Below are 57270 nucleotides of genomic sequence, written 5' to 3'. Positions count from 1 at the left end.
CTGATGGTCCGCCAGCCAGCCACGCTCATCATCGCTAAGAGTCAACGCGCCAGCCGTTGCGGTCCAGGTCAGCAGCGACAGCAGTAACACGGCCGGCAGTCTGGGCATAACGGTCTCGTTATGGCACGGGGAATATTTCGAGTGTAGACGGGCATTGCGGGGGAGGGGTGTTGCTTGGGATTTTATCTGTAGAAAGCAAAACCCCCGGCCTGGGCCGGGGGTTCTGGTATCACTCGTCGAGGAAGGAGCGCAGATGCTCGCTTCGCGTCGGGTGGCGCAACTTGCGCAGCGCCTTGGCTTCGATCTGACGGATCCGCTCACGGGTCACGTCAAACTGCTTACCGACTTCCTCAAGGGTGTGGTCGGTATTCATGTCGATGCCGAAACGCATGCGCAGTACCTTGGCTTCACGGGCAGTGAGGCCGGACAGTACGTCACGAGTCGCTTCTTTAAGGCTCTCAACGGTGGCGACATCGATTGGCGACTGCATGGTCGAGTCTTCGATGAAGTCACCCAGATGGGAGTCTTCGTCATCACCAATCGGGGTTTCCATGGAGATCGGCTCTTTAGCGATCTTCAATACCTTGCGGATTTTATCCTCAGGCATTTCCATGCGTTCGCCCAGCTCTTCCGGGGTCGGTTCGCGACCCATTTCCTGCAACATCTGCCGGGAAATGCGGTTGAGCTTGTTGATCGTCTCGATCATGTGCACCGGAATACGGATGGTGCGGGCCTGGTCGGCGATCGAGCGAGTGATCGCCTGACGGATCCACCAGGTGGCATAAGTCGAGAACTTGTAGCCGCGACGGTATTCGAACTTGTCCACCGCTTTCATCAAGCCGATGTTGCCTTCCTGGATCAGGTCGAGGAATTGCAGGCCACGGTTGGTGTACTTCTTGGCGATGGAGATCACCAGACGCAAGTTGGCTTCGACCATCTCTTTCTTCGCGCGGCGGGCCTTGGCCTCACCGATCGACATACGACGGTTGATGTCCTTGATCTCGGCAATCGTCAGACCGGTTTCGGTCTCAAGCGCGGTCAGCTTCTGCTGGCAGCGAATGATGTCCGGCTGCAGGCGACCAATGGCTTCGGCGTATTTCGCCTTGCCCTTGGCCAGTGCGTCGGTCCAGCTTTCGTCTACTTCGTTGCCCGGGAACTGGCGCAGGAAGTCGGCACGCGGCATGCGCGCATCACGGACACAGAGCTGCATGATCGCACGCTCTTGTGCACGCAGACGCTCAAGGGCGCTGCGAACACGCTCAACCAGGCCTTCGAATTGCTTCGGCACCAGCTTGATCGGCATGAACAGCTCAGCCAGGGCCAACAGCTCGGCAATCGCCTGCTTGTTGCCACGACCGTGCTTTTTCAGCGCCTTGCGGGTGATTTCCATTTGGTCGGAAACCGCACCGAAACGCTGGGCAGCGATGATCGGGTCTGGACCGCTTTCAACTTCGTCTTCATCGTCGCCGCTGGCTTCAGCGTCGTCGTCTTCGGAGTCGTCGTCGGCTTTTGCAGCCTTGGCATCGACAGGCGGCGGCACTTCGGCGGCAGGCGGCGCGATGCCGTCGTCCGGGTCGATGTAACCACTCAGGACGTCGGACAGGCGGCCACCTTCGGTGGTAACGCGGGTGTACTCGGAGAGAATATGGTCAACCGTGCCAGGGAAGTGCGCAATTGCGCCCATCACTTCACGGATGCCCTCTTCGATACGCTTGGCGATTTCGATTTCGCCTTCGCGTGTCAGCAGCTCGACGGTACCCATTTCACGCATATACATGCGCACAGGGTCGGTGGTACGACCGATATCGGTCTCCACAGCAGCCAGCGCGGCAGCCGCTTCTTCAGCGGCAGCCTCGTCGGTATCGGCGTCCGCCAGCATAAGGGAATCCTTATCTGGCGCAGCTTCGAATACGTTGATCCCCATGTCGTTAATCATGCGGATGATGTCTTCCACCTGCTCTGGATCTGAAATATCCTCAGGCAGGTGGTCGTTGACCTCCGCGTAAGTCAGGTAACCCTGCTCACGACCGAGAACGATCAACTCTTTGATACGAGACTGCTGTTGCGCTTTTCCGGACATAACACCCTATCCACTGAAGGTCTTGGCGGGCAAAAAACAAGCCGAGGATTATACCCGAGCTATGACCTCACACGCCAGCTGAGGTCGGGTTTGATGCGGAAACATTCTGTTTTAAGAGGTCGCGCATCTGTTTTGCTATCTGAATTTGCTCTTCAGCCGATAATCCCGGCTGCCTTGCTCTCTTGATGAGTTCATCGAGGGTCTGCGTGTGCTGACCCGCGGATAACCTAGTAATGGTGTCTAAAAACTGTTGTTCAAGGTTATCGCCGTCAATTAGCCACTCCTTTTCTGCGAGGGCTTTCAATAACCGGCCTTGTTCGGTGCCATGCCAACGCGCCATCAACTGAATTGAGTTTAGCTTAGGATTTTTCTGTACCGCCTCGATCAAGGCGATCAGCACCTGGGCGTAGGTATTGCTCTCGTTGGCAAAGTGATCGGCGCTCTCGACCTTTTCCGCCAGTTGCGGGTGGTGGATGAGCGTGCGCAGCGCAATCAATGTCGGCGCTTCCACAGCAACCGGGGTGCGTGGGGCATAGGCCTCATCGCCGTCACCGCGCTTGCCGTTTTTGCTCCAGGGTTTCTTGTCCCATTTCTTGCCGCCGGCGCCGGGTTTCTTCGGCGTCCATTCCTGCTGGGGCGCGTAGGCTTCCTGCGGTTGATGGAAGTCGGAATAGTCCGGCATGGCGTCGTAATCCATGCCTGGGTCGTAGGCCGGTGGCGCTGCATCATGGGGTGCGTTGTGCACCAGCTGGCTGACGGCTTCACCGCTAAGCCCAGTGATTTCCAGCAAGCGCATGCGCATCAACGATTTCAGGTTGGCGCCGGGTACTTTGTCGATCAGCGGGGCGGCGAGGGTGGCCATGTGGGCCTTGCCCTCGAGGGAGCGCGGGTCGGCTTCTTCGGTCAGTTGCTGGAAGAAATAGTCTGCCAGCGGCTGTGCATGTTGATTGATGCGCGCGCGAAACGCGTCGGTGCCTTCGGAGCGCACCAGGGTGTCCGGGTCTTCGCCTTCGGGCAGGAACAAAAAGCGCGCGCGACGGCCGTCCTGCAGGCTCGACAGCGTGGCCTCCAGCGCACGCCAGGCAGCGTTTCGGCCCGCCTGGTCGCCGTCAAAACAGAACAGCACACTGGGCACCACGCGAAACAGGCGTTTCATGTGCTCTTCGCTGGTAGCGGTGCCGAGGGTGGCGACGGCGTTGCGCAGGCCCTGTTGGGCGAGCGCGATCACGTCCATATAGCCTTCAACCACGATGATCTCATCGAGGTTGCGGTTGTTCTTGCGCGCTTCGAACAGGCCGTAGAGTTCCTGGCCTTTGTGAAACACGGGGGTTTCCGGCGAGTTCAGGTACTTGGGCTTGTCGTCCCCCAGCACGCGGCCACCAAAGGCGATGATGCGGCCCCGGCTGTCGCGGATCGGGAACATCACGCGGTCGCGGAATCTGTCGTAGCGCTTGCCGGTCTCGGCGTTTTCCACCAGCAGGCCTGCGTCGATCATGGCTTTTTGCTGGAGAGTGTCGCTGCTCAGGTGCTTGTACAGGTTGTCCCAGCCGGGCGGGGCGAACCCCAGCCCGAAGTCGCGGGCGATCTCACCCGTGAGGCCGCGACCCTTGAGATAGTCGACGGCTGCCTTACGTTGCGGATGGCTTTTAAGCGCCTGACGGTAGAAGTCGGCAGCGGCAGTCAGCAACGGGTACAGCGGCGAATCCGTGGGTTGCCGCGGTTTGTGCGGGCGCCCACTTTCTTCGCGAGGGATTTCCATGCCGGCGGCTTTTGCCAGTTCCTCGACGGCCTGGGGGAAGTCCAGGTTGTCGTGGTCCATGATGAAGCCGAGGGCATTGCCGCCCGCGCCACAACCGAAACAGTAGTAGAACTGCTTGTCGGGGCTCACGCTGAACGACGGGGTCTTTTCCTTGTGGAACGGGCAGCAGGCGGTGTAGTTCTTGCCAGCCTTCTTCATTTGCACGCGCGAGCTGACAACATCGACGATGTCGGTGCGGTTCAGAAGGTCGTCAATAAAGCTCTGGGGAATCAGCCCGGCCATGGCGTTCTCGTCATCACTGCGTGTAAATGAGGGCCCGTGAAGTGTTCAAGCGCACGTATCGAGTGCTCGAGCATCTAGCGACTGCATGGGGTGTACGGAAGTGTATCTGCCGAATATTCACTGACGTTAATTTCTGATCAGTTATCGGTGTGGAAATGTTGCCCCAGCGTCCGGTCTTGGCCAATGGCGGGCCTCGGATACGCTTCGATAGGCACAGTCGACACAGTGGGTCGCCTGTTTACAAAATGAGTGTGCTCGTCAGTAGCCTTGTTAGGCTCGTCAGAAGAGACGTGCACCGCTGGCAAAAAGCCAGTCCTGACGTGTGAAGCAGTTGTCTCGGTCGCGTGTGCGGCGTCAACAGTGAAGCATCAAGCGATATCCGCAAATGCCAATAGCCCGGCTGAGGGCCGGGCTTGGCAGAAGCTTGCTACAGACGTCTGTGTATTAGTACAGACGAACGGCGCGGCGCTGTTCGCGCTGAACTTTCTTGGCGTGACGCTTAACAGCGGCTGCTGCTTTACGCTTACGCTCAGAAGTAGGCTTCTCGTAAAATTCGCGGCTACGAACTTCAGCCAGTACACCGGCTTTTTCGCAGGAGCGCTTGAAACGACGCAGAGCTACGTCGAAGGGTTCGTTCTCTTTAACTTTGACGGCTGGCATCCAGAGCTACCTTCTTTCATTACCGGGATCAACGTTCTCGTCGCAAAAAATTCGCGGCTGAGGTCGTCGGTTTTTAAGGGTTGCGGATGTTAACCCCTCATTGCCCGGAATGCAAAGCCTCTGATCGAAAACCGCTAGTCGGGAGGGGGAGTGGCGACTATTATGCGCGCCTTCGAATTCAGCCTCTACAAGGCGCAAACCCATGCTAGTACTGGGACTTGAAACCTCCTGCGACGAAACCGGTGTCGCACTTTACGACAGTGAACGCGGGCTCTTGGCCGATGCGCTGTTCAGCCAGATCGACCTGCACCGTGCCTATGGCGGCGTGGTGCCGGAGCTGGCCAGCCGTGATCACGTCAAGCGTATGCTGCCCCTGATTCGCCAGGTGCTGGATGAGGCCGGCTGCGTGCCGACCGAAATCGACGCCATTGCCTATACCGCCGGGCCCGGATTGGTCGGGGCCCTGCTGGTGGGGGCCTCTTGCGCCCAGGCGCTGGCCTTTGCCTGGGGTATTCCGGCCCTCGGTGTGCATCATATGGAAGGCCATTTACTGGCGCCGATGCTGGAAAAAACACCGCCACAGTTCCCGTTCGTCGCTTTGTTGGTTTCGGGCGGCCATACGCAGTTGGTTCAGGTGGATGGTATCGGTCAATACACCCTTTTGGGTGAGTCCCTGGATGACGCCGCCGGGGAAGCTTTCGACAAGACCGCGAAGATGATGGGCCTCAATTATCCAGGCGGACCGGAAATCGCCCGTCTCGCCGAAAGGGGTGTTGCCGGTCGCTACACCTTCCCGCGCCCGATGTGTGATCGCCCCGGCTTGATGTTCAGCTTCAGCGGCTTGAAAACCTCCGCGCTGAACACCTGGCAGCAGAGCGTCAGCGCCGGGGACGACAGTGAGCAAGCCCGTTGCGACATCGCACTGGCGTTCCAGCAGGCCGTGGTGGAGACTTTGACCATCAAGTGCAAGCGCGCCCTGAAACAGGCGGGTATGAAGCGCCTGGTGATCGCAGGCGGCGTCAGCGCCAACAAGGCCTTGCGCAGTTCACTGGAAAAAATGCTCGGCGACATGAAAGGCGATGTGTTTTACGCGCGGCCCGAGTTCTGCACCGACAATGGCGCGATGATCGCCTATGCCGGTTGCCAGCGCCTGCAGGCCGGGCAGCATGAGAGCCTGGCGATCAGCGTGCAGGCGCGCTGGCCGATGGAGCAATTGTCGCCGCTGTAACGCCGTAACGTGGGCCGGGGTCAGCGAACGTATTTAAAAATGCCGTTCGCGCCCGGCAAACAGGTCGCGTAAATTGCCCCGGTGGCGCCAGACGATCAACAGTGTCAGTACGCTCATCGGCAGCAATGCCGCCGGTTCCTGCCAGGCCAGTAGCGGCAGGGTGAGCGGAGTGGCGATCAGCGCGGCGAGTGAGCTGGTGCGGGTCAGGTAGAACGTCAGCAGCCAGGCGAGAACGGCCAGCAACGCTGCCGGTGGGTAAATCCCCAGCAGCATGCCGGCAGCCGTGGCGACGCCTTTGCCACCGCGAAAGCGGAAGTACAGTGGAAACAGATGGCCCAGGACCGCGCATACGCCGATCCAGGCCTGTTGTTGCAGGGTAAGGCCGGCGAGGCTGGCGATCAGCACGGGCAACAGGCCCTTGCAGACGTCACCCAAAAGCGTCAGTACGGCGAGCTTCTTGCCGGCCAGGCGCAACATATTGGTGGCGCCGGCATTGCCTGAGCCACTCATTCGCGGGTCGGGATTTCCCGTCAGGCGGCTGAGCAAGATGGCGAAGGACAGCGAGCCGAGCAGGTAGGCGAAAACCGCCAGTGACCAAAACATGCTAACTATTCCGGGCGAGGACGCCCTGATTCTAACGGGGCATCGCGCCCTTGTCGTGCTGCGGAGAAGAGTGCTTGGACAGAGTGTTTATCGAAGGCCTGGAAGTCGACACCGTCATCGGGGCCTACGACTGGGAGCGCGGAATCCGCCAATGCCTGCGCCTGGACCTGAGCTTCGCCTGGGATAATCGCCCGGCCGCCGCTGGTGACGACCTGACCTTGGCGCTGGATTACGCCAGTGTGTCCGCCCGTATCCAGGCGTTTGCCGAACAGTCCCAGTTCCAACTGGTGGAAACCTTTGCCGAGCGCCTGGCCGACGTGTTGATGAGTGAATTCCAGATTCCCTGGTTGCACCTCAAACTGACCAAGCCAGGCGCCGTGCCGGCTGCCAAGGGCGTGGGCGTGGAGATCGAGCGCGGATGTCGCTAACTCAGGTTTACCTAGGCCTAGGCAGCAACATCGAGCGTGAGCGGCATCTGTGCGCCGGTCTGGACGCGTTGGCGAGTTTCCTGACGGATCTGCGTTGTTCGCCGGTGTTCGAAAGCCAGCCAGTGGGTATCAAGAGCGGGCCGTTCTTCAACCTGGTGGTGTCGGCCTACACCGATCTGCCGTTGATGGAGCTGGATCGCCGTTTGAAGTTCATTGAGGCCGACAATGGCCGCTACGCGCCGGATCGCAAGGGGCTGCCGCTGGATATAGACGTGCTGTTGTATGGCGATCTAGTGGGCAATTTCGATGGTTTGGTGCTGCCGCGTGCAGAGATCCTGAAGAACGCGTTTGTGCTGTGGCCGCTGTCGCTGATGGCGCCCGCGCGCGTACACCCTGAAGTGGGCAAGAGCCTGGCTGAGCTGTGGCGCGACGCGCAGATTGACCAGGTGCTGGCGCCTGTCGCGTTTGAATGGCAGGGCCAGCCACTCACGCCAAACATTCTCCTGTAGGAGTCCGGCTTGCCGGCGATGGCGTTCTTGAGGTCGCTATCGCCGACAAGCCGAGCGCCTACAGTGCGTGGTGTTCTTTGTAGATTTTTAGGGCCTTGAGCCGTTCGCGCTTGAGGGCCTCGCCCAGCTCAGGGCCTTTGAAACCCTTCTCCAGTAAGGGGGCAACCGCCACTTCGCGAGCGGCCTTCGCGGCCCCACGCAAATAATCCGCTTGTGGATAACTTCTTTGCTCCAGCCCCTTGCGGCCTCGGGCGTCCATCTCGCAGGCGACCACAAACTCTTCAAAGCGCTGTGGCCGACGATACACGTCAAAGCTCTGCAGCAATTCCAGCAACGTCGAGGCTCTTAGCTCAAGTGCCCGATGGCCGTGAGTGTGGTATTGGCCCACCAGCAACGCCAATTCCTGGCAATCCTTCGGTACTTTGAAGCGTTCATTGACAGCCTTGATCAGCTCCAAACCCCGGTGTTCATGGGCAATGTGCTGCGGCAACTTATCCACAGGTGTCGTGCCTTTGCCCAGGTCGTGAAGCAGGCAGGCCCAACGCACAGTCAGCGGCTGCTGGTGGAGTGCAGCCTGTTCCAACACGCTCAAGGTGTGCAGGCCGGTATCGATTTCCGGGTGATGAACTGCGGGTTGCGGTACACCAAACAGTGCATCGACCTCGGGCATCAAGGTTTTCAGCGCATTACAGTCGCGCAGTACCTGGATGAACACCTGAGGCTGGTCCTCCATCAGTGCCCGGGATATTTCTTTCCAGCTGCGCTCAGGTGTCAGGGCTTCCAACTCGCCGGATTCGCTGAGTTGACGCATGAGTTCCAGCGTTTCCGGCGCGACGGTAAAACCCAAGTGCGCATAGCGCGCAGCAAAGCGCGCGACTCGCAGTACACGTAATGGATCTTCGGCGAACGCCGGGGAAACGTGGCGCAGAATGCGTGCTTCAAGATCACGCTGGCCGTGATAGGGATCGGTCAGGTTGCCGTCGTCGTCTTCCGCCATCGCATTGATGGTCAGGTCGCGACGGATCAGGTCCTCTTCCAGGGTAACTTCGGGGCTGGCATGAAACACAAAGCCGCCGTAGCCGCGGCCGCTCTTGCGTTCGGTACGGGCCAAGGCGTATTCGTCGCCGTTTTTCGGGTCCAGGAATACCGGGAAGTCTGCGCCCACAGGCTTGAAGCCCCTGGCCAGCATCTCCTCGGTGGTTGCGCCCACGACGACGCGGTCGATGTCGGTGACCTTGATGCCCAGCAGGCGGTCACGCACGGCACCGCCGACTTTGTAGATTTTCATGAAAAAGCCTCCATTAGCGCCACAGGATACCGTCTGTGCCTGGCCAATGGAGGCTTTGCTGTTTCAGAGATGTACGACGGCCAGGTCCAGGCGACCGTAGTCGTTGTCGTTGTGATCGGTGCGCGGTGGCACATGATGGGTCTTCATCACCTGATCGCCTTGCAGGGTTTCCAGATGGATATCGAAGCCCCATAGCCGGTGCAAGTGCTTGAGCACCTCCTCGGTGGACTCACCCAGGGGTTTTCGGTCGTGCTGCTGGTGACGCAAGGTCAGCGAGCGGTCGCCACGCACATCGATGCTGTAGATCTGCACGTTGGGTTCGCGATTACCCAGGTTGTACTGCGCCGCCAGGGTTTCGCGGATGATGCGGTAGCCAGGTTCATCGTGGATCGCCGGCACTACCAGATCATCCTTGAGGTCATCGTCGAGAATGCTGAACAGCTTGAGATCGCGGATCACCTGAGGCGACAGGTACTGCAGGATAAAACTTTCATCCTTGAAGCTGCTCATGGCGAACTTGATGGTGGACAACCAATCGCTGCCAGCGATTTCCGGGAACCAGCGGCGGTCTTCCTCGGTAGGGTGTTCGCACATGCGCCGGATGTCGCGGTACATGGCAAAGCCCAGCGCATAGGGGTTGATGCCGTTGTAGTAAGGGCTGTCGAAGCCGGGCTGGAAGACTACGCTGGTGTGAGAGGTCAGGAACTCCATCATGAAGCCGTCGGTGACCAGGCCCTCGTCGTACAGGTCATTCATCAGCGTGTAGTGCCAGAACGTTGCCCAGCCTTCGTTCATGACCTGGGTCTGGCGCTGTGGATAGAAATACTGGGCGATCTTGCGCACGATGCGCACGATTTCCCGTTGCCAAGGTTCAAGCAAGGGGGCGTGCTTTTCCAGGAAGTACAAGATGTTTTCCTGGGGTTCGGCGGGGAAGCGTGCATTGTCCTTGTCGCTGTTCTTGCCAGCGCGCTTGGGGATGGTGCGCCACAGGTCGTTGATCTGTTTCTGCAGGTGTTCCTCGCGTTCCTTCTGGCGCAGGCGTTCTTCCTCGGCGGAGATCGGGTACGGGCGTTTGTAGCGGTCCACGCCATAGTTCATCAGCGCGTGGCAGGAGTCGAGCAGGTCTTCCACTGCGTCGATGCCGTGGCGTTCCTCGCACTGCATGATGTACTGCTTGGCGAACACAAGGTAATCGATGATCGAACTGGCGTCGGTCCAGGTGCGAAACAGGTAATTGCCCTTGAAGAAGCTGTTATGCCCGTAGCAGGCATGCGCCACCACCAGTGCCTGCATGCAGATGGTGTTTTCTTCCATCAGGTAAGCAATGCAGGGGTCGGAGTTGATCACGATCTCGTAGGCCAGGCCCATCTGGCCCCGAGTATAGGACTTCTCGGTGCTGAGGAAGTGTTTGCCGTAGGACCAATGGTGATAGCCCAGCGGCATGCCCACCGATGCATAGGCATCCATCATCTGTTCGGCGGTGATCACTTCGATCTGGTTGGGGTAGGTGTCCAGCGCATAACCCGCCGCGATGCGGCTGATTTCCCGGTCATAGGCCTGGATCAGTTCAAAGGTCCACTCGGAGCCCGTGGAGATAGGTTGGCGTTTTTGCTCTTTTTTGGCGGTCATGTCACTAACCTGCGCTGGAAGAGTTCACGGAAGACCGGGTAGATATCGCCGGCCGAGACCAATTGCTGTTGGGCGAATGTGTCGGCAAAGGCTTCGCCGATGCGCTCGTATTCGAACCACAGTGCCTGGTGCTCACGGGGGGTGATTTCAACGTAAGTGTAGTACTGCACAAACGGCATGATCTGGTTGATCAGGATGTCGCGGCAGATGGGCGAGTCGTCGTTCCAGTTGTCCCCGTCCGAGGCCTGGGCGGCGTAGATGTTCCACTCATTGGCCGGATAGCGTTCGGCCATGATCTCTTGCATCAGTTTCAAGGCGCTGGAAACGATGGTGCCGCCGGTTTCGCGTGAATAGAAGAACTCTTCTTCGTCCACTTCCCGTGCGCTGGTGTGATGGCGAATGAACACGACGTCGATCTTGTCGTAGTTCCGCTTGAGGAACAGGTACAGCAGGATGAAGAAGCGCTTGGCGATGTCCTTGGTGGCCTGCGTCATGGAGCCCGACACGTCCATCAGGCAGAACATCACCGCCTTGGAGCTGGGATTGGGCTGTTTGACCAGCAGGTTGTACTTCAGGTCAAAGGTGTCGAGGAAGGGCACGCGATGAATACGCGCGCTGAGTTTCTCGATTTCCGCCTCGATTTCTTGAATATCGCCGAAGTTATCCGGTTCTTCACGCTTCAGGCGCGCCAATTCGTCCTTGGCTTCCTTCAGTTTGGCGCGGCTGCTGCCGGAAAGGGCGATACGCCGGGCATGGGCCGAGCGCAGGGTGCGAATAATATTGATGCGTGACGGGTTGCCCTCGTTGCTGATCCCGGCGCGCACGGTCTTGAACGTGTCGGTGCCGGTCAGGTTGCGCTTGACCAAATTGGGCAGTTCCAGGTCCTCGAACATGAATTCGAGGAATTCTTCCTGGGTGATCTGGAACACGAACTCGTCCATGCCTTCGCCGGAGTTACCCGCCTTGCCCGGGCCTTTGCCGCCGCCACCGCCTTGGGGGCGCTGGATGTGTTCGCCGGTGGTGAACTCCTTGTTGCCTGGGTGCACGACGGTCTGCTTACCGCCCCGGCCGTGGTGCAGCACCGGTTCGTCGATGTCCCGTCCGGGAATGCTGATTTGTTCGCCATGCTCCATATCGGTAATGGAACGGCGGCTGACGGCCTCTTCAACGGCCTTTTTGATGTGGTCACGGTAACGCCGCAGGAAACGCTGGCGGTTTACCGTGCTTTTGTTCTTGCCATTGAGGCGTCGGTCGATCACATAGCTCATGGGGAGCCCTCCGGGCAGCTTCACGTTACAAGCTTCAAGCCGCGAGCTGGAAGCTTAGAGACAAGCGGTCGGCTGCCAGGCCTGAGGCCCGGCAGCGTGCGCCTGTCGCTGCCTTACTGCGATTTGCGAACCCGCAGGTACCACTCGGAGAGCAGCCGTACCTGTTTGTCGGTGTAGCCGCGCTCGACCATTCGTGTGACGAAGTCGTTGTGTTTTTGCTGGTCCTCCTTGCTGGCCTTGGCGTTGAAGCTGATGACCGGCAGCAGATCCTCGGTATTGGAGAACATTTTCTTCTCGATGACCACCCGCAGCTTCTCGTAGCTGAGCCAGGTAGGGTTCTTGCCGTTGTTGTTGGCCCTGGCGCGCAGTACGAAGTTGACGATTTCGTTGCGGAAATCCTTCGGATTGCTGATACCGGCGGGTTTCTCGATTTTTTCCAGTTCCTCGTTGAGCGCTACGCGGTTGAGGATTTCGCCGGTTTCCGGGTCGCGGTATTCCTGGTCCTGGATCCAGAAGTCGGCGTAGAGCACGTAGCGGTCGAAGATGTTCTGGCCGTACTCGCTGTAGGACTCCAGGTACGCGGTCTGGATTTCCTTGCCGATGAACTCGATATAGCGCGGCGCCAGGTATTCCTTGAGGAAGCGCAGGTAGCGCTCGCGGGTCTCCGCCTGGAATTGTTCCTGCTCGATCTGCTGTTCCAGCACGTAGAGCAAATGCACAGGGTTGGCGGCGATCTCGTGCGGGTCGAAGTTGAAGACCTTGGACAGGATCTTGAACGCAAAGCGTGTCGACAGGCCGTTCATGCCCTCGTCCACGCCGGCAGTGTCGCGGTATTCCTGGATCGATTTGGCCTTCGGATCGGTGTCCTTGAGGTTTTCGCCGTCGTACACGCGCATCTTCGAATAGATGTTCGAGTTTTCCGGCTCCTTGAGGCGCGACAGCACGGTGAACTGGGCGAGCATCTTCAAAGTGTCGGGTGCGCAATGAGCCTTGGACAGGGAGCTGTTGAACAGCAGCTTGTCGTAGATCTTGATTTCATCGCTGACCCGCAGGCAGTACGGCACCTTGACGATGTAGATCCGGTCGATGAAGGCTTCGTTGTTCTTGTTGTTGCGGAAGGTGTGCCATTCCGATTCGTTGGAGTGGGCCAGCAGGATCCCGGTGAACGGGATCGCGCCCAGGCCCTCGGTGCTGTTGTAGTTGCCTTCCTGGGTCGCGGTAAGCAGGGGGTGCAGCACCTTGATCGGTGCCTTGAACATTTCCACGAACTCCATCAGGCCCTGGTTGGCCCGGCACAGTGCGCCCGAGTAGCTGTAGGCGTCGGCGTCGTTCTGTGGGAATTCCTCGAGTTTGCGGATATCGACCTTGCCCACCAGGGCCGAAATGTCCTGGTTGTTCTCGTCGCCTGGTTCGGTCTTGGCTACGCCGATCTGGTTGAGGATCGATGGGTAGAGTTTCACCACGCGGAATTGGCTGATATCACCGCCGAACTCGGCCAGGCGCTTGGTGGCCCACGGCGACATGATGGTGTTGAGGTAGCGGCGCGGGATGCCGAAGTCTTCTTCGAGGATCGCGCCATCTTCCGTGGCGTTGAACAGGCCCAGGGGCGACTCGAAGACCGGTGAGCCCTTGATGGCGTAGAAGGGCACCTTCTCGATCAGCTGTTTGAGTTTTTCGGCCAGGGACGACTTGCCGCCGCCGACGGGACCGAGCAGATAGAGGATCTGTTTCTTTTCTTCCAGGCCTTGGGCGGCATGGCGGAAGTAGGAGACGATCTGGTCAATGCATTCTTCCATTCCGTGGAAGTCTTCAAAGGCCGGATAACGGCGGATCACCTTGTTGGAGAATATCCGCGACAGGCGCGAATTGTTCGAGGTGTCTATCAGCTCCGGCTCGCCAATTGCCAGCAGCAGACGTTCGGCGGCAGAGGCGTAGGTGCTGCGATCCTGTTTGCACAGCTCGAGATACTCTTGCAGCGTGAGTTCTTCCTGCTGTGTGGATTCGAAGCGGTTTTTGAAGTGGCTAAAAATACTCATGACGTCGTCACCTCGCTCGATACGTGGAGCCGACGCCGGATCAATCAGTCGATGCTGGCAGACATTGGCGAACGCCAACGGCTGTTTTCCCCCCAAACACCCTGAAACGCTACCGATGACCCGCACGCCGGTGTACCGGCTCTCCCCTGATTCGGATGGCCTGCGCTTAAGGATAGTTCGGAATCGGAGAGGTCAAGGCGCGATGCGCAATTAGTTTGGCTGCGCCGTTCGTCAGAAACGGCGCGAGCCCAAGCGTCACGCGGGGTAGCGGGGTGTAAAAAAATTATTGCGAATTGCCTGAGGAAATTTCCGCAGGATAGGTCGTGCGCCACAGCTCAAAGCCACCGTCCAGGCTGTAGACGTCGGAGAAGCCCTGGCTGATCAGGTAGGCCGCCGCGCTCTGGCTGGAATTGCCGTGGTAGCAGGCCACGATCACCGGCGCATCGAGGTCGGCAGCGCGGATGAAATCGGCGATGTTGACGTTGTCCAGGTGTTGGGCGCCGGTGATGTGGGCAGCCAAATAGGTCGGCTGGTCACGGATGTCGACCACCACGGCACCTCTCTCGCGCAGGGCCTGGGCTTGTTCAGGGGGGATACGTTTGAATTCGCTCATGGCGGGCTCCTTGGGCTTGGCAGCGGCGGCGTCTAGCGCTTGGCGGCGGCCGGCAGTGTAACGGGAAGGGGGGATTCGCACTGGCAGCTGTGGCGCTCGCCCGTGTCGATGTTCATCAGGGTCATGGCGCCGCCCCACACACAACCGGTGTCGAGGGCGAATACGCCGGGTTCATCGCATTTGCCCTCAAGGGCGGCCCAGTGACCGAAGACGATCTTCGTGTCGCGGGTTTTGCGTTCCTTGTGGGCGAACCAGGGTTTGTAGCCAGGCAGTGCGGTGTCGGCACCTTCCTTGCTCTTGAGGTCCAGCTTGCCTTCCGCGGTGCAAAAGCGCATGCGCGTGAAGTAATTCGTGATCACCCGCAGCCGCGTGACGCCCGTGAGGTCGTTGTCCCACTTCACCGGCTCGTTACCGTACATGCCGTCAAGATAAGCGGTGTACAGGTTGTCATCGGCGAGGGCGCTCTCGACTTCGGCGGCACATTTGAGGGCTTTCTTGAGTGTCCACTGGGGTGGGATGCCCGCATGGACCAGCGCCATGTTGCGGCCTTCATCGTAATGCATGATTTTTTGCCGGCGCAGCCAGTCGAGCAACTCGGCGCGATCGGGCGCTTCGAGGATTTCGCGCAGGGTATCGCCCTTTTTCAGGCGCTCGATGTTATTGCCGGCCGCCAGCAGGTGCAGGTCGTGGTTGCCCAGTACGCACACCAGGGATTCGCGCAGGCTATATAAGTAGCGCAGCGTCTCCAGGGATGCCGGGCCACGATTGACCAGGTCACCGACCAGCCACAGTCGATCGTTGCCCGGATCGAAGCTTACGCGTTCAAGCAGGCACTTGAGGGGCTCCAGGCAGCCTTGCAGGTCGCCGACCGCGTAGGTTGCCATCAGTGCAGGGCTCCCGGCACTGCAAGGCGGAAGGGCGCAATGATGGCGTCGAACAGTTGGCCGTCGGTGGCTTTCATCTGATACGAGCCCTGCATGGTGCCGACCTTGGAGGTCATCACCGTGCCGCTGCTGTAGGTGTGGCTGGCGCCGCTGTCGATCAACGGCTGTTGACCCACCACGCCTGCACCGCGAACTTCTTCGACCTGACCGTCACCGTCGGTGATGACCCAGTGGCGCGACAGCAGCTTGGCCGGCACCAGCCCGTTGTTTTTCACCGTGATGGTGTAGGCAAAGGCGAAGCGGTTCTGTTCAGGTTGCGATTGGTCCGCCAGGAAGCGGGTGACGACGCTGACGTCGATCTGGTAGCGAGGATCGGACATGCAAGAGGCCTTAAAAGCAAAAGCGGAGGACAGCAGATGCGGGTCAGTCTAGGCCAAGAGGAGGGCACTAGGCCAGACTTGCTGTCTGGCCGGGTGGGCACGCCCTTATGGTAGTCGGCTTGCCGGCGATGGCGATCTTGAGGGCGACATCGCCGGCAAGCCGGCTACTACAGGGTTATTCAGCGGCTGGCGTGGGTTGAATGGCAAGCTGGTCAGCCAGGCGCACGAACGCGGCCAGGTCCAGTTGCTCGGGACGCAGGCTGCCGTCGACGCCGGCGGCCTCGATCTCGGCATTGCTCAACAACGCCTTGAGCGTGTTTCGCAGGGTCTTGCGGCGCTGGTTGAAGGCTTCGCGTACGACGCGCTCCAGCAGTTTGTGATCCTTGGCCGGGTGTGGCAGCACGGCATGCGGCACCAGGCGCACGATGGCCGAATCGACCTTAGGCGGCGGATTGAACGCGCCCGGGCCGACGTTGAACAGGTGTTCGACGCGACAGTGGTACTGGACCATGATCGACAGACGGCCCCAATCGCCACCGCCAGGCCCGGCAGCCAGGCGTTCCACCACTTCCTTTTGCAGCATGAAGTGCATGTCGCGGATGATCCCGGCATTGTTCAGCAGGTGGAAAATCAGCGGCGTAGAGATGTTGTATGGCAGGTTTCCCACCACCCGCAGGCTGTTGGGCGCGGCGTTGAGGGTATTGAAGTCGAACTTCAATGCATCACCTTGATGCAGGTTGAAGTTGGGCATGCCGGCGAACTGCTGGTTGAGGATCGGGATCAGGTCCTTGTCCAACTCAACCACGTCCAATTGGCCGCCACTGGCCAGCAGGCCTTGAGTCAATGCGCCCTGGCCTGGGCCGATTTCCAGCAGACGGTCTTCGGGCTTGGCATGGATGGAGCGCAGGATACGGTCGATCACGCCAGCGTCGTGCAGGAAGTTTTGCCCGAAGCGCTTGCGCGCCCGGTGTTGGTAATGCTCAGTCATATACGGGTCTCGGCCATCTGATAGGCGGTTTCCAGGGCCACGTGCAGGCTGCCGGTATCGATCTTGCCACTGCCCGCCAAATCCAGGGCGGTGCCATGGTCGACGGAGGTGCGGATGATCGGCAGGCCCAGTGTCACGTTGACTGCGGCGCCGAAGCCTTTGTATTTAAGCACCGGCAGCCCCTGGTCGTGGTACATCGCCAGCACTGCATCGCAGTGCTCCAGATATTTGGGGGTAAACAGAGTGTCCGCAGGCAGTGGGCCGCGCAGGTCCATGCCTTCTTGGCGCAGACGCTCCAGGGTTGGTTCGATGATGTCGATTTCTTCATGGCCCAAGTGGCCGCCTTCACCGGCGTGGGGGTTGAGCCCACAGACCAGGATGCGCGGTTGGGCGATGCCGAACTTCTGTTGCAGGTCGGCGTGCAGGATGCGCGTCACGCGTTCCAGTCGTTCGGCGGTGATGGCATCGGCAATCTCACGCAGCGGCAGGTGCGTGGTCACCAGAGCGACCCGCAGGCCGCGCGTCGCCAGCATCATCACCACTTGTTCGGTGTGGGTCAGTTCGGCGAGAAATTCGGTGTGACCGGAAAACGCGATGCCGGATTCGTTGATCACGCCCTTGTGCACTGGCGCAGTGATCATGCCGGCGAAGTCGCCGTCGATGCAGCCTTGCCCCGCGCGCGTCAGGGTTTCCAGCACGAACGCTGCATTGGCCTTGTCCAGTTGCCCAGCAACCACCTTGGCCTGCAGCGGGGTGTCCCACACGTACAGGCTGCCGGCGGGGGCGGGCAGGTCGGGCCAGTTGCCTGGCGCCACCTTCAGCAAGTTGACAGCCACACCCAGTTGCACGGCCCGCTCAAGGAGCAGGTCGTGGCTGGTAATGGCAATCAGGGGGTGTGGCTGGGGTTGCGAGGCGAGCAGCAGGCACAGGTCAGGACCAATGCCGGCCGGCTCGCCGGGTGTCACCGCGAAACGCTGGGGTTTCACTGAACGGCCTGGTCGGTGCCTGTCTGGGCGCCTGGCAGCTTGTTCTCAACGTAGGCTTCGTCGCGGATCTGACGCAGCCAGGTTTGCAGCTCTTCGTCGTATTTGCGGTTACGCAGCACGTTCAACGCTTGTTGCTCGCGGGCCTGACTGGTGTTGTCGGTGGCGCGACGGCCAAGGACTTCCAGCACGTGCCAGCCATATTGGGTCTTGAACGGCTTGGACAGCACGCCTTGCGGGGTGTCGGCCATCACTTGCTGGAACTCTGGCACCAAGGCTTTAGGGTCGATCCAATTCAGGTCGCCACCGTTGAGGGCAGAACCCGGATCTTCCGAGAAGCTCTTGGCCAGGGTGGCGAAGTCTTCACCGCTTTCGATGCGGTCATAGATCTTCTGGGCCAGTTCCTTGGTTTGGGCTTCAGTGCGGATTTCGCTTGGTTTGACCAGGATATGACGAACATGCACTTCGTCTTTCAGCGAGGTCTCGCCACCGCGACGTTCCAGCAATTTCAGGATGATGAAGCCACCTGGCGTACGGGCTGGCTGGGTGATGCCGCCCACTTCCATTGCGCTCAGTTCACGATCGAAGGGAGGTGGCAATTGAGCGGCTTTACGCCAGCCCATGTCACCGCCTTCGAGGGCGTTGTCGCTGCCGGATTGGGCAATGGCCATCTGGGCAAAGTCGGCACCGGCTTTCAGGCGATCATAGATAGCCTGGGTCTTGGCGGCGGCTGCATTGAGCTGCTCGGAGTTGGCGCTGTCCGGTGTCGGGATCAGGATGTTGGCCAGGTGCAGTTCTTCGGAAAGCTGCATCTTGCCCAGGTCGGATGCCAGGAAGTTCTTCACTTCTTGTTCCGATACCTGGACCCGTTCGGCAACACGGCGCTGACGCACACGGCTGATGATCATTTCACGGCGGATCTGGTCACGGGCGTCCTCATAGGACAAACCGTCGTGGGCCAGGGCTGCACGGAACTGGTCAATGCTCATGTTGTTGCGCTGGGCGATGGTGCCCACGGCCTGGTTCAGTTCTTCGTCCGAAATACGGATGCCGGAACGATCACCGATCTGCAGTTGCAGGTTTTCGACGATCAAGCGTTCCAGTACCTGTTGGTCCAGGACGCTGGTCGGTGGCACGCCACCGCCACGCTTGGCGATGGTTTGCTGGACTTCCTTGACGCGCTGGTCCAGTTGGCTCTGCATGATCACATCGTTATCGACGATGGCCACGACCTTATCCAGTTCTTGAACCGCAGCGTGCGCCGATGCGGTACCCAGGAACAGCGCGCCCAGCACTAGCGGGCGCAGACAATCAGAAAGCTTGGTTTTCACGTTCACGATAACCTTCAATGCCTTTGTCGAGGAAGCTCTCTACCTTGGCGCCGGTCAGGCCGCCGAGTCCTTTGAGGACGATCTGGAAGAAGAGCCCGTGGTCACCCTTTTCGTTAAGCGGGGCGATCTGGCTGTATTCGTCGTTGGAAACCCAGTAACGGTTGATGACGCGCAGTTTCCAGCAGCAGTTGTCGTACTCGAAACCACCGAAGGCTTCCAGGGTACGGTTGCGGGCGTAGTCATACTGCCAGCGGGTGATCAGGTTCCACTGAGGAATGATCGGCCACATCATCGAGAAGTCGTGTTGTTGGATTTTGTAGTAATCCTTCACGAAATTCGCGTCGCCTGGCTGGCCGTAGTCGCCACCAAACTGCCATTTGCCGGTCAGCTGGTTGTAGACAACCTGGTCGTTACGATAGCGATAACCCACGTTGATGATCTTGTTCGGGTTGTCTTCCGGCTGGTAGTGGAGCATCGCGCTGCCGGAACGGGGACTGTGTTCCTCGGTGTCCCAGTTGTAGTCGGCAGTGGCGCGCCAGTCGCGGTTGAAGCGGAACTCATAGTCCAGGGCAACCGGGGAAACATCCGACTGTGCATCGGCACGGTCAGCCGCCAGGATGCCTGGCAATTGCACTTCACGATCCTTGAAGTACAGCGCCTGGCCCACGGACACGCGCTGACGCTCGAAGCCATTCTCTTCGATCCAGCGGCTGGTCAGGCCCAGGGACAGCTTGTTCTCGTCGCCGATCCGGTCGGAGCCGCTGAAGCGGTTGTCGCGGAACAGCGAAGCGTAGCTGAACGAGTACTCGCTGGTGTCGAAGACCGGGATATCAGCCTGGTCCTTGTTCGGCACGTACAGGTAGAACGCACGTGGCTCGAGGGTCTGGCGATAGTCTTTGCCGAACCAGTTGGTATTGCGATCGAAGTACAGGCCGCTGTCGATGCTGGCCACTGGGACCGCACGGTCTTGGGAGCTTTTGAAGGTGCCACCGGCGTACTGTGTTCCATTTGCCACCGATGTAGCCTGGTCAGCAATGATCTGGTTCTTGCCGATGTTGTCCAGGTCCAGGTCGTACTTGGTGTACACGTACTTGAGCTTCGGTGTAACGAAGCCGTAGGTCCAGTTCATCGGGTATTCGACGGCTGGTGCTACGTTCAGGCGGGTACCGTTTGCACGGGTCAGGCCACGCACGTAGGTGTCCAGGCGTGCTTCGGTTTCACCGTTTTCATTGGTGAAGTTGCCGTTCTCCAGGTCGCGATCGAAGCGCACGGCCTCGGTCTCGTAGCTGAAGTTCAAGCCGCCCGGGTGATACGGCAGCTGACCATTGAAGGTGATCTGCGGCAGGCGGTTATACGGAGTGACCTGCGAAATCGTTGCCAGCTGGTAGGCCTGCAGGTTCAAGCGCGCCTGGAAGGTGTCGCCGCGATAAGTCACGGCACCTTGCTGGTTCAAGTAGTCGCGACTCTCTACACCTTCCTGGTAGGACTTGAGGTCCTGGAAGTAGTAGGGATCGCTGATCGTGGTGTAGTCGACCTCGGTCAGTACGCGCGAATCCAGCCCGCCCTTGTGCTGCCAGTTGAGCATGTAGCGGGTTTTTTCGTAGTCGGTCTGACGCTTGCGTTCGTCGTTGTCGTCGTTCAGGTACGCGCCGCCGAACTGGCCTTCGCTGGACTTGGTGAGGTAGCGGAATTCGCCTTCCATCATCATGCCGCGCTTGGTCATGTATTGCGGGTACAACGTGGCGTCATAGTTCGGCGCCAGGTTGAAGTAGTACGGCGTCACCAGGGTAAAGCCGGTTTCGCTGCCGGTGCTGAAGCTCGGTGGCAGGAAGCCGGATTGACGACGGTCGTCGATCGGGAAGTAGATGTAAGGCGTATAGAGGATCGGGATGTTCTTGACCCGCAACGTCGCGTTGGTGGCCGTACCGAAACCGGTGGCCGGGTTCAACGTGATGTTGTTGCCCTTGAGCTGCCAGGCGTTGCTGTCTGGCTCGCACGTGGTGTACGTACCGTCCTTGAGACGGATGATCGCGTTCTCGGCACGCTTGGCGTACAGCGCGTTACCGCGGATGCGCGACTTGTGCATCACGTATTCGGCATTGTCGATCTGGGCCGCGCCGGTATCGAGTTGCACTTCGGCGTGGTCACCCACGATCAGTGCACCGTTGTCGCGCAGACGGACGTTGCCGTTCAGCTCGCCACGGTTCTCGGCCTGGTACAGGCTGGCTTCTTCCGACTCCAGCTGCATGCTGCCCTGGCGCATGACGACGTCGCCTGCCAGGGTCGCAACCTGCGACTCCTGCTCGTAACGCGAGGCCTTGGCGCCGATGAAGGTAGGCGCATCGCTCTTGTTCGTCTTGTCGTTCATGCCAGGACGAGTCGGCTCGATGTACGCACCGCCGCAGTAAGGGCCGGTTTCGGCCAGTTGCGCTGCGGTCAGCTTGTCGCGCGGTACCCAGTCCAGGTGGCTGTAGTCGGCGCTGCGCGAACGCAGGCCACGGCCCTTGGATTCGGTGACCAGTGCGGTCTTGGGCTCGGCCTCGGCTTTGCCGCCAGCATCGGCTTGCGCCGTGCTGTTGGCGGAGCTGACGGCTGCACCGTCATGCACCGGGCGTGGTGGCAACGGGGCTGCGGCGGTTTTTGGCGCGCAATCCCAGGCACCCGAAGCAGAGACTGAGCAGTCATACTGTTCCGCGGCGACCACGAATGAGGTGGCGAAGGGTTGCAAGGCCAGCAGACTGCCGGTTACCAGCAACGGAAATTTTCTACGAAACGCGGGGGATTTCAATGCCATCTTATTAGTCCGGGCTTCCTGCGTGCCATCTGCCCGCGGTTTGGGCCGCACGCCTCTCGATGGTCTGAAAAAGATGCGTGATAATAAAGCATGCCCCGCTTGACGGCTAGCGCCGTCGGAGACCCTTGTAATGCCCGAGCAAGATCTACGTTTACAACAGCTGGAAGTCTGGCTGGATGAGCAGTTGCCGATCCTTTTCAACGCTCAAGACTGGGGTGCCGTACCCCCGGCCACATTGACCGCGGCCAGCAGCGACGCGAGTTTCAGGCGCTACTTCCGTTGGGAAGGCGGTGGCCGGACCTTCGTGGTCATGGACGCTCCACCCCCCCAGGAAAACTGCAAACCTTTCGTCGATATCGCTCATTTGCTGGCGAAGTCGGGAATAAATGTTCCAAAAATTTACGCAGAAGATTTGCCGCGAGGCTTTCTTTTGCTCAATGACCTGGGCAGAAAAACCTACCTGGACGTGATTGACGACAAAAACGCCGATCAATTGTTTGCCGATGCCATCGACGCCTTGCTGGCTTTCCAGCAACTGCCGATGGACGCGCCGCTGCCCAGCTATGACGTCGCCTTGCTGCGCCGCGAGCTCGAATTGTTTCCTGAGTGGTACGTGCGTCGGCACCTGGGTATCGAACTCGATACACAGCAACAAGCGCTTTGGCAGCGTGTCAGTGACCACCTCATTGACAGCGCCCTGGCGCAGCCGAAGGTGCTGGTGCACCGCGACTATATGCCACGCAACCTGATGATCAGCGAGCCGAACCCAGGCGTGCTGGATTTCCAGGACGCGGTCTACGGGCCGGTCACCTACGACATCACGTGTCTGTTCAAGGACGCCTTCCTCAGTTGGCCCAAGGCGCGCGTGCGGGATTGGCAGCGCGGCTATTGGGCGCGTGCCGGGCAACTGGGCATTCCAGTGCAGCCGGATTTCGAAGACTTCCTGCGCGCCAGCGATTTGATGGGCGTGCAGCGTCACCTCAAGGTCATCGGGATTTTCGCGCGCATTTGTCATCGCGACGGCAAGCCACGCTACCTGGCCGACGTGCCGCGCTTCTTTGCCTATATAGAAGCAGTGCTGGCGGACCGGCCGGAACTGAGCGAACTCGGTGAGCTGCTGGCCAGCCTGCGTCAGCCCGTCGAGGCGAGCGTATGAAGGCCATGATCCTGGCCGCCGGCAAAGGCGAGCGGATGCGTCCACTGACCTTGCACACGCCCAAGCCGCTGGTGCAGGCCGGCGGCAAGCGCTTGATCGAGTATCACTTGGAGGCGCTGGCCAAGGCTGGCTTCACCGAGATCGTGATCAACCACGCCTGGCTCGGCCAACAGATCGAAAGCTACCTGGGGGACGGTGCGCAGTTTGGCCTGCGCATCCGTTACTCCGCAGAGGGCGAGCCGCTGGAAACCGGCGGAGGAATTTTCCAGGCGTTGCCATTGCTGGGGGACGAACCTTTCCTGGTGGTCAATGGCGACATCTGGACCGATTACGACTTCACCCAGCTCAAGCAGCCGATCAAGGGCCTGGCCCATTTGGTGATGGTCGATAACCCGGCGCATCACCCTTCGGGTGGCGATTTCTACCTTGATCAAGGTTTGCTTCATGATGCAGCGGCCGGTGCCGATAACCTGACCTTCAGTGGCATTTCCGTCCTCGACCCCAAGCTGTTCGCGGGTTGCAGCGCGGGTGCCTTCAAGCTGGCGCCGCTGTTGCGGGCGGCCATGGCCAAAGGTCTGGTAACGGGGGAACACATGGCGGGACGCTGGATTGATGTCGGCACGCTGGAGCGCCTGGCGCAAGTCGAAACCCTGCTGACAGCGGGGCAGTAAGATGCTGTGGCCAGGGACGCTGATCGGCGCCGGGGCTGGCTTTGCCATTGCCAGTATTCCGGGGGCCATGTTGGGTGCACTGTTGGGGCAGGCGCTGGATCGCCGTCTGCAACTGCAGAGTTGGGCGCAATTGCGCGAGCGCCTGGGCGGGCGCCCGGCATTGCGCAATGACGAATTGTTGTTTGTGTTGCTGGGGCGCTTGGCCAAGAGCAATGGGCGAGTGGTGGATGGGCATATCCAGCAGGCGCGCCAGGAAATGCGCGCGCTGGACATGAGCGACTCAGCCCAGCGCCGTGCGATTGCGGCGTTCAATCGCGGCAAGTCCGGTTCCGATCGGGTTCGCAGTTATCTACGTGTGCTCAAGGCTCAACCTCATGCCGCGGAGGGTGTATTGCGCGCGTGTTGGCGCATGGTCTGGGCGGATGGCAAGGCGAGCGACGCCGAGCGCGTCCTGATCGACCTCTGGGGCAAGTGGCTGGGCTGGACGCCGCAGCAACTCCAGGCACTGGCCGCCGATTTTACGCCGGAGCGCAAGCCACTGGTCACTCGGGGCCCCACTTATCAGGATGCGTTGCGTTTGCTGGGCGTGACCGCCACTACCGAGCCGTCGATGATTAAACGGGCTTATCGCCGCCTGCTCAGTCGCCATCATCCGGACAAGATTGCCGGTACCGGCGCCAGCGCCGCGCAAGTGCGTGAGGCCACCGATCGTACTCGCGAGTTGCACAACGCCTATGCGTTGATCCGCGAACGCCGGGATTTCCGTTAGTTTTCACTTCCTCACGTTGATAACCCGTTCCCGTGTGGGAGCGGGCTTGCTCGCGAATGCGGTCTATCAGTATCCGATGCGCTGACGGACCCACCGCCTTCGCGAGCAAGCCCGCCCTCAAAGGAGACCTGCGGTGTGCCCTCAGTCGGCGCTTGCTTGCGGGCTCAGCCAGCCGCGAACCCTGCGATACAACTGCTCCTGGCCGGCATCACTGTTGCCGGGCAAGGTTTTCAACGACACCTGCTTATAGCCCTCATTCTTCAAACGCTTGGCCGCCTGGGCGCGGGCCAGGGCGTTTTTGCGCGATAGGGCTTGGTCTTGATAGAAAACATCGGCAGTCGGCAGTTTCAGGCCTGGGGCCAACTGCTGGACATCGGGATGGCGCCCGGTGGGCGTCTGCGCCGCCACCATGACGAACTTCTGCACCTGGGACGGTTGCTTCTCGCTCAGATAGCGCGCGGCCCACCAGGCGCCGGTACCATGGCCGAGCAGTACCACACTGCGCGCGCTCTGGGTCTGGGCGAAGGCCACGGCGGCGTCGATGCGGTCGAAAATGCGCGACGCATCGGTCTTGTCTTGCTCATCGGCGCCCGGCACCAGTGACGGGTCGGTGCCTTCGGCTTCGGCACTGGCGGCCTGCTCGATGGGTTTGTCGGCGGTGCTCGCTTCCTTGCTACTGGTGTCGACAGTGGCCTTGGGCGCTTCCATTACGCGCGGCGGCAGGGTGTCCACGCTCACGTCTGGCAGCGACAGGCTGAGGCTGCCCCAATTGGCATCCGGCAATTTGTGCCGCAACGGGCTGATTGCTTGCGGCCAGTCAGCGTTTTCGCCGGCGCCCGGTACGATAATCACCACGCCCTCGGGTTCGGCGCTGTTGGCCGGCTTCCACAGCGCCAGGAATGAATCGCTGCCGGCCTGCAATTGTTGCTGTTCCTGTTGCGGGATTTTGCGTGTAAGAAAGCTGGCTTCTTCCTGGCTACGCTCCGGCAGCGGCTGGCGCTCGACAGGTTTTTCGGCGGCAGGTGCAGGGGCGTCAGCGGCTTGTACAGAAAAGGCACTGGTAAAAAGCAGCGACAGGCACAATGCTGGCAGTGCCGAACGTTGGAAAAAGGGCATCGTTAATTCCCGGCCAGAAGTGATTCCAGCAGCCTAATGGGTTGGTCAGTATTTGTCAGTGATGTGAGACGTGGATCATGGTTTATCGCTGTCTGCTGGTTATCGGCTGTTTGTGCCTTGCCTTGATGGCCAATGCCGCCCCTGCGCCCGCTGCACCGCAGGCGCAGCTCACTGCCCAGCAACGCGAATGGCTGGCCCAGCACCCCGAGCTGCGGGTGGGGCTGGTGTTGCAGGCGCCTTACGCGCAATACGATCGGCGTTTGCAACGGCTGTCCGGGGCGAATGTCGAGTTGATGCAGTGGCTGGCCAAGGCCCTGAACATTGAGCTGACCTGGCGCAATTTTCCCAACCAGGAGCAACTGGAAGCCGCTGTGCGCGAAGGCGAAGTCGACGTCGCCCCCGGCCTGCAACAAACCCCGGCCGGCTTGCGCTTGTGGTTGTTCACCGACCCTTATATGCGCGTGCCGCAACACATCGTCGGCATCCGCGAGGGCGGCGGGGCCGTTGAGTTGGAAAAGCTCGATGAGCAATCCCGTGTCGCTGTGCGCATGCCCAGTGCCGTGGCCGATTACCTGCGCAGCACCTATCCCACCCTCAACCTGCAAGGCGTGCCAATGGAGCGCCAGGCCCTGCAGTTGTTGGTGAGCCAGCAGGCGCGTTACGCGGTGGTGGATGAAGCGCAGTTGAGCCGTTTGTCCGGGGAGGCCGAGTTTGCCGGGCTGGCGGTGGTGGGCGATATCGGCTTGCCGCAATTGTTGCGGGTGGCCACGCGTCGGGAATGGCCGGAACTGGCCGGCATCATGGAAAGCGCACTTCGCGCGATTCCCGCCCGCGACCTGGACCAATTGCACAGCCGCTGGCTGCAACCCAAGTACCCGCGCCTCACGGAATCCCCGGGCCTGTGGCAAAACCTCAGCCTGTTGCTGGGCCTGTTGCTGCTCGCCAGCCTGGCCGTCGTGGTCTGGCAGCGACGCCAGCAACGGGTGCTGGAGCAGGGCCTGCTTGCCGCTCGTGAAGAAAGCGCAGCCCGTGCCGCCGGTGCCGAAGCCTTGCGACTGACGCAGTTTTCCATCGATCAGAGCACTGTCGGTATCCTTTGGGTCAACTGGGACAGCCATGTGCGCTACGCCAACCGTGCCGCCGAAAACATGCTCGGCTACGGCCCCGGGGCGCTGATCGAGCGGCCGCTGGCCGACCTTGATCCAAGCCTGGACATGGACCGCTGGCTCAACCTGTGGAAGCGTGCGCGGGCCAGCGAAGACGGCCCGCAGAATTTTGCCACTGACTGCCGGCGAGCCGATGGCAGCATCCTGCCGACTAATGTGTCCTTGAGTTTTCTGCGGTTCGCCGAGGCCGAATACCTGGTGGTTTACCTTAATGACGTCACCGAGTTGCGCCGGACGTTGGCCGCGTTGCTGCAAAGTGAGGCGCAGTTACGCGAACTGTCCGCCCACCTGGAAACCGTGCGCGAAGAAGAGAAGGCTCGCATCGCCCGCGAGGTACACGACGAGCTTGGGCAAATGCTCACGGTGCTCAAGCTCGAAACCTCGATGTGCGAGCTGGCCTATGCGCAACTCGACCCCGGTTTGCACGAGCGTTTGAACAGCATGAAGCGCCTTATCGCCCAGCTGTTCCAGTTGGTGCGCGATGTGGCGACGGCGCTGCGGCCGCCGATTCTGGATGCCGGCATTGCCTCGGCCATCGAATGGCAGGCGCGGCGCTTTGAAGCACGTACGCAGATTCCCTGCCTGGTGCAGGTTCCGGATAACCTACCGGCTCTCAGCGATGCCAAGGCCATCGGCCTGTTCCGCATTTTGCAGGAGGCGCTGACCAATGTGATGCGCCATGCCCAGGCGCATACTGTGGAGCTGACCCTTGCCGTGGAGGGCGCGGATTTGCGACTGACCATCAGCGACGATGGCGTTGGTTTCATCCAGGCCCAGGGCCGCCCGGTGTCATTCGGGTTGGTGGGCATGCGCGAGCGGGTGCTGATCATGGGCGGGCAATTGAGCCTGGACAGCGAGTTGGGGGAGGGCACCACCCTGAGTGTCACGGTGCCGTTGGATGCATAACACCAAGAGGAAGTCCCTGTGATCCGCGTACTGGTAGCCGAAGACCACACCATCGTTCGTGAAGGCATCAAGCAATTGATCGGCCTGGCCAAAGACCTGTTGGTGGTTGGGGAAGCGAGCAATGGCGAGCAACTGCTGGAGACGTTGCGCCATGTGCCGTGCGAGGTGGTGCTGCTGGACATCTCGATGCCTGGCGTCAACGGCCTGGAAGCGATCGCGCGCATCCGTGCACTGAGCAATCCGCCGGCGATCCTGGTGTTGTCGATGCACGACGAAGCGCAGATGGCCGCCCGCGCCTTGAAGGTCGGCGCCGCCGGTTACGCCACCAAGGACAGCGACCCGGCGCTGTTGCTTACGGCAATCCGCAAGGTGGCGGCCGGCGGGCGTTACATCGACCCGGACCTGGCAGACCGGATGGTCTTCGAAGTCGGCCTCACCGATACGCGACCGTTGCATTCATTACTGTCCGAACGCGAGTTCTCGGTGTTCGAGCGCCTGGCCCAGGGCGCCAACGTCAACGACATCGCCCAGCAACTGGCGCTGAGCAGCAAGACCATCAGCACCCACAAGGCGCGACTGATGCAAAAGCTCAATATCACGTCCCTGGCGGAGTTGGTGAAGTACGCCATGGAACACAAGCTGCTCTAACCACATACCTGATAACGACACCGCGAAAACCCCGCCGAGCCCATTCTTGCCGCTTGCAGCTCGCCACTTGTCGCTGCACCGTCCCGTGCGCGCCATCCGTGTAGGGCGATCCCTACCCCAAACCTTCCATCCGGCTGATGCAATTCTCTCCTGGCCCCCGATTTCCGGGGCCTCGCGCCTGGACTACGCTTGTTCCACAGCAGTCCAAAATACAAAGGTGCGGGTATGAGCGAGGTGGATTCAAATGATGTGCTGGTCAGCTTTCGTGGCGTGCAGAAGAGCTACGACGGCGAGAACCTGATCGTCAAAGACCTCAACCTGGAGATTCGCAAGGGCGAGTTTCTGACCCTGCTCGGGCCGTCCGGTTCGGGCAAGACCACCAGCCTGATGATGCTCGCCGGCTTTGAGACGCCGACGGCTGGCGAAATCCAGCTGGCCGGGCGTTCCATTAACAACGTGCCACCGCATAAGCGCGACATCGGCATGGTGTTCCAGAACTACGCGCTGTTCCCGCACATGACCGTCGCCGAGAACCTCGCGTTCCCGCTGTCAGTGCGTGGCCTGAGCAAGACCGATATCAGTGAGCGGGTCAAACGCGTGCTCAGCATGGTCCAGCTCGACGCTTTTGCCCAGCGTTACCCGGCACAACTCTCCGGCGGCCAGCAACAGCGCGTGGCCTTGGCTCGGGCGCTGGTGTTTGAACCGCAGCTGGTGCTGATGGACGAACCCCTCGGCGCCCTGGACAAGCAACTGCGCGAACACATGCAGATGGAGATCAAGCACCTGCACCAGCGCCTGGGCGTGACCGTGGTGTACGTGACTCACGACCAGGGCGAAGCCTTGACCATGTCAGACCGGGTGGCGGTGTTCCATCAGGGCGAGATCCAGCAGATCGCTGCGCCGCGCACCTTGTATGAAGAACCGAAGAACACCTTTGTCGCCAACTTCATCGGCGAGAACAACCGCCTCAATGGCCGCCTGCACAGCCACACCGGCGAGCGCTGCGTGGTGGAGCTGGCGCGGGGCGAGAAGGTCGAGGCGCTGGCGGTGAATGTCGGCCAGGTCGGCGGCCCGGTGACCCTGTCGGTGCGCCCGGAGCGTGTCAGCCTCAATGGCTCCAGCGAAAGCTGCGTCAACCGCTTCTCTGGGCGGGTGGCGGAATTCATCTACCTGGGCGACCACGTGCGCGTGCGCCTGGAAGTCTGCGGCAAGACCGATTTTTTTGTGAAACAACCGATTGCCGAGCTGGACCCAGCCCTGGCGGTCGGCGACGTGGTACCGATTGGCTGGCAAGTCGAGCACGTTCGCGCACTCGACCCACTTCTAGAGGCGAATTGATCGCCCCCTGGCTTCACCAACCCTGCACGTGGAGAGAACAACAATGTTGAGTTCCTTGAAGTATTCCGTTTTGGCATTGAGCTTGATGGGTGCGACACAGGCCATGGCAGGCCCGGACCTGACGGTCGTGTCCTTTGGTGGCGCGAACAAGGCGGCCCAGGTCAAGGCCTTCTATGCACCGTGGGAAAGCGCGGGCAACGGCAAGATCGTCGCCGGTGAGTACAACGGTGAAATGGCCAAGGTCAAAGCCATGGTCGACACCAAGAGCGTGTCCTGGGACCTGGTGGAAGTGGAATCGCCGGAACTGTCCCGTGGCTGCGACGAGGACATGTTCGAGCCACTGGACCCGAAACTGTTCGGCAACACCGCCGACTACGTGAAGGGGGCGATCCAGCCGTGTGGCGTGGGCTTCTTCGTGTGGTCGACGGTGCTCGCGTACAACGCTGACAAGCTGGCATCCGCGCCAACCAGCTGGGCGGATTTCTGGGACACCAAGAAATTCCCTGGCAAGCGTGGCCTGCGCAAAGGCGCCAAGTACACCCTGGAATTCGCCTTGATGGCCGACGGCGTTGCGCCGAAAGACGTGTACAAAGTGCTGGCCGGCAAAGATGGCCAGGACCGTGCGTTCAAGAAACTCGACGAGCTCAAGCCGTCGATCCAGTGGTGGGAAGCCGGCGCACAACCGCCGCAGTACCTGGCCTCGGGTGACGTGGTGATGAGCTCGGCCTACAACGGCCGCATTGCTGCCGTGCAGAAAGAAAGCAACCTGAAAGTGGTGTGGAACGGCGGTATCTACGACTTCGACGCCTGGGCCATTCCTAAAGGCCTGGCCAAGGACCGTGCCGAGGCCGCGAAGAAATTCATCGCCTTCTCGGTGCAGCCGCAGCAGCAGAAGACCTACTCGGAAAACATCGCCTACGGCCCGGCCAACACCCAAGCCGTGCCGTTGCTGGCCAAGGACGTGCTGAAGGACATGCCGACCACCCCGGAAAACATCGCCAACCAAGTGCAGATCGATGTGAGCTTCTGGGCGGACAACGGCGAGCAACTGGAGCAGCGCTTCAATTCCTGGGCGGCCAAGTAACACCGCATACCCCTCTGGCGAAACCGCTTCATGTGGGAGCTGGCTTGCCTGCGATGCAGACACCTCGGTACAGCTGATGCACCGAGTTGATGCCATCGCAGGCAAGCCAGCTCCCACAGGGACCGTGTTGCCAAGGACCCAACCGTAGATTTTCCGGAGTCAGCCATGGCCATCGCCGTTCCCTCGAACGAGGTCAACAGCCCCACCCTCAAGCAGCGCCTGGCGCGTGCCGAGCGGCTCAATCGCTGGAAGGCCCAGGCCTTGATTGCGCCGCTGGTGCTGTTTTTGCTGCTGGTGTTCCTGGTGCCGATCGTAGCGCTGCTGTTCAAGAGCGTCGGCAACCCGGAAGTGGTGGGTGGGTTGCCGCGTACTGTAGTTGCGATCACGGCCTGGGACGGTCGTGGCTTGCCGGGCGAGCCGGTGTACCAGGCCCTCAGTGAGGACCTGGGCGAAGCGCGCAAAAACCAGACCCTGGGCGATCTGTCCAAACGCCTGAACATGGAACTGGCCGGCTACCGCAGCCTGCTGACCAAAACCGCGCGGGCGCTGCCGTTCAGCGAAGCGCCTGGCTCTTATAAAGAAGCGCTGGAAAACCTCGACGAACGCTGGGGCGACCCGGCTTACTGGCAGGCGATCCGGCGCAATACCAGCAGCCTGACACCGTTCTACCTGCTGGCGGCCGTCGATCACCGCATCGACGACCTCGGTGAAGTGGCGCCGGCCACGCCGGACCAGGCGATCTACCTGGACATCTTCGCCCGCACCTTCTGGATGGGCCTGGTGATCACTGCGGTCTGCCTGCTGTTGGCCTATCCGCTGGCCTACCTACTGGCCAATCTGCCGGCACGCAAGAGCAACTTGCTGATGATCCTGGTGTTGCTACCGTTCTGGACCTCGATCCTTGTACGGGTGGCGGCGTGGATCGTGTTGCTGCAGTCCGGTGGCCTGATCAACAGTGCACTGATGGGCATGGGCCTGATCGATAAGCCGCTGGAGCTGGTGTTCAACCGCACCGGGGTCTACATCTCCATGGTGCATATCTTGCTGCCGTTCATGATCCTGCCGATCTACAGCGTGATGAAGGGCATTTCGCCCACCTATATGCGCGCGGCGATTTCCCTGGGCTGCCACCCGTTCGCCAGTTTCTGGCGCGTGTACTTCCCGCAAACCTACGCCGGTATCGGTGCCGGCTGCCTGTTGGTGTTCATCCTGGCAATTGGTTACTACATCACCCCGGCACTGCTGGGCAGCCCGAACGATCAGATGGTCAGCTACTTCGTGGCGTTCTACACCAACACCAGCATCAACTGGGGCATGGCCACGGCACTGGGCGGCTTGCTGCTGCTGGCTACCGTGGTGCTGTACCTGATCTACAACCGGCTGGTGGGCGCCAGTCGCCTGCGCCTGAGCTAAGGAGACCTTGCGATGCTGAGCCCTTATATGTCGCCCGTTGAGCGGGTGTGGTTCTACAGCTTACGGATCCTCTGCGGCTTGATCCTGTTGTTTTTGATTCTGCCGGTGCTGGTGATCATCCCGCTGTCGTTCAACAGCGGCAGTTTCCTGGTGTACCCGCTGCAAGGCTTCTCGCTGCACTGGTACCAGGACTTCTTCGCCTCCGCCGAGTGGATGCGTGCGTTGAAGAACAGCATCATCGTCGCCCCTGCGGCCACGGTGCTGGCCATGGTGTTCGGCACCCTGGCGGCGATCGGCCTGACCCGCGGCAATTTCCCCGGCAAGGCACTGGTGATGGCGCTGGTGATTTCGCCGATGGTAGTGCCGGTGGTGATCATCGGCGTGGCCAGTTACCTGTTCTTCGCGCCGCTGGGCTTGGGCAACAGCTTCTTCTCGCTGATCGTGGTGCATGCGGTGCTGGGCGTGCCGTTCGTGATCATCACCGTGTCCGCCACGTTGCAGGGGTTCAACCATAACCTGGTGCGGGCGGCCGCCAGCCTCGGAGCCTCGCCACTCACGGCATTCCGCCGGGTGACCTTGCCGTTGATCGCGCCAGGCGTGATTTCTGGGGCGCTGTTTGCCTTCGCCACCTCGTTTGATGAAGTGGTAGTAACGCTGTTCCTCGCCGGCCCCGAGCAAGCGACCCTGCCGCGCCAGATGTTCAGCGGCATCCGCGAAAACCTCAGCCCGACGATTGCGGCGGCGGCGACCCTGTTGATTGCCTTCTCGGTGTTGCTGTTGCTGACCCTCGAATGGCTGCGCGGCCGTAGCGAGAAACTGCGTACCGCCCAGGTCTGAGCGGGTAAACGCGATCACCTGTGGGAGCTGGCTTGCCTGCGATTGCATCGCCGCGGTTTGCCTGCCATACCGAGTCGCCTGAATCGCAGGCAAGCCAGCTCCCACATAAACCGTGCCCGCGTTGAGTCACCTGACCATTCAGACCCTGAATGCTAGGCAACCCAAAATCCCGAGCTACTCTTGTGCCAGCCCATCACTTAATAAGAGGCCGCGCACATGAGTACTTCCTCATTCAAGATCGCCCACAAACTGTTGACCGGCGCTGGCGCCATCGAACAACTGGCCTTTGAGCTAGCCCGCCTGGATGTGGATAACCCGCTGATCGTCACCGACGCTGCGCTGGTCAAGTCCGGCACGGTGGCGCTGGCCCTTGAACACCTGGGCGAACGCACTTACGAGATTTTCGACCGGGTGTTGCCCGACCCGGAAATCGCCATTGTCGAAGACTGCATGCGCGTTTACCGCGAGGGCGGGCACGACGGCCTGATCGGCGTGGGCGGCGGCAGTGCCATTGATATCGCCAAAAGTGTTGCGGCCTATGCCGGTTATCACGGCGCGCTGTCCGACTTGTTCGGCGTCGACCAGGTGCCACGCAAGGGCCCGCCGCTGATCGCTATCCCGACTACCGCCGGCACCGGTTCGGAGGTGACCAATGTGGCGATCCTCTCCGACAAGGTCGCGCAGCTGAAAAAAGGCATCGTCAGCGATTACCTGCTGCCGGATGTGGCGCTGATCAGCCCGCAGATGACCCTCACCTGCCCGCGCAGTGTTACCGCCGCCAGTGGTGTCGATGCGCTGGTGCATGCCATCGAATCCTACCTGTCGCTGAATGCCTCGCCGATCACTGATGCGTTGGCGATTGGCGCGATCAAGCTGATCGCCAATGCATTGCCCAAGGCCTACGCCAACCCGGCCAACCTGCAGGCCCGCGACGACATGGCCACTGCCAGCCTGATGGCCGGCATGGCGTTCGGCAATGCCGGTGTGGGGGCGGTGCATGCGTTGGCGTATCCGCTGGGTGGGCGCTTCAATATCGCCCACGGCGTGAGCAATGCGTTGTTGCTGCCCTACGTGATGCACTGGAACAAGCTGGCCTGTGTCGAGCGCATGCAGGACATCGCTCAGGCGATGGGCGTGAATGTCACCGGCTTGAGCGTCAACGATGCCGCCGACCAGGCCGTCGAGGCGATGACGCGACTGTGTGCCGCAGTGGAGATCCCGGCGGGCTTGCGCAGTTTCGGGGTGCCCGAGGACGCGATCCCAGCCATGGCGGTAGAAGCGGCGGGTATTGAGCGCTTGATGCGCAACAATCCACGCAAGCTCAGCGCGGCCGATATCGAGAAAATCTATCGGGCGGCTTACTAACCGTTGAGTTAGGTCACGGTGCGCGCGGCAAAGCATGAGGTATACAATGCGCGCCATCGTGATTTAGCTCAAAAAAGGTGCGTCATGCAGCCCTTCGTCATTGCTCCATCGATTCTCTCCGCCGACTTCGCCCGCCTGGGTGAGGAAGTGGACAAGGTGTTGGCCGCGGGTGCCGACTTCGTGCACTTCGATGTCATGGACAACCACTACGTGCCCAACCTGACCATCGGCCCGATGGTCTGCGCCGCGTTGCGCAAGTACGGCATCACTGCGCCGATTGATGCGCACCTGATGGTCAGCCCGGTGGATCGCATCATCGGCGACTTCGTTGACGCCGGCGCGACCTACATCACTTTCCACCCGGAAGCCTCGCTGCACGTCGACCGCACCCTGCAACTGATCCGCGAAGGCGGCTGCAAGGCGGGCCTGGTGTTCAACCCGGCCACACCGTTGAGCGTGCTTGAGTACGTGATGGACAAGGTCGACATGATCCTGCTGATGAGCGTCAACCCAGGCTTCGGTGGGCAGAAGTTCATCCCCGGCACGCTGAACAAGTTGCGCGAAGCCCGCGCGCTGATCGACGCTTCGGGCCGTGACATCCGCCTGGAAATCGACGGCGGGGTCAACGTCAACAACATCCGCGAAATCGCCGCGGCGGGCGCCGACACCTTCGTGGCCGGCTCGGCGATCTTCAACGCGCCGGACTACCAGGAAGTCATCGACAAGATGCGCGCCGAACTGGCGCTGGCGCGTCCATGAGCGGCTTTGAGCAGCTGTTCCCCGGCAAATTGCCACGGCTGGTGATGTTCGATCTGGACGGTACCTTGATCGACTCGGTGCCCGACCTGGCGGCGGCGGTGGACGAGATGCTGCTCAAGCTGGGCCGCAAGCCGGCCGGGATCGAGTCGGTGCGCGAATGGGTCGGCAACGGCGTGCAGATGCTGGTGCGCCGGGCCTTGGCCAACAATATCGACGCCGAAGGCGTGGATGAAGTCGAGGCCGAACACGCCCTGGAACTGTTCAACGCCGCCTATGAAGATGGCCATGAACTGACCGTGGTCTACCCCGGCGTGCGCGACACCCTCAAGTGGCTGAGCAAGCAGGGCGTGGAAATGGCCCTGATCACCAACAAGCCGGAGCGCTTCGTCGCGCCATTGTTGGACCAGATGAAAATCGGCCGTTATTTCCGCTGGATCATCGGCGGCGATACCCTGCCGCAGAAAAAGCCCGACCCGGCGGCGCTGTTTTTCGTGATGAAAATGGCCAATATCCCGGCCTCGCAGTCGTTGTTTGTCGGCGATTCACGCAGTGATGTGCTGGCGGCAAAGGCTGCGGGCGTGCAGTGCGTGGCCCTCAGCTACGGCTATAACCATGGTCGGCCGATCGCCGAAGAGTCGCCATCACTCGTGATTGATGACCTGCGCCTGTTAATCCCCGGTTGCTTGGGAGCTGGCGCTGAGATAACGTTGCCCGATACCGATCCGTCCCCTTCTGGAAATTCCATCGTGGTGGTCACTCGCAAACTCTGGATGAAAGTCATCAAGGCCCTGGCCCGCTGGCGTTGGCGCGCCTGACTGATCCTGGCCGCACTCTGCGGCGCGTTTGCATACCTGACTGTTAGACCCTCAAGCCACGAGGCATATGATGACCCGCGAAGAATTCCTGCGTTTGGCCGCTGCCGGCTATAACCGCATTCCCCTGGCCTGCGAAACCCTGGCCGACTTCGACACGCCGCTGTCGATCTACCTGAAACTGGCCGACGAGCCGAACTCTTACCTGCTCGAATCGGTACAGGGCGGCGAGAAGTGGGGGCGTTACTCGATCATCGGCCTGCCGTGCCGTACGGTGCTGCGCGTGCACGACCATCATGTGAGCATTACCCATGATGGCGTCGAGATCGAAAACCATGATGTAGAAGACCCGTTGGCGTTCGTCGAAGCGTTCAAGGCGCGCTACAACGTGCCGACCATTGCTGGTCTGCCGCGTTTCAACGGCGGCCTGGTGGGTTACTTCGGTTATGACTGCGTGCGTTATGTGGAAAAACGCTTGGGCAAATGCCCGAACCCGGATCCGCTGGGCGTGCCGGACATTCTGCTGATGGTTTCCGATGCCGTGGTGGTGTTCGATAACCTCGCCGGCAAGATGCACGCGATCGTACTCGCCGATCCATCCCAGGAGGACGCGTTCGAGCAAGGCCGTGCCAGCCTCGAAGCCCTGCTGGATAAATTGCGCCAGCCGATTACCCCGCGTCGCGGCCTGGACCTCAGCCGTCCGCCGGCAGCCGACCCGGTGTTCCGCTCCAGCTTTACCCAGGATGACTACGAGCGTGCGGTCGATACCATCAAGGAATACATCCTTGCCGGTGACTGCATGCAGGTGGTGCCGTCGCAGCGTATGTCCATCGATTTCAAGGCCGCGCCGATCGATCTGTACCGCGCGCTGCGCTGCTTCAACCCGACGCCGTACATGTACTTCTTCAATTTTGGCGACTTCCACGTGGTGGGCAGTTCGCCGGAAGTGCTGGTGCGTGTCGAAGACAACCTGATCACCGTACGCCCGATCGCCGGTACGCGCCCACGCGGTGCGACCGAAGAGGCCGACCTGGCGCTGGAAGAAGACCTGTTGAGCGACGACAAGGAAATCGCCGAGCACCTGATGCTCATCGACCTGGGCCGTAACGATACCGGGCGTGTCTCGGAAATCGGTTCCGTGAAGCTCACCGAGAAGATGGTGATCGAGCGTTATTCGAATGTGATGCACATTGTGTCCAACGTCACCGGCGAGCTGAAAGCCGGGCTGACAGCAATGGACGCACTGCGCGCGATTCTGCCGGCAGGCACCTTGTCGGGTGCGCCGAAGATCCGCGCGATGGAAATCATCGACGAACTGGAGCCGGTCAAACGCGGTGTCTATGGCGGCGCCGTGGGTTATTTCGCCTGGAACGGTAACATGGACACGGCCATTGCGATCCGCACGGCCGTGATCAAGGACGGGGAGTTGCACGTGCAGGCCGGCGGCGGGATTGTTGCCGACTCAGTGCCGGCCCTCGAATGGGAAGAAACCCTGAACAAGCGCCGCGCGATGTTCCGCGCCGTTGCGCTGGCTGAACAGACCCCTAATTCTTGAGGTTTCCCCCATGTTGCTGATGATTGATAACTACGATTCCTTTACCTACAACGTTGTGCAGTACCTGGGTGAGTTGGGTGCCGAGGTCAAGGTAGTGCGCAATGACGAACTGACCGTGGCCGAGATCGCTGCGCTGAACCCGGAGCGCATCGTGGTTTCGCCAGGCCCGTGCACGCCGACCGAGGCGGGTATTTCCCTGGAGGCGATCAAGTATTTCGCCGGCAAGCTGCCGATCCTGGGCGTGTGCCTGGGCCACCAGTCCATTGGCCAGGCCTTTGGTGGTGAAGTGGTGCGCGCGCGTCAAGTGATGCACGGCAAGACCAGCCCAGTGTTTCATCATGATCTAGGGGTGTTCCATGGGCTTAACTTGCCCGTGACGGTGACCCGCTACCACTCGCTGGTGGTCAAGCGCGAAACCCTGCCGGAATGCCTGGAGCTGACTGCCTGGACCCAACTGGAAGATGGCTCCGTCGACGAGATCATGGGCCTGCGCCACAAGACACTGAATATCGAAGGGGTGCAATTTCACCCCGAGTCGATCCTGACCGAGCAGGGCTACGAGCTGTTCGCCAACTTTCTCAAGCAGAGCGGCGGCACGCGCTAAGGACTTTCCATGGATATCAAGACTGCCCTGAGCCGTATCGTCGGCCACCTGGACCTGAGCACCGCTGAAATGAGCGATGTCATGCGCGAGATCATGACCGGTCAATGCACTGATGCGCAGATCGGCGCGTTCATGATGGCGATGCGCATGAAGAGCGAAAGCATCGACGAGATCGTCGGCGCCGTATCGGTGATGCGCGAGCTGGCGGACAAGGTTGAGCTCAAGACCCTCGACGGTGTTGTGGACGTGGTCGGCACCGGCGGTGACGGTGCGAACATCTTCAACGTCTCGACCGCTTCTTCTTTTGTCGTCGCGGCAGCGGGTTGCACCGTGGCCAAGCATGGTAACCGCGCCGTGTCCGGCAAAAGCGGCAGTGCCGACTTGCTGGAAGCGGCGGGTATCTACTTGAATTTGACCCCGGTACAAGTGGCGCGCTGCATCGACAATGTCGGTATTGGCTTCATGTTTGCCCAGTCCCACCATGGCGCAATGAAGCACGCCGCCGGCCCGCGCAAGGACCTTGGCCTGCGCACCTTGTTCAACATGCTCGGCCCGCTTACGAATCCGGCCGGTGTGAAACACCAGGTGGTGGGCGTGTTCAGCCAGGCGTTGTGCCGGCCATTGGCCGAAGTGCTGCAGCGCCTGGGCAGCAAGCATGTGCTGGTGGTGCATTCCAAGGACGGCCTGGACGAATTCAGCCTGGCGGCACCGACCTTCGTGGCGGAGCTGAAGAATGACCAGGTCACCGAATACTGGGTCGAGCCGGAAGACCTGGGCATGAAGAGCCAGAGCCTGCACGGCCTGGCAGTGGAAAGCCCGGCGGCGTCTCTGGAACTGATTCGTGATGCCCTGGGGCGTCGCAAGACCGAAAACGGTCAAAAAGCCGCTGAGATGATTGTTTTGAATGCGGGCGCTGCACTGTATGCGGCCGACCATGCCTATAGTCTTAAGGAAGGTGTCGCCTTGGCCCACGATGCGCTGCACACCGGTCTGGCTCGCGAGAAGCTCGAAGAGCTGGGAGCATTCACCGCAGTATTCAAGATGGAGAATGAAGGATGAGTGTGCCGACCGTTCTGGAAAAGATCCTGGCTCGCAAGGCTGAAGAAGTCGCCGAACGCCGTGCTCGCGTGAGCCTCGCCGAGCTGGAAGAGCAGGCGAAGGTCGCTGATGCGCCACGTGGCTTTGCCAACGCGTTGATCAAGCAGGCCAAGGAAAAACAGCCCGCCGTCATTGCTGAAATCAAGAAGGCTTCGCCTAGCAAGGGCGTCATTCGCGAAGTATTCATCCCTGAAGACATAGCCAAGAGCTATGAGAAGGGCGGGGCGACGTGCCTGTCGGTGCTGACTGATATCGACTACTTCCAGGGCTCCGACCTGTTCCTCCAGCAGGCCCGTGCCGCGTGCAAGTTGCCAGTGATCCGCAAGGATTTCATGGTCGACCCTTACCAGATCGTCGAAGCCCGTGCCCTGGGCGCCGACTGTGTGCTGCTGATCGTCTCCGCGCTGGATGACGTGAAGATGGCCGAGCTGGCGGCCGTGGCCAAAAGCGTCGGCCTGGACGTGCTGGTGGAAGTGCACGACGGCGATGAGCTGGAGCGCGCACTGAAAACCCTCGACACACCGCTGGTAGGGGTCAACAACCGTAACCTGCACACCTTCGAAGTCAGCCTGGAAAACACCCTCGACCTGCTGCCGCGCATCCCGCGTGACCGTCTGGTAATTACCGAGAGTGGCATCGTCAACCGTGCCGATGTAGAGCTGATGGAGATCAGTGGCGTGTATTCCTTCCTGGTGGGCGAGACCTTCATGCGTGCCGAGAACCCGGGAGCTGAATTGCAGCGCCTATTCTTCCCGGAGCGTGGTGTGGCGGTCAGCGGTTCGACACTGGATTGATTTGAAACGCTGCCATCATTTGGAATGCAGTCTAAATGTGGGAGCGGGCTTGCTCGCGAAAGCGGTGTGTCAGTCAATATATTCATTGCTGTCTTACCGCATTCGCGAGCAAGCCCGCTCCCACAATTTGTTCGGTGTTCATTCAGAGAGGTAGGTGTTGATGGTTAAGCCGCAAGCGATGACTGTTGAAGCCGGTCTTGCCGCCGAGCAAGCCTTGTTGGCGGCTGTTTGCGCTGGCGAACAAGAGTTCGGCTTGCTGTTCTGGCAACCCAGCGACCAAGCCTTGGTCATGCCGCGTCGTTTGAGCCGCTTGCCGGCATTTGAGACCGCCAGCCAGGTTTCCGCGGATGCCGGTTGGCCGGTATTGTTGCGTGAAACCGGTGGAGAACCGGTGCCGCAGTCGAATGCGACGGTCAACATCGCCCTGGTCTATGCTCCGCCGCGCAGCGAAGGCGATCAGAACCGTATCGAAACCGGTTATTTGCGTTTATGCCAACCGATCTGCGATTTGCTGACCGAGTTGGGAGGCGATGCCTCCGTCGGTGAAATCGACGGTGCGTTTTGCGACGGTCGCTACAACGTCAACCTTAACGGCCGCAAAATGGTCGGCACGGCCCAGCGCTGGCGACAAAGTGGTGGTCGCCCGGTGGGGTTGGTGCACGGTGCGCTGTTGTTGGAGAACGATCGCGAAGAGCTGATCGCGGCAGTCAACCGCTTCAATCAAGCCTGCGGCCTCGACCAGCGGGTGCGTGCCGACAGCCATATCGCCCTGCACGAAGCCTTCCCTGCACCGGATGCGATCAGCCGGCTGGACACCTTGTACCGTCAAATGTTGGCCAGCTTCCTGCCGGTTTAACGGGTACCGAACACCACCATCGTCTTGCCTTTGACGTGGACCAGGTTGCGTTCTTCCAGGTCCTTGAGCACGCGACCGACCATCTCCCGTGAACAGCCGACAATACGCCCGATTTCCTGGCGCGTGACCTTGATCTGCATGCCGTCAGGGTGTGTCATGGCGTCGGGCTGTTTGCACAAATCCAGCAAGCAGCGGGCGACACGACCGGTGACATCAAAGAATGCCAGGTCGCCGACCTTACGCGTGGTGTCCCGCAGGCGCTGGGCAATCTGGCCGCTGAGGGCGTAGAGGATGTCGGGATCCTGCTGGGCCAGCTCGCGGAATTTGGCGTAGCTGATCTCGGCCACTTCGCACTCGACCTTGGCCCGCACCCAGGCACTGCGTTCCTGTTCCTTGCCAGCTTGTTCGAACAGCCCCAACTCCCCAAAGAAATCCCCGGTGTTCAGATAGGCAATGATCATTTCACGGCCATCTTCGTCCTCGATCAGGATGGTGACCGAGCCTTTGATAATGAAGAACAGTGTTTCGGAACGCTCGCCGGCGCAGATGATGTTGTGCTTGGCCGGATGACGACGGCGCTGGCAATGCATCAACAGTTTGTCGAGATTCTTGATCTTGGGTATGGGAGTAAGGGCAACCATGGTTGTGTCCCGAAAAGACTGCGCGAGGTAGATGGAGTTGTTGTATTCATCGGTATCGGCATTGATACACGGTGCATAAAGGGTGGCAATACGCCATCGATTTGGCGCCAGCTTAACAGACACATTCTGTCTCGATTAGCCAAATTTCACGTAAACCGTGCTATTGATCGCTTTTGTCGCAAACGCTGACGCAGGCGGGCCCTGTGCTAAGCTGGCGACCCTTTTTTAGCAGTGGAGTCTGGGCGATGAAGGCACGCATCCAATGGGCGGGCGAAGCCATGTTCCTCGGTGAGTCGGGCAGTGGCCATGTGGTGGTCATGGACGGCCCGCCGGAAGCCGGTGGCCGTAACCTGGGCGTACGCCCGATGGAAATGCTCCTGCTTGGTGTGGGCGGTTGCAGCAATTTCGACGTGGTCAGCATCCTTAAAAAGTCTCGCCAGGCCGTGGAGAGCTGCGAAGCGTTCCTGGAAGCCGAGCGTGCCACTGAAGACCCCAAGGTGTTTACCAAGATCCACATGCATTTCGTGGTGAAGGGCCGGGCGCTGAAAGAAGCCCAGGTCAAGCGTGCTATCGAACTGTCGGCCGAAAAGTACTGCTCGGCCTCCATCATGCTCGGTGCGGCCGGTGTGGCCATCACCCATGATTACGAAATCATCGAGTTGGGTTGATCGCTCAATCGACGGGCAAAAAGAAGGGCGCTGTGATAGCGCCCTTCTTTTTGCCCGTCGATTCGATGCTACTAAATTCGAGTCTACTAAATTCGATAGGTGCTTTTAGTCATGACCTTGGCCAAAACACTCATGCCAAACCTCACCGGCGCCGGGAAGCGGAAGCCACCAGCATCCAGCGCGCTTTCGGCGTGATGTTCTTCATCGATACGCATCTGCTCAAGAATGGCCCGGGACTTTTCGTCTTCGGCTGGCAGCTGTTCCAGATGTTCGTCCAGGTGTTTGCACACTTGATGTTCGGTCGCCGCCACAAAACCCAGGCTGACTTTGTCGCTGATCAGACCAGCAGCAGCGCCGATACCAAACGACAGGCCATAAAACAGCGGGTTCAGTACGCTGGGGTGGCTGCCCAATTGGCGGATGCGTTGCTCGCACCAAGCCAGGTGGTCGATCTCTTCCTCGGCGGCGTGTTCCATGGCCGCACGCACTTGCGGCAGCTTGGCGGTCAGGGCCTGGCCCTGGTACAGCGCCTGGGCACAGACTTCGCCAGTGTGGTTGATGCGCATCAGGCCGGCGACGTGGCGGGTATCGGTCTCGCTCATCTGTGCGTCGGGCTGCACGATGGCGGGCGAAGGGCGATACGGCTGGCCGCTGAAGGGCAGCAACGTGCGCATGGCCATGTCGGCTTGCAGCAACAGACGGTCAATCGGCGAGTAGTGACGTTGGGTAGTCATGCTGACCTCCGGGAAGAATCTCGGCGGCCAGTTTACCGCAAGAGAGGGGGAAGCGTTTGCGCTGAGTCAAGGGCATGGGGTCGCAGCCTGAAGCCGTGACCCTTGTTGCTAGGAGAATCAGCCCGGCGGCCAGTTCATCTGGCGTTGACCCAGCACATGCATATGGATGTGATAAACCGTCTGTCCGCCTTTCGGATTGCAGTTCATCACGACCCGAAAGCCTTCCTCGCAGCCTTGTTCCACGGCCAGGCGCTGGGCGGTGAACAAAATGTGACCCGCCAGGGCTTTGTCTTCTTCTGTCAGGTCGTTGAGCGTGGGGATATGTTTCTTCGGGATGACCAGGAAGTGCACAGGCGCCGCGGGGTAGATGTCCTTGAATGCCAGGACTTGGTCATCTTCGTAGATGATATCCGCGGGTATTTCTCTGTTGATGATCTTGGTGAACAGAGTATCCACAGCTGTTTCTCCATTATGAATGTGCAGGGTGAGTGTACTCAGCCGGTCAGCGTGGGCAATAGGCCTTGTTGATGGCGCCGGCTATCTTGCGGGTCAGCCAGCGCGGACTGAAGCGCGGGCTGAAGGCGATCCAGCGGTTGCGTCGGCCGGGAATGATGATGGCTTTGTTCTTTTCCAGCGCACGCACGGTGTAGAGCGCCACTTCTTCAGGGCTCATCAGTTGTTGGCTGCGGTCGAGCTTGGCGGTGTCCATTTGCGCGGTGCCGAAGAATGCCGTGCGTGTAGGGCCGGGGCAGAGGACCGAGACCTTGATGCCGCAGGTTTTCAGCTCTTCACGCAGGCCTTCGGAGAAATGCAGCACATAGGCCTTGCTGGCGTAGTAGGTGCTCATCCACGGGCCCGGCTGGAACGCCGCGACGGACGCCACATTGAGAATCTGCCCGCCGCCGTGCAGTGCCATCGAGTTTCCGAGCGCGTGGCACATGCGGGTGAGCGCCAGGATGTTGACCTCTACGAGGTCTTGTTCGGTCATCCAGTCTTGGGCCAGGAAAGGACCGCTGGTGCCGATACCGGCACAGTTCACCAGCAGGTCGATCTGCCGTTCACCTTCTTCAAGCTCCAGCAGGAACCCGGACAAGCGCAGCGGCTCGCCCAGGTCGCAGGCCCGAAACAGCACTTCAACGCCAAAGCGCTGGGTCAATTCGATTGCGATGCTTTCCAACTGATCACGCTGGCGGGCCACCAGAATCAAGCTGCGGCCGCGACGGGCCAGTGCTTCGGCCAGGGCCAGGCCGATGCCGCTGGAGGCGCCGGTGATCAGAGCGTAACGGGTCATGCCTTTCTCCATCGCAACGCCGCCGCGCCTGTAACAAAGGAATTACAGGCCGGGGGCGTTTCTTCACTGTTCTGGAGAGTCTACAGGTTCACCCGCTTCGTCAGCACTCTGCGCGTCGTCTTCTTCTACGGTTGCGCTTTGGTCAGTGTCTTCATCGGAGGTGATGGAGCTGCTCTCGTAGCCGCTGTCCATGTTGGCTTCGAGTTGGTCCAGGTAACCGTTCATGCCCAGGGTCACCACGATGGCAAGCATGACCGGAATGAACGCCAGCCACAGTGTGGCCAGGACTTTCACCGCGGTGGAGTTGCGTGGCGGCGGCGCGCCGTATTGGTTGGCACCTGCGTTCCCCGGCAATACCAGCAGCAGGATCGGGAACACACTGTTCACCAGCGGCACCAGGTTGAGGAAGTACAACCAGCCGGACCACCCCAGGTCGTGCAGGCGCTGAACACCGATTTGGACACTGACCCACACCAGCGCGACAAACAATGCCAGACCCAGCAATACTCCGAGCAGGGTGCCGGCGGTCGGCGAAGCGGTGGCGACAGCAAAGCTGACGGTACTGATGATGCCGCCCGCAACCAGCAGCGCAAGGGTGAGAACCAGGGTCCAGGCGAGGTACCGCAGTCGGCCGATACGCCCGTGGATGGTGAACACCTTGAGTGTGGAGTATTCCGGCAGGTTATCGCCCACCGCCGCGCGCGGTGGCGCATACGGTGACGCGGCAGGGCGTGAGAAACCAGAGGCGCCGGAGTCCGTTTCGTGGGTTTCGGCGAGGCTGAAGGCGACGGGTTGTTCCGGTTCGATACGGGCATCGACGCCGGCGTTTTTCAGCGCGGTGAGGTAGGTTTCGGCGTCCGAGCGCGACAGGTCGCGTTTGAGCGCAACCGGGCGGCCGGTGAAGAGCTTCTCGATGGCTTCGACTTCGCTCTTGAACAGCTCGGCCAGGTTCAATTTGGCCGTGGTGCTTTCGACACCCGGGAGCAAGGCTCCATCAAACACAATCTTGAAACGGTTGTCGCTCATGCGGGCTTCCTTGTCACTTGTTCAGGGAGGTGGTGCAGGCCTGCTCACTGGGCAAGCCTTGCGGTTGGATCAGCGTGGCCAGGTCAGTTGTGCCGCCTGTTCGCGCGCCTTACGGTATTCGGCATCCAGGCGGGCAACCAGTTCATCGACGCTGGGCAAATCATCAATTTCACCGACACCTTGGCCGGCGGACCATACAGTCTTCCAGGCCTTGGCCTCGTCGTTCAACGGCTTGAGCTTGGAGCCGAAGTTGACTTCGCCTTTGCCTTGCAGGGCCGCGAGGTCAAAGCCGGCGTTTTCCAGGCTCTGGCGCATAAAGCTGGCGGGCACGCCGGAAACAGCAGGAGTGTGCACGATGTCGGCCGCGCGCGATGTGAGCAGCATCTCTTTATACGCATCTGGGGCATGGCTTTCGGTGGTGCCGATAAAGCGTGTGCCGAAGTAGGCCAGGTCCGCGCCCAGCACCTGGGCGGCGAGTATCTCATGCCCATGGTTGAGGCAGCCGGCGAGCAGCAGGGTTTTGTCGAAGAATTGGCGGATCTCGGCAATCAGCGAGAACGGGCTCCAAGTGCCGGCGTGGCCACCGGCACCGGCCGCTACGGCGATCAGGCCATCCACGCCGGCTTCGGCAGCTTTTTCGGCATGGCGACGGGTAGTGACGTCGTGAAACACCAGGCCGCCATAGCTGTGTACCGCGTCCACCAGTTCTTTCACTGCACCCAGGCTGGTAATGACGATCGGCACTTTGTGCTCAACGCAAATCGCCAGGTCTGCCTCCAAGCGAGGGTTGCTGTTGTGCACGATCAGGTTGACGGCGTAGGGCGCGGGGTTGTCCACCTGTGCCAGGCCTGCTTCGATTTCTTCCAGCCAGGCCTTGAACCCGCTGCTTTCGCGTTGGTTAAGCGCCGGGAAACTCCCGACCACCCCGTTGCGGCAGCACGCCAGGACCAGTTGCGGGTTGGAAATCAGGAACATCGGCGCCGCCACGACGGGCAGGCGCAGACGGTGTTCAAGCAGAGCGGGCAGCGACATTGGAGGTACCCCGAGTAATTGAAGTTAGAACGGTTTGACCACGACCAAAATTACGATAGCCAGCAATATCAGAACGGGCACTTCATTGAACCAGCGATAAAAGACATGGCTGCGGGTGTTTTCGCCACGGGCGAAACGTTTCACCTGCGCGCCGCACATGTGGTGGTAGCCGATAAGGAGCACTACAAGGGTGAGCTTGGCGTGGATCCAGGCACCGGATTGAAAGATGGCCGGGTTGAGGTAAATCAGCCAGCCGCCGAATAACAAGGTGGCGATCATCGCTGGCCCCATGATGCCGCGGTACAGCTTGCGCTCCATGATGCTGAAGCGTTCCTTGCTGACGGTGTCTTCGCTTTGGGCGTGGTAAACGAACAGGCGCGGGAGGTAGAACAGCCCGGCAAACCAGCAGACGATGCTGACGATGTGGAAGGCTTTGATCCATAGATAGAGCATTTCTAGTTATTCCCAGGTTCACGGTAACTGAAGATAGTAGTGGCTCATGCGCCCGTACGTCACGTTGACGGTTGTCGCAGGACGATACGGCCCCTATTATCGACGGCTTTCCAGTGGGTTCGTTGAGGGCAGGTTTATGGTCAAGGTCGGTATCGTCGGCGGCACGGGTTACACCGGTGTCGAATTGCTGCGTCTGTTGGCTCAGCATCCGCAAGCTGAGGTGGTGGTCATCACCTCCCGATCCGAGGCTGGCCTGGCCGTGGCCGATATGTACCCGAACCTGCGAGGCCATTACGACGGGCTGGCGTTCAGTGTTCCGGACATCAAGACGCTGGGCGCGTGTGACGTGGTCTTCTTCGCCACACCTCACGGTGTTGCCCACGCATTGGCCGGTGAGCTGTTGGCCGCTGGCACCAAGGTGATCGACCTGTCCGCCGACTTCCGTTTGCAGGACGCTGATGAGTGGGCCAAATGGTATGGCCAGCCGCACGGCGCGCCAGAGCTGTTGGACGAGGCGGTGTACGGCCTGCCGGAAGTCAATCGTGAGCAGATCAAGCAAGCGCGTCTGATCGCGGTGCCGGGTTGCTATCCGACGGCCACACAGCTGGGCTTCCTGCCGTTGCTCGAGGCTGGGTTGGCGGATGCGTCGCGACTGATCGCTGACTGCAAGTCTGGCGTCAGTGGTGCTGGCCGTGGTGCGGCAGTCGGTTCGCTGTACTCCGAGACGTCGGAAAGCATGAAGGCCTATGCGGTGAAAGGTCACCGTCACTTGCCGGAAATCCGTCAGGGCCTGCGTCGCGCGGCCGGTAAAGACGTGGGTCTGACCTTCGTGCCCCACCTGACCCCGATGATCCGCGGTATTCACTCTACGTTGTACGCCACCGTGGTTGATCGCTCGGTAGACCTGCAGGCGCTGTTCGAAAAGCGTTATGCCAACGAACCGTTCGTCGACGTTATGCCGGCCGGCAGTCATCCGGAAACCCGCAGCGTGCGCGGCGCGAACGTGTGCCGGATTGCCGTGCACCGTCCTCAGGATGGCGACCTGGTTGTGGTGTTGTCGGTGATCGATAACCTGGTCAAGGGCGCGTCGGGCCAGGCGGTGCAGAACCTGAACATCCTGTTTGGCCTGGACGAGAAGCTTGGCCTGTCCCACGCGGGCATGCTGCCTTAAGGCTGCCTGGCTGTTGCGCAAAAGGCCCGTTGATCGGGCCTTTTGTGTTTTTAATGGCGGTTGTGCAGATTGATATACCGTAACAATAGTTGACCGCTTTTCTAGGAGAAGCGGATAATACCGGCCATTACGCATATGGCGGCGTTACGCCGGGAGATTATCAGCATGAGCGTTGAATCCTTCACCCCCACGGCTTTGCAATTCACCCATGGTGCTGCGCACAAGGTGAAGAGCCTGGTCGATGAAGAGGGTAATGATCGCTTGAAGCTGCGCGTATTCGTTACGGGCGGCGGTTGTTCAGGGTTTCAGTACGGTTTTACCTTCGATGAAGATGTGGCCGATGATGACACCATCGTTGAGCGTGAGGGCGTGAGCCTGGTGGTGGATCCGATGAGTTTCCAGTACCTGGCAGGTGCCGAGGTGGATTACCAGGAAGGTCTGGAGGGTTCGCGTTTCGTGATCAAGAACCCTAACGCTACGACCACCTGTGGTTGCGGGTCTTCGTTCTCGATCTGATCGATAGCTTTATCTGTAGCGGATAACAAAACGCCGCTTGGCTGTGATAGGCCAAGCGGCGTTTTGCTGTCTACGGATTATTGGGGCCGGTCAGGCGGGATAGATCGCGCCCAGTACCCGAAGCCCGCGTGAGCCGGTGACGCTCGGGCGGTTGGCAGCAATGCCTTCGACGCAGCAATGGGCCAGCCAGGCGAAGGCCATCGCCTCGACCCAGTCCGGGTCTACGCCGTAGGTGGCGGTACTGCTGACGTGGGTTGACGGCAGCAAGGCTGCCAGGCGCTGCATCAGCGTGGCATTGTGAGCGCCACCGCCACATACCAGCAGCGTTTCTGTTTGGGGTTGGGCGGACTGCAGGGACTCGACAATGGTGAGCGCGGTCAGCTCCAGCAGAGTGGCTTGTACATCCTGAGGCTCGAATGCGGGCAGGCGACCAAGGTGTTGGTGCAGCCAGTCCAGGTTGAACACTTCGCGCCCAGTGCTCTTGGGACCCTTGGTCACGAAGAATGGATCACTGAGCAGGGCATTGAGCAACTGGGGCTCCACCTTCCCGCTGGCGGCCCACTGACCATCGCGATCAAAGTTCTCGCCGCGTTGTTGATGAATCCACGCGTCCAGCAGGACGTTGCCCGGGCCGCAGTCAAAGCCGGCTACAGGTTTGCCTGTCTCGATCAGGCTTAGGTTGCTGAAACCTCCCACATTCAATACGGCACGGTTACCGCTGTGCTCGCCAAACAGTGCTTCATGGAAGGCGGGGACCAGCGGGGCACCCTGTCCGCCGGCGGCAACATCGCGGCTGCGGAAGTCGCTGACCACGGTGATGCCTGTGAGCTCGGTGAGCAAGGCCGGGTTGCCGATCTGCACGGTAAAGCCTCGGGCGGGTTCGTGGCGGATGGTCTGGCCATGGCTGCCAATCGCGCGAATGTCCCGGGGCTTGAGGTGTTGTTGATTGAGTAGCGCGTGAATGCCTTGCGCTGCCAGGCTCACCCATTTCTGCTGGGCGATGGCTGAGCGGGCGATCTCATCCGGACCGCTGGCGCACAGAGCGAGCAACTCGGTACGCAGGGTATCTGGCATGGGAATGTAATGCGTGGCGATCAGCTTGATCGCCGGGGCTTGCTCTATCAAGGCGATGTCCAGGCCATCGAGGCTGGTCCCGGACATCACACCTATATAGAGCGACATGCCTTAGCGCTTCGCCGAAGCCAGCAGGGTGGAGCGCTCTTGATCCATGCGCGCCATCAACGGCTGGCTCTGTTGCATGAAACGCGCACGTTCGGCCTTGGCGATCGGGTCGGCCATCGGCAGCTTCTGGCCCAGTGGGTCGACGTGGACGCCATTGACCTGGAATTCATAGTGCAAGTGCGGGCCGGTGGACAGGCCGGTAGTGCCGATATAGCCGATCACCTGGCCTTGCTTCACGGTGCCGCCGGTTTGCACGCCCTTGGCGAAGCCTTGCATGTGGCCATACAGCGTACGGTAAGTGTTGCCGTGTTGAATGATCACGGTATTGCCGTAACCGCCACGACGTCCGGCCAGCAGCACTTTGCCGTCGCCGGCTGCCTTGATCGGCGTGCCACGTGGAGCGGCGTAGTCGACGCCTTTGTGGGCGCGGATTTTGTTCAGAATTGGATGCTTGCGACCCATGGAGAAACGCGAGCTAATACGGGCGAAGTCCACAGGGGTACGGATGAAGGCTTTGCGCATGCTATTGCCGTCGGCGGTGTAATAGCTGCTGTTGCCTTGTTTATTGGTATAGCGCACGGCGGTGTAGGTCTTGCCGCGGTTGGTGAAACGTGCGGACAGAATATTGCCGGTGCCGACGACTTTGCCGTTGGCGACTTTCTGCTCGTAGATCACATCGAATTCGTCGCCTTGGCGAATGTCCTGGGCGAAGTCGATGTCGTAGCCAAACACGCTGGCCATGTCCATGGTCATGCTGTGGGACAAGCCCGCGCGGGCTGCCGACTGGGACAGCGAACTGTTAATCACGCCATGGACGTAGGCGGAGCGCATCACCGGTTTGGTGGTGATGCGGTTGAAGGCAAAGCCTTTGGCGCCCTTGGTCAGGGTGATGCTTTCGAGGTCGCTGACGTTGCTGTGCAGGTTGTGCAACTGGCCGTCAGGCGTCAGTTCAAACTCAAGTTTCTGGCCGTGCTTGAGCTGGGTGAATTGCTTGGCTTGCTTGTCGCTGGCCAGCACCTCATTGACGGTGGCGGCGGGGAGGCCGACTTTCTCGAACAGGGTGGACAGCGTGTCGCCCTTGGCCACGATCACTTCGCGGTGTTGTGGGTTTTTGGCTGCCTCGGCAACAGGTGCAGGCTGGTCCTGGACTGCTTGCTGGGTATCTTCGGGGCTGCTTTCTATTTGGGCGAACGGCGATTCGGCAGGTGCGTTTGTGGCTTGTTGCGCGTCGGAAGCGTCTTGATCTTGTGTCAGTTGTTCAACTGGACTTTCCAGGTCAAGGCTCAGGGATGTTCGTTTGGCTTCTACGTCACTGGAAGGGAATACCAGGAGTGCCAGGCTGAGAAGGGCGGCGATACCACTTGCGGCGAGCAGGTGGGTCTTCGGGTAAAGCGGCGGCGCTTTAGACGGTTCAGTGGTCATAGGTAATTTTGACTTTGAAGATGAAATGGAAAAGATGAATGACATGATGAAGATGAAATAACTGTATAAAATATAACCAAATCATCTGTGGCGCAAGCTCGCGAATGCTGGGCTTGCTGAACGGTGTCCGTTCGCAGGGCAAAACTTGTAATTAGTCCCTGATCTTGTATGGTTGGTTCCCTTTTGAATCTGAGCCTTGCGGGTCTGTTATGAAGTCGGTTGAAGAGCAGCTAGCGCTGATAAAACGTGGTGCGGAAGAACTGTTGGTCGAAGCTGAGCTGATCGAAAAGCTCAAGCGTGGCCAACCCCTGCGTATTAAGGCTGGCTTTGATCCGACTGCGCCGGATCTGCACCTGGGTCATACCGTGCTTATTAATAAGCTGCGTCAGTTCCAGGAGCTGGGGCATCAAGTCATCTTCCTTATAGGTGACTTCACCGGGATGATCGGTGATCCGAGCGGCAAGAGCGCCACTCGCCCGCCGCTGACTCGAGAGCAGGTTCTCGATAACGCCGAGACCTACAAGACGCAGGTATTCAAGATCCTTGATCCCACCAAGACTGAGGTGGCGTTCAACTCTACTTGGATGGATCAGATGGGGCCGGCAGATTTCATTCGCCTGACGTCCCAGTACACCGTCGCGCGCATGCTTGAGCGTGATGACTTCGACAAGCGTTACTCCACCAATCAGCCGATCGCCATTCACGAGTTCCTCTACCCGTTGGTTCAGGGCTATGACTCGGTGGCATTGCGAGCGGATGTTGAGTTGGGTGGCACCGACCAGAAGTTCAACCTGTTGATGGGGCGTGAGCTGCAGCGTGCGTATGGGCAGGAAGCCCAGTGCATTCTGACCATGCCGTTGCTGGAGGGCCTGGATGGCGTCAAGAAGATGTCCAAGTCCCTGGGTAACTATGTCGGTATCCAGGAAGCACCGGGCGTGATGTACGGCAAGCTCGTCTCGATTCCTGATGCGCTGATGTGGCGTTACTTTGAGCTGCTGAGCTTCCGCTCGATGGATGAGATCAATGCGCTGCGTGCTGATGTAGAGGCAGGCGCCAATCCGCGTGACGTGAAGATCAAGCTGGCAGAAGAGATTGTTGCGCGTTTCCACGGTGAGGAGGCTGCGGCCAATGCTCACCGTGCTGCGGGTAATCGCATGAAGGATGGTGAGCTGCCGGATGATCTGCCGGAGATCGAGCTGTCTGCTGCTGAGGCGATGCCGATCGCTGCTGTGCTTAATAAGGCAGGTCTGGTCAAGAACTCGGCGGTTGCGCGGGACCTTCTAGGTTCCGGTGGTGTGCGTGTAGATGGTGAGGTTGTAGATCGCACCTTTATATACGAGCTGGGCGCTACCCATGTTTGCCAAGCCGGGAAGAAGGCATTTGCGCGTATTACGCTCAAATCCGAATAAACCTGAAATTAAGTGTTGACGGCGTTTTATATCTGTCTATAATTCGCCCCACTTCCGGCGCAGTCGAAACGGAAAACTCCTTGGTAAACAAAGAGTTACGCAGAATTCGACAGCGACTTGCTTCAGGTCATCGAAGCCCAGAAGGAGTTGGTAGAGCAGTGTTGTTTGGCTCTATTAACGTTTCGATCTTCTCGGTCGAAAGCGGAGAAAAAGAGGTGTTGACAGCAGCGTGTAACGCTGTAGAATTCGCCTCCCGCTAACGAGAGATCGGAAGCGCAAGTGGTTGAAGTTGTTGAAGAAATCTTCGAAAACTTCTGAAAATAATCACTTGACAGCAAATGAGGCTGCTGTAGAATGCGCGCCTCGGTTGAGACGAAAGATCTTAACCAACCGCTCTTTAACAACTGAATCAAGCAATTCGTGTGGGTGCTTGTGGAGTCAGACTGATAGTCAACAAGATTATCAGCATCACAAGTTACTCCGCGAGAAATCAAAGATGTAACCAACGATTGCTGAGCCAAGTTTAGGGTTTCTTAAAAACCCAAAGATGTTTGAACTGAAGAGTTTGATCATGGCTCAGATTGAACGCTGGCGGCAGGCCTAACACATGCAAGTCGAGCGGTAGAGAGAAGCTTGCTTCTCTTGAGAGCGGCGGACGGGTGAGTAATGCCTAGGAATCTGCCTGGTAGTGGGGGATAACGTTCGGAAACGGACGCTAATACCGCATACGTCCTACGGGAGAAAGCAGGGGACCTTCGGGCCTTGCGCTATCAGATGAGCCTAGGTCGGATTAGCTAGTTGGTGAGGTAATGGCTCACCAAGGCGACGATCCGTAACTGGTCTGAGAGGATGATCAGTCACACTGGAACTGAGACACGGTCCAGACTCCTACGGGAGGCAGCAGTGGGGAATATTGGACAATGGGCGAAAGCCTGATCCAGCCATGCCGCGTGTGTGAAGAAGGTCTTCGGATTGTAAAGCACTTTAAGTTGGGAGGAAGGGTTGTAGATTAATACTCTGCAATTTTGACGTTACCGACAGAATAAGCACCGGCTAACTCTGTGCCAGCAGCCGCGGTAATACAGAGGGTGCAAGCGTTAATCGGAATTACTGGGCGTAAAGCGCGCGTAGGTGGTTTGTTAAGTTGGATGTGAAATCCCCGGGCTCAACCTGGGAACTGCATTCAAAACTGACTGACTAGAGTATGGTAGAGGGTGGTGGAATTTCCTGTGTAGCGGTGAAATGCGTAGATATAGGAAGGAACACCAGTGGCGAAGGCGACCACCTGGACTAATACTGACACTGAGGTGCGAAAGCGTGGGGAGCAAACAGGATTAGATACCCTGGTAGTCCACGCCGTAAACGATGTCAACTAGCCGTTGGAAGCCTTGAGCTTTTAGTGGCGCAGCTAACGCATTAAGTTGACCGCCTGGGGAGTACGGCCGCAAGGTTAAAACTCAAATGAATTGACGGGGGCCCGCACAAGCGGTGGAGCATGTGGTTTAATTCGAAGCAACGCGAAGAACCTTACCAGGCCTTGACATCCAATGAACTTTCTAGAGATAGATTGGTGCCTTCGGGAACATTGAGACAGGTGCTGCATGGCTGTCGTCAGCTCGTGTCGTGAGATGTTGGGTTAAGTCCCGTAACGAGCGCAACCCTTGTCCTTAGTTACCAGCACGTTATGGTGGGCACTCTAAGGAGACTGCCGGTGACAAACCGGAGGAAGGTGGGGATGACGTCAAGTCATCATGGCCCTTACGGCCTGGGCTACACACGTGCTACAATGGTCGGTACAGAGGGTTGCCAAGCCGCGAGGTGGAGCTAATCCCATAAAACCGATCGTAGTCCGGATCGCAGTCTGCAACTCGACTGCGTGAAGTCGGAATCGCTAGTAATCGCGAATCAGAATGTCGCGGTGAATACGTTCCCGGGCCTTGTACACACCGCCCGTCACACCATGGGAGTGGGTTGCACCAGAAGTAGCTAGTCTAACCTTCGGGAGGACGGTTACCACGGTGTGATTCATGACTGGGGTGAAGTCGTAACAAGGTAGCCGTAGGGGAACCTGCGGCTGGATCACCTCCTTAATCGACGACATCAGCTGCTCCATAAGTTCCCACACGAATTGCTTGATTCATTGAAGAAGACGATAAGAAGCAGCCCGAAATTGGGTCTGTAGCTCAGTTGGTTAGAGCGCACCCCTGATAAGGGTGAGGTCGGCAGTTCGAATCTGCCCAGACCCACCAATTTTGTGTGGGAAACGCCTGTAGAAATACGGGGCCATAGCTCAGCTGGGAGAGCGCCTGCCTTGCACGCAGGAGGTCAACGGTTCGATCCCGTTTGGCTCCACCACTACTGCTTCTGAAAGTTTTGAAAGCTTAGAAATGAGCATTCCATCCAAGTGATGGTGAATGTTGATTTCTAGTCTTTGATTAGATCGTTCTTTAAAAATTTGGGTATGTGATAGAAAGATAGACTGAACGTTACTTTCACTGGTAACGGATCAGGCTAAGGTAAAATTTGTGAGTTCTCTTAATTGAGAAATTCGAATTTTCGGCGAATGTCGTCTTCACAGTATAACCAGATTGCTTGGGGTTATATGGTCAAGTGAAGAAGCGCATACGGTGGATGCCTTGGCAGTCAGAGGCGATGAAAGACGTGGTAGCCTGCGAAAAGCTTCGGGGAGTCGGCAAACAGACTTTGATCCGGAGATGTCTGAATGGGGGAACCCAGCCATCATAAGATGGTTATCTTGTACTGAATACATAGGTGCAAGAGGCGAACCAGGGGAACTGAAACATCTAAGTACCCTGAGGAAAAGAAATCAACCGAGATTCCCTTAGTAGTGGCGAGCGAACGGGGACTAGCCCTTAAGTGGCTTTGAGATTAGCGGAACGCTCTGGAAAGTGCGGCCATAGTGGGTGATAGCCCTGTACGCGAAAATCTCTTAGTCATGAAATCGAGTAGGACGGAGCACGAGAAACTTTGTCTGAATATGGGGGGACCATCCTCCAAGGCTAAATACTACTGACTGACCGATAGTGAACTAGTACCGTGAGGGAAAGGCGAAAAGAACCCCGGAGAGGGGAGTGAAATAGATCCTGAAACCGTATGCGTACAAGCAGTGGGAGCAGACTTTGTTCTGTGACTGCGTACCTTTTGTATAATGGGTCAGCGACTTATTTTCAGTGGCGAGCTTAACCGAATAGGGGAGGCGTAGCGAAAGCGAGTCTTAATAGGGCGTCTAGTCGCTGGGAATAGACCCGAAACCGGGCGATCTATCCATGGGCAGGTTGAAGGTTGGGTAACACTAACTGGAGGACCGAACCGACTACCGTTGAAAAGTTAGCGGATGACCTGTGGATCGGAGTGAAAGGCTAATCAAGCTCGGAGATAGCTGGTTCTCCTCGAAAGCTATTTAGGTAGCGCCTCATGTATCACTGTAGGGGGTAGAGCACTGTTTCGGCTAGGGGGTCATCCCGACTTACCAAACCGATGCAAACTCCGAATACCTACAAGTGCCGAGCATGGGAGACACACGGCGGGTGCTAACGTCCGTCGTGAAAAGGGAAACAACCCAGACCGTCAGCTAAGGTCCCAAAGTTATGGTTAAGTGGGAAACGATGTGGGAAGGCTTAGACAGCTAGGAGGTTGGCTTAGAAGCAGCCACCCTTTAAAGAAAGCGTAATAGCTCACTAGTCGAGTCGGCCTGCGCGGAAGATGTAACGGGGCTCAAACCATACACCGAAGCTACGGGTATCACGTAAGTGATGCGGTAGAGGAGCGTTCTGTAAGCCTGTGAAGGTGAGTTGAGAAGCTTGCTGGAGGTATCAGAAGTGCGAATGCTGACATGAGTAACGACAATGGGTGTGAAAAACACCCACGCCGAAAGACCAAGGTTTCCTGCGCAACGTTAATCGACGCAGGGTTAGTCGGTCCCTAAGGCGAGGCTGAAAAGCGTAGTCGATGGAAAACAGGTTAATATTCCTGTACTTCTGGTTATTGCGATGGAGGGACGGAGAAGGCTAGGCCAGCTTGGCGTTGGTTGTCCAAGTTTAAGGTGGTAGGCTGAGATCTTAGGTAAATCCGGGATCTTAAGGCCGAGAGCTGATGACGAGCTAACTTTTAGTTAGCGAAGTGGTTGATGCCATGCTTCCAAGAAAAGCTTCTAAGCTTCAGGTAACCAGGAACCGTACCCCAAACCGACACAGGTGGTTGGGTAGAGAATACCAAGGCGCTTGAGAGAACTCGGGTGAAGGAACTAGGCAAAATGGCACCGTAACTTCGGGAGAAGGTGCGCCGGTGAGGGTGAAGGACTTGCTCCGTAAGCTCATGCCGGTCGAAGATACCAGGCCGCTGCGACTGTTTATTAAAAACACAGCACTCTGCAAACACGAAAGTGGACGTATAGGGTGTGACGCCTGCCCGGTGCCGGAAGGTTAATTGATGGGGTTAGCTAACGCGAAGCTCTTGATCGAAGCCCCGGTAAACGGCGGCCGTAACTATAACGGTCCTAAGGTAGCGAAATTCCTTGTCGGGTAAGTTCCGACCTGCACGAATGGCGTAACGATGGCGGCGCTGTCTCCACCCGAGACTCAGTGAAATTGAAATCGCTGTGAAGATGCAGTGTATCCGCGGCTAGACGGAAAGACCCCGTGAACCTTTACTATAGCTTTGCACTGGACTTTGAATTTGCTTGTGTAGGATAGGTGGGAGGCTTTGAAGCGTGGACGCCAGTTCGCGTGGAGCCATCCTTGAAATACCACCCTGGCAACTTTGAGGTTCTAACTCAGGTCCGTTATCCGGATCGAGGACAGTGTATGGTGGGTAGTTTGACTGGGGCGGTCTCCTCCTAAAGAGTAACGGAGGAGTACGAAGGTGCGCTCAGACCGGTCGGAAATCGGTCGTAGAGTATAAAGGCAAAAGCGCGCTTGACTGCGAGACAGACACGTCGAGCAGGTACGAAAGTAGGTCTTAGTGATCCGGTGGTTCTGTATGGAAGGGCCATCGCTCAACGGATAAAAGGTACTCC

At 59.4% G+C, this 57270-nt stretch carries 50 protein-coding genes, 2 tRNA genes and 2 rRNA genes (2 of these 54 running past the window's edge); 28 read left to right on the top strand and 26 right to left on the bottom strand.

Features of this window, described 5'->3' with window-relative positions:
- The 4 genes from KUA23_RS27435 to rpsU all read right to left on the bottom strand — a co-directional run.
- On the bottom strand, positions 1-108 hold the 5' portion of the coding sequence (locus KUA23_RS27435; RefSeq protein ID WP_252993138.1) for a bifunctional diguanylate cyclase/phosphodiesterase. 3636 nt of this gene lie to the left of the window's left edge; 108 of the gene's 3744 nt are visible here — the first part of the coding sequence; its start codon is at positions 106-108; its stop codon lies beyond the left edge, outside the window.
- Positions 109-229: 121 nt separating this feature from the next.
- Positions 230-2080, bottom strand: a complete 1851-nt coding sequence (gene rpoD, locus KUA23_RS27430) for an RNA polymerase sigma factor RpoD (protein ID WP_034109669.1) — start codon at positions 2078-2080, stop codon at positions 230-232.
- 67 nt (positions 2081-2147) lie between these two features.
- Positions 2148-4121: a DNA primase gene (dnaG, locus tag KUA23_RS27425; protein WP_078050435.1), complete on the bottom strand. Its 1974-nt coding sequence runs from the start codon at positions 4119-4121 to the stop codon at positions 2148-2150.
- Positions 4122-4565: 444 nt separating this feature from the next.
- Entirely contained in the window at positions 4566-4781 is a 216-nt protein-coding gene (gene rpsU / locus KUA23_RS27420; RefSeq protein WP_002551877.1) for a 30S ribosomal protein S21, read from the bottom strand.
- A gap of 202 nt (positions 4782-4983) precedes the next feature.
- Between rpsU and tsaD the strand changes: the two genes are divergently transcribed.
- Complete coding sequence (gene tsaD / locus KUA23_RS27415; protein WP_078050434.1) at positions 4984-6009, top strand: tRNA (adenosine(37)-N6)-threonylcarbamoyltransferase complex transferase subunit TsaD; 1026 nt, start codon at positions 4984-4986, stop codon at positions 6007-6009.
- A gap of 33 nt (positions 6010-6042) precedes the next feature.
- On the opposite strand, the gene plsY is transcribed toward tsaD, so the two are convergent.
- The gene (gene plsY, locus KUA23_RS27410) at positions 6043-6612 is read right to left on the bottom strand and encodes a glycerol-3-phosphate 1-O-acyltransferase PlsY (RefSeq protein ID WP_078050433.1); all 570 of its coding nucleotides are present in this window, start codon (positions 6610-6612) and stop codon (positions 6043-6045) included.
- A gap of 74 nt (positions 6613-6686) precedes the next feature.
- Here plsY and folB point away from each other — a divergent pair, with 74 nt between their 5' ends.
- Entirely contained in the window at positions 6687-7040 is a 354-nt protein-coding gene (gene folB, locus KUA23_RS27405) for a dihydroneopterin aldolase (protein ID WP_099493044.1), read from the top strand.
- On the top strand, positions 7031-7549 hold the full coding sequence (folK, locus tag KUA23_RS27400; protein ID WP_078050431.1) for a 2-amino-4-hydroxy-6-hydroxymethyldihydropteridine diphosphokinase: 519 nt from the start codon (positions 7031-7033) through the stop codon (positions 7547-7549). Before folB ends, folK begins: the two co-directional genes overlap by 10 nt.
- Positions 7550-7607: 58 nt before the next feature.
- On the opposite strand, the gene KUA23_RS27395 is transcribed toward folK, so the two are convergent.
- The 11 genes from KUA23_RS27395 to KUA23_RS27345 all read right to left on the bottom strand — a co-directional run bounded on the left by KUA23_RS27395 (position 7608) and on the right by KUA23_RS27345 (position 21743).
- Positions 7608-8837, bottom strand: a complete 1230-nt coding sequence (locus KUA23_RS27395; protein WP_078050430.1) for a multifunctional CCA addition/repair protein — start codon at positions 8835-8837, stop codon at positions 7608-7610.
- Positions 8838-8900: 63 nt separating this feature from the next.
- Positions 8901-10466: a SpoVR family protein gene (locus tag KUA23_RS27390; RefSeq protein WP_078050429.1), complete on the bottom strand. Its 1566-nt coding sequence runs from the start codon at positions 10464-10466 to the stop codon at positions 8901-8903.
- Positions 10463-11734 carry a YeaH/YhbH family protein gene (locus tag KUA23_RS27385; RefSeq protein ID WP_034109658.1) on the bottom strand — a complete coding sequence of 424 codons (1272 nt, stop codon included), beginning with the start codon at positions 11732-11734 and terminating at the stop codon, positions 10463-10465. Before KUA23_RS27385 ends, KUA23_RS27390 begins: the two co-directional genes overlap by 4 nt.
- A gap of 113 nt (positions 11735-11847) precedes the next feature.
- Positions 11848-13770 (bottom strand): PrkA family serine protein kinase, encoded by a 1923-nt coding sequence (locus KUA23_RS27380; protein WP_078050428.1) that lies wholly within the window; start codon positions 13768-13770, stop codon positions 11848-11850.
- 283 nt (positions 13771-14053) lie between these two features.
- Entirely contained in the window at positions 14054-14383 is a 330-nt protein-coding gene (gene glpE, locus KUA23_RS27375) for a thiosulfate sulfurtransferase GlpE (protein WP_078050427.1), read from the bottom strand.
- A gap of 32 nt (positions 14384-14415) precedes the next feature.
- Positions 14416-15267: a symmetrical bis(5'-nucleosyl)-tetraphosphatase gene (locus tag KUA23_RS27370; RefSeq protein ID WP_078050426.1), complete on the bottom strand. Its 852-nt coding sequence runs from the start codon at positions 15265-15267 to the stop codon at positions 14416-14418.
- A complete protein-coding gene (gene apaG / locus KUA23_RS27365; RefSeq protein WP_010206973.1) occupies positions 15267-15647 on the bottom strand; it encodes a Co2+/Mg2+ efflux protein ApaG in 381 nt (126 codons plus the stop codon). Before apaG ends, KUA23_RS27370 begins: the two co-directional genes overlap by 1 nt.
- 175 nt (positions 15648-15822) lie before the next feature.
- Complete coding sequence (rsmA, locus tag KUA23_RS27360) at positions 15823-16635, bottom strand: 16S rRNA (adenine(1518)-N(6)/adenine(1519)-N(6))-dimethyltransferase RsmA (RefSeq protein ID WP_078050425.1); 813 nt, start codon at positions 16633-16635, stop codon at positions 15823-15825.
- A complete protein-coding gene (pdxA, locus tag KUA23_RS27355) occupies positions 16632-17621 on the bottom strand; it encodes a 4-hydroxythreonine-4-phosphate dehydrogenase PdxA (protein ID WP_099493041.1) in 990 nt (329 codons plus the stop codon). The genes rsmA and pdxA overlap by 4 nt, the downstream gene beginning before the upstream one ends.
- Positions 17618-18955, bottom strand: coding sequence for a peptidylprolyl isomerase (locus KUA23_RS27350; RefSeq protein WP_078050423.1), 1338 nt, complete (start codon positions 18953-18955; stop codon positions 17618-17620). Before KUA23_RS27350 ends, pdxA begins: the two co-directional genes overlap by 4 nt.
- Positions 18930-21743: an LPS-assembly protein LptD gene (locus KUA23_RS27345; protein ID WP_100492016.1), complete on the bottom strand. Its 2814-nt coding sequence runs from the start codon at positions 21741-21743 to the stop codon at positions 18930-18932. Before KUA23_RS27345 ends, KUA23_RS27350 begins: the two co-directional genes overlap by 26 nt.
- A 130-nt stretch (positions 21744-21873) precedes the next feature.
- Here KUA23_RS27345 and KUA23_RS27340 point away from each other — a divergent pair, with 130 nt between their 5' ends.
- Genes KUA23_RS27340 through KUA23_RS27330 form a run of 3 tightly spaced genes read left to right on the top strand, consistent with a single transcriptional unit; the run spans position 21874 to position 24339 of the window.
- Positions 21874-22899, top strand: coding sequence for an aminoglycoside phosphotransferase family protein (locus KUA23_RS27340; protein ID WP_099493039.1), 1026 nt, complete (start codon positions 21874-21876; stop codon positions 22897-22899).
- Positions 22896-23570: an N-acetylmuramate alpha-1-phosphate uridylyltransferase MurU gene (gene murU, locus KUA23_RS27335; RefSeq protein ID WP_078050420.1), complete on the top strand. Its 675-nt coding sequence runs from the start codon at positions 22896-22898 to the stop codon at positions 23568-23570. Before KUA23_RS27340 ends, murU begins: the two co-directional genes overlap by 4 nt.
- Before the next feature lies 1 nt (position 23571).
- Positions 23572-24339: a TerB family tellurite resistance protein gene (locus KUA23_RS27330; RefSeq protein ID WP_252993137.1), complete on the top strand. Its 768-nt coding sequence runs from the start codon at positions 23572-23574 to the stop codon at positions 24337-24339.
- Between the two features lie 141 nt (positions 24340-24480).
- Here KUA23_RS27330 and KUA23_RS27325 read toward each other — a convergent pair whose 3' ends face one another.
- A complete protein-coding gene (locus KUA23_RS27325; protein ID WP_099493037.1) occupies positions 24481-25455 on the bottom strand; it encodes an alpha/beta hydrolase family protein in 975 nt (324 codons plus the stop codon).
- Between the two features lie 77 nt (positions 25456-25532).
- On the opposite strand from KUA23_RS27325, the gene KUA23_RS27320 reads away from it, so the two are divergent.
- The 14 genes from KUA23_RS27320 (at position 25533) to KUA23_RS27255 (ending at position 40690) form a co-directional block, all read left to right on the top strand.
- Positions 25533-27527 (top strand): PAS domain-containing sensor histidine kinase, encoded by a 1995-nt coding sequence (locus tag KUA23_RS27320; RefSeq protein ID WP_252993136.1) that lies wholly within the window; start codon positions 25533-25535, stop codon positions 27525-27527.
- An 18-nt stretch (positions 27528-27545) separates the two neighbouring features.
- Positions 27546-28175 (top strand): response regulator, encoded by a 630-nt coding sequence (locus tag KUA23_RS27315; RefSeq protein WP_017739608.1) that lies wholly within the window; start codon positions 27546-27548, stop codon positions 28173-28175.
- 225 nt (positions 28176-28400) lie between these two features.
- Positions 28401-29513, top strand: a complete 1113-nt coding sequence (locus tag KUA23_RS27310; RefSeq protein ID WP_058424775.1) for an ABC transporter ATP-binding protein — start codon at positions 28401-28403, stop codon at positions 29511-29513.
- A 43-nt stretch (positions 29514-29556) separates the two neighbouring features.
- Positions 29557-30597, top strand: a complete 1041-nt coding sequence (locus KUA23_RS27305) for an ABC transporter substrate-binding protein (RefSeq protein WP_010206957.1) — start codon at positions 29557-29559, stop codon at positions 30595-30597.
- A gap of 165 nt (positions 30598-30762) precedes the next feature.
- Positions 30763-32010, top strand: a complete 1248-nt coding sequence (locus KUA23_RS27300; protein ID WP_252993135.1) for an ABC transporter permease — start codon at positions 30763-30765, stop codon at positions 32008-32010.
- 12 nt (positions 32011-32022) lie between these two features.
- A complete protein-coding gene (locus KUA23_RS27295; RefSeq protein ID WP_017739612.1) occupies positions 32023-32847 on the top strand; it encodes an ABC transporter permease in 825 nt (274 codons plus the stop codon).
- 216 nt (positions 32848-33063) lie between these two features.
- The gene (locus KUA23_RS27290) at positions 33064-34212 is read left to right on the top strand and encodes an iron-containing alcohol dehydrogenase (protein ID WP_252993134.1); all 1149 of its coding nucleotides are present in this window, start codon (positions 33064-33066) and stop codon (positions 34210-34212) included.
- A gap of 84 nt (positions 34213-34296) precedes the next feature.
- Complete coding sequence (gene rpe, locus KUA23_RS27285) at positions 34297-34971, top strand: ribulose-phosphate 3-epimerase (protein WP_046035020.1); 675 nt, start codon at positions 34297-34299, stop codon at positions 34969-34971.
- The gene (locus KUA23_RS27280; RefSeq protein ID WP_028618148.1) at positions 34968-35786 is read left to right on the top strand and encodes a phosphoglycolate phosphatase; all 819 of its coding nucleotides are present in this window, start codon (positions 34968-34970) and stop codon (positions 35784-35786) included. Before rpe ends, KUA23_RS27280 begins: the two co-directional genes overlap by 4 nt.
- Positions 35787-35856: 70 nt before the next feature.
- Positions 35857-37338 (top strand): anthranilate synthase component I, encoded by a 1482-nt coding sequence (gene trpE / locus KUA23_RS27275; protein WP_100492020.1) that lies wholly within the window; start codon positions 35857-35859, stop codon positions 37336-37338.
- 10 nt (positions 37339-37348) lie between these two features.
- Complete coding sequence (locus KUA23_RS27270; protein WP_100492021.1) at positions 37349-37942, top strand: aminodeoxychorismate/anthranilate synthase component II; 594 nt, start codon at positions 37349-37351, stop codon at positions 37940-37942.
- A 9-nt stretch (positions 37943-37951) separates the two neighbouring features.
- Positions 37952-39001 (top strand): anthranilate phosphoribosyltransferase, encoded by a 1050-nt coding sequence (gene trpD, locus KUA23_RS27265; RefSeq protein ID WP_029296763.1) that lies wholly within the window; start codon positions 37952-37954, stop codon positions 38999-39001.
- Positions 38998-39834 (top strand): indole-3-glycerol phosphate synthase TrpC, encoded by an 837-nt coding sequence (trpC, locus tag KUA23_RS27260; RefSeq protein WP_078050411.1) that lies wholly within the window; start codon positions 38998-39000, stop codon positions 39832-39834. The genes trpD and trpC overlap by 4 nt, the downstream gene beginning before the upstream one ends.
- Before the next feature lie 160 nt (positions 39835-39994).
- A complete protein-coding gene (locus tag KUA23_RS27255; RefSeq protein ID WP_252993133.1) occupies positions 39995-40690 on the top strand; it encodes a lipoyl protein ligase domain-containing protein in 696 nt (231 codons plus the stop codon).
- Here KUA23_RS27255 and crp read toward each other — a convergent pair.
- On the bottom strand, positions 40687-41331 hold the full coding sequence (gene crp, locus KUA23_RS27250) for a cAMP-activated global transcriptional regulator CRP (RefSeq protein ID WP_078051000.1): 645 nt from the start codon (positions 41329-41331) through the stop codon (positions 40687-40689). The two genes, KUA23_RS27255 and crp, sit on opposite strands and share 4 nt — an antisense overlap.
- Before the next feature lie 245 nt (positions 41332-41576).
- Between crp and KUA23_RS27245 the strand changes: the two genes are divergently transcribed.
- On the top strand, positions 41577-41999 hold the full coding sequence (locus tag KUA23_RS27245; RefSeq protein ID WP_005792019.1) for an OsmC family protein: 423 nt from the start codon (positions 41577-41579) through the stop codon (positions 41997-41999).
- Between the two features lie 86 nt (positions 42000-42085).
- Here KUA23_RS27245 and coq7 read toward each other — a convergent pair whose 3' ends face one another.
- The 6 genes from coq7 to hemJ all read right to left on the bottom strand — a co-directional run bounded on the left by coq7 (position 42086) and on the right by hemJ (position 46535).
- Positions 42086-42733, bottom strand: coding sequence for a 2-polyprenyl-3-methyl-6-methoxy-1,4-benzoquinone monooxygenase (coq7, locus tag KUA23_RS27240; RefSeq protein ID WP_017138087.1), 648 nt, complete (start codon positions 42731-42733; stop codon positions 42086-42088).
- A gap of 117 nt (positions 42734-42850) precedes the next feature.
- Positions 42851-43189 carry a histidine triad nucleotide-binding protein gene (locus KUA23_RS27235; RefSeq protein ID WP_071490214.1) on the bottom strand — a complete coding sequence of 113 codons (339 nt, stop codon included), beginning with the start codon at positions 43187-43189 and terminating at the stop codon, positions 42851-42853.
- 46 nt (positions 43190-43235) lie between these two features.
- Complete coding sequence (locus KUA23_RS27230; RefSeq protein ID WP_078050409.1) at positions 43236-44024, bottom strand: SDR family NAD(P)-dependent oxidoreductase; 789 nt, start codon at positions 44022-44024, stop codon at positions 43236-43238.
- Between the two features lie 63 nt (positions 44025-44087).
- The gene (locus KUA23_RS27225; protein ID WP_078050408.1) at positions 44088-45050 is read right to left on the bottom strand and encodes a DUF805 domain-containing protein; all 963 of its coding nucleotides are present in this window, start codon (positions 45048-45050) and stop codon (positions 44088-44090) included.
- A gap of 69 nt (positions 45051-45119) precedes the next feature.
- On the bottom strand, positions 45120-46082 hold the full coding sequence (locus KUA23_RS27220; protein WP_078050407.1) for an NAD(P)H-dependent flavin oxidoreductase: 963 nt from the start codon (positions 46080-46082) through the stop codon (positions 45120-45122).
- Between the two features lie 24 nt (positions 46083-46106).
- Positions 46107-46535, bottom strand: a complete 429-nt coding sequence (hemJ, locus tag KUA23_RS27215) for a protoporphyrinogen oxidase HemJ (protein ID WP_078050406.1) — start codon at positions 46533-46535, stop codon at positions 46107-46109.
- Between the two features lie 136 nt (positions 46536-46671).
- Here hemJ and argC point away from each other — a divergent pair, with 136 nt between their 5' ends.
- Positions 46672-47706 carry an N-acetyl-gamma-glutamyl-phosphate reductase gene (argC, locus tag KUA23_RS27210; protein ID WP_078050405.1) on the top strand — a complete coding sequence of 345 codons (1035 nt, stop codon included), beginning with the start codon at positions 46672-46674 and terminating at the stop codon, positions 47704-47706.
- 165 nt (positions 47707-47871) lie between these two features.
- Positions 47872-48222 (top strand): iron-sulfur cluster insertion protein ErpA, encoded by a 351-nt coding sequence (erpA, locus tag KUA23_RS27205; protein WP_003176443.1) that lies wholly within the window; start codon positions 47872-47874, stop codon positions 48220-48222.
- A gap of 90 nt (positions 48223-48312) precedes the next feature.
- On the opposite strand, the gene KUA23_RS27200 is transcribed toward erpA, so the two are convergent.
- A complete protein-coding gene (locus KUA23_RS27200) occupies positions 48313-49404 on the bottom strand; it encodes an anhydro-N-acetylmuramic acid kinase (protein ID WP_252993132.1) in 1092 nt (363 codons plus the stop codon).
- 3 nt (positions 49405-49407) lie between these two features.
- The gene (locus KUA23_RS27195) at positions 49408-50826 is read right to left on the bottom strand and encodes a peptidoglycan DD-metalloendopeptidase family protein (RefSeq protein WP_099493028.1); all 1419 of its coding nucleotides are present in this window, start codon (positions 50824-50826) and stop codon (positions 49408-49410) included.
- Between the two features lie 209 nt (positions 50827-51035).
- On the opposite strand from KUA23_RS27195, the gene tyrS reads away from it, so the two are divergent.
- The 5 genes from tyrS to KUA23_RS27170 form a co-directional block, all read left to right on the top strand.
- The gene (tyrS, locus tag KUA23_RS27190) at positions 51036-52235 is read left to right on the top strand and encodes a tyrosine--tRNA ligase (protein ID WP_252993131.1); all 1200 of its coding nucleotides are present in this window, start codon (positions 51036-51038) and stop codon (positions 52233-52235) included.
- Positions 52236-52788: 553 nt separating this feature from the next.
- Positions 52789-54325: ribosomal RNA gene (locus KUA23_RS27185) — 16S ribosomal RNA — on the top strand.
- A gap of 82 nt (positions 54326-54407) precedes the next feature.
- Positions 54408-54484, top strand: a tRNA-Ile gene (locus KUA23_RS27180).
- 30 nt (positions 54485-54514) lie between these two features.
- Positions 54515-54590, top strand: a tRNA-Ala gene (locus KUA23_RS27175).
- Positions 54591-54839: 249 nt separating this feature from the next.
- A 23S ribosomal RNA gene (locus KUA23_RS27170) occupies positions 54840-57270 on the top strand (it continues 461 nt past the right edge of the window).
- Together the 16S and 23S rRNA genes with 2 tRNA genes alongside form the textbook arrangement of a ribosomal RNA operon.

This window comes from Pseudomonas pergaminensis (assembly GCF_024112395.2).
Classification (GTDB): domain Bacteria; phylum Pseudomonadota; class Gammaproteobacteria; order Pseudomonadales; family Pseudomonadaceae; genus Aquipseudomonas; species Aquipseudomonas pergaminensis.
The sequence above is the reverse complement of the archived record's forward strand: the minus strand, read 5'-3'. Positions and strand labels throughout refer to the sequence as shown.

Excerpts from the sequence above, each read along its gene's own strand:
- tyrS (WP_252993131.1), top strand. The coding sequence starts at position 51,036 with ATGAAGTCGGTTGAAGAGCAGCTAGCGCTGATAAAACGTGGTGCGGAA.
- murU (WP_078050420.1), top strand. The coding sequence starts at position 22,896 with ATGAAGGCCATGATCCTGGCCGCCGGCAAAGGCGAGCGGATGCGTCCA.
- KUA23_RS27320 (WP_252993136.1), top strand. The coding sequence starts at position 25,533 with ATGGTTTATCGCTGTCTGCTGGTTATCGGCTGTTTGTGCCTTGCCTTG.
- plsY (WP_078050433.1), bottom strand. The coding sequence starts at position 6,612 with ATGTTTTGGTCACTGGCGGTTTTCGCCTACCTGCTCGGCTCGCTGTCC.
- crp (WP_078051000.1), bottom strand. The coding sequence starts at position 41,331 with ATGGTTGCCCTTACTCCCATACCCAAGATCAAGAATCTCGACAAACTG.
- dnaG (WP_078050435.1), bottom strand. The coding sequence starts at position 4,121 with ATGGCCGGGCTGATTCCCCAGAGCTTTATTGACGACCTTCTGAACCGC.
- KUA23_RS27270 (WP_100492021.1), top strand. The coding sequence starts at position 37,349 with ATGTTGCTGATGATTGATAACTACGATTCCTTTACCTACAACGTTGTG.
- KUA23_RS27395 (WP_078050430.1), bottom strand. The coding sequence starts at position 8,837 with ATGAAAATCTACAAAGTCGGCGGTGCCGTGCGTGACCGCCTGCTGGGC.
- KUA23_RS27290 (WP_252993134.1), top strand. The coding sequence starts at position 33,064 with ATGAGTACTTCCTCATTCAAGATCGCCCACAAACTGTTGACCGGCGCT.
- KUA23_RS27280 (WP_028618148.1), top strand. The coding sequence starts at position 34,968 with ATGAGCGGCTTTGAGCAGCTGTTCCCCGGCAAATTGCCACGGCTGGTG.
- KUA23_RS27325 (WP_099493037.1), bottom strand. The coding sequence starts at position 25,455 with ATGCCCTTTTTCCAACGTTCGGCACTGCCAGCATTGTGCCTGTCGCTG.
- folK (WP_078050431.1), top strand. The coding sequence starts at position 7,031 with ATGTCGCTAACTCAGGTTTACCTAGGCCTAGGCAGCAACATCGAGCGT.
- KUA23_RS27230 (WP_078050409.1), bottom strand. The coding sequence starts at position 44,024 with ATGACCCGTTACGCTCTGATCACCGGCGCCTCCAGCGGCATCGGCCTG.
- glpE (WP_078050427.1), bottom strand. The coding sequence starts at position 14,383 with ATGAGCGAATTCAAACGTATCCCCCCTGAACAAGCCCAGGCCCTGCGC.
- KUA23_RS27200 (WP_252993132.1), bottom strand. The coding sequence starts at position 49,404 with ATGTCGCTCTATATAGGTGTGATGTCCGGGACCAGCCTCGATGGCCTG.
- KUA23_RS27385 (WP_034109658.1), bottom strand. The coding sequence starts at position 11,734 with ATGAGCTATGTGATCGACCGACGCCTCAATGGCAAGAACAAAAGCACG.
- rpsU (WP_002551877.1), bottom strand. The coding sequence starts at position 4,781 with ATGCCAGCCGTCAAAGTTAAAGAGAACGAACCCTTCGACGTAGCTCTG.
- KUA23_RS27300 (WP_252993135.1), top strand. The coding sequence starts at position 30,763 with ATGGCCATCGCCGTTCCCTCGAACGAGGTCAACAGCCCCACCCTCAAG.
- KUA23_RS27345 (WP_100492016.1), bottom strand. The coding sequence starts at position 21,743 with ATGGCATTGAAATCCCCCGCGTTTCGTAGAAAATTTCCGTTGCTGGTA.
- KUA23_RS27255 (WP_252993133.1), top strand. The coding sequence starts at position 39,995 with ATGGTTAAGCCGCAAGCGATGACTGTTGAAGCCGGTCTTGCCGCCGAG.
- trpE (WP_100492020.1), top strand. The coding sequence starts at position 35,857 with ATGACCCGCGAAGAATTCCTGCGTTTGGCCGCTGCCGGCTATAACCGC.
- KUA23_RS27295 (WP_017739612.1), top strand. The coding sequence starts at position 32,023 with ATGCTGAGCCCTTATATGTCGCCCGTTGAGCGGGTGTGGTTCTACAGC.
- apaG (WP_010206973.1), bottom strand. The coding sequence starts at position 15,647 with ATGTCCGATCCTCGCTACCAGATCGACGTCAGCGTCGTCACCCGCTTC.
- KUA23_RS27245 (WP_005792019.1), top strand. The coding sequence starts at position 41,577 with ATGAAGGCACGCATCCAATGGGCGGGCGAAGCCATGTTCCTCGGTGAG.
- KUA23_RS27330 (WP_252993137.1), top strand. The coding sequence starts at position 23,572 with ATGCTGTGGCCAGGGACGCTGATCGGCGCCGGGGCTGGCTTTGCCATT.
- rpoD (WP_034109669.1), bottom strand. The coding sequence starts at position 2,080 with ATGTCCGGAAAAGCGCAACAGCAGTCTCGTATCAAAGAGTTGATCGTT.
- argC (WP_078050405.1), top strand. The coding sequence starts at position 46,672 with ATGGTCAAGGTCGGTATCGTCGGCGGCACGGGTTACACCGGTGTCGAA.
- KUA23_RS27195 (WP_099493028.1), bottom strand. The coding sequence starts at position 50,826 with ATGACCACTGAACCGTCTAAAGCGCCGCCGCTTTACCCGAAGACCCAC.
- KUA23_RS27340 (WP_099493039.1), top strand. The coding sequence starts at position 21,874 with ATGCCCGAGCAAGATCTACGTTTACAACAGCTGGAAGTCTGGCTGGAT.
- hemJ (WP_078050406.1), bottom strand. The coding sequence starts at position 46,535 with ATGCTCTATCTATGGATCAAAGCCTTCCACATCGTCAGCATCGTCTGC.
- tsaD (WP_078050434.1), top strand. The coding sequence starts at position 4,984 with ATGCTAGTACTGGGACTTGAAACCTCCTGCGACGAAACCGGTGTCGCA.
- coq7 (WP_017138087.1), bottom strand. The coding sequence starts at position 42,733 with ATGACTACCCAACGTCACTACTCGCCGATTGACCGTCTGTTGCTGCAA.
- KUA23_RS27380 (WP_078050428.1), bottom strand. The coding sequence starts at position 13,770 with ATGAGTATTTTTAGCCACTTCAAAAACCGCTTCGAATCCACACAGCAG.
- KUA23_RS27220 (WP_078050407.1), bottom strand. The coding sequence starts at position 46,082 with ATGTCGCTGCCCGCTCTGCTTGAACACCGTCTGCGCCTGCCCGTCGTG.
- trpD (WP_029296763.1), top strand. The coding sequence starts at position 37,952 with ATGGATATCAAGACTGCCCTGAGCCGTATCGTCGGCCACCTGGACCTG.
- KUA23_RS27310 (WP_058424775.1), top strand. The coding sequence starts at position 28,401 with ATGAGCGAGGTGGATTCAAATGATGTGCTGGTCAGCTTTCGTGGCGTG.
- KUA23_RS27225 (WP_078050408.1), bottom strand. The coding sequence starts at position 45,050 with ATGAGCGACAACCGTTTCAAGATTGTGTTTGATGGAGCCTTGCTCCCG.
- KUA23_RS27370 (WP_078050426.1), bottom strand. The coding sequence starts at position 15,267 with ATGGCAACCTACGCGGTCGGCGACCTGCAAGGCTGCCTGGAGCCCCTC.
- erpA (WP_003176443.1), top strand. The coding sequence starts at position 47,872 with ATGAGCGTTGAATCCTTCACCCCCACGGCTTTGCAATTCACCCATGGT.
- rsmA (WP_078050425.1), bottom strand. The coding sequence starts at position 16,635 with ATGACTGAGCATTACCAACACCGGGCGCGCAAGCGCTTCGGGCAAAAC.
- KUA23_RS27305 (WP_010206957.1), top strand. The coding sequence starts at position 29,557 with ATGTTGAGTTCCTTGAAGTATTCCGTTTTGGCATTGAGCTTGATGGGT.
- KUA23_RS27390 (WP_078050429.1), bottom strand. The coding sequence starts at position 10,466 with ATGACCGCCAAAAAAGAGCAAAAACGCCAACCTATCTCCACGGGCTCC.
- trpC (WP_078050411.1), top strand. The coding sequence starts at position 38,998 with ATGAGTGTGCCGACCGTTCTGGAAAAGATCCTGGCTCGCAAGGCTGAA.
- rpe (WP_046035020.1), top strand. The coding sequence starts at position 34,297 with ATGCAGCCCTTCGTCATTGCTCCATCGATTCTCTCCGCCGACTTCGCC.